This window comes from Paraplanobispora siamensis (assembly GCF_016863175.1).
Taxonomy (GTDB): Bacteria; Actinomycetota; Actinomycetes; order Streptosporangiales; family Streptosporangiaceae; genus Planobispora; species Planobispora siamensis.
Window position 1 is genome coordinate 1 of sequence record NZ_BOOJ01000080.1, and the last position, 54,814, is coordinate 54,814.

Consider the following 54,814-nt stretch of genomic DNA (forward strand, 5'->3'; position numbering starts at 1 on the left):
CCCGCCATGACGTTGACGTTGTCGGTGAGGTCCTTCCAGACCCCGGAGACCCCGCGCACCTGCGCCTGGCCGCCCAGCTGGCCCTCGGTGCCCACCTCGCGGGCCACGCGGGTGACCTCCTCGGCGAAGGCCGACAGCTGGTCCACCATCGTGTTCACGGTGTTCTTCAGCTCGAACATCTCGCCGACGGCGTCGACGGTGACCTTGCGGCTCAGGTCGCCCTTGGCGACCGCGGTGGTGACCGCCGCGATGTCGCGCACCTGGGCCGAGACGCGGCTCGACATGGTGTTGACGGCCTCGGTGAGGTCGCGCCAGCTGCCCGACATGCCCCGGACGTTCGCCCGCCCGCCCAGACGGCCCTCGGTGCCCACCTCGCGGGCCACCCGGGTCACCTCGGAGGTGAACAGGGAGAGCTGGTCGACCATGCCGTTGATCGCCTTGCCCAGGCGGCGCACCTCGCCCCGGGAGCCGCGGTCGAGGTCGATGCGGCGGGACAGGTCGCCCTTGGCCACGGCGTCGATCACGTCCGCCGCGCCGGTGACCGGTCCGACCAGGGCGTCGATCAGCGCGTTGACCGAGTCGACGCTCTCGGTCCAGGAGCCCACGCCCGGACCGGGGGTGAGGCGCTCGCCGAAGCGGCCCTCCCTGACGACCTCGCGGCGGACCCGGTGAAGCTCGTTGGCCAGGTGCTCGCGGCGGTCGGCGACCTCGTTGAGCAGCAGGCGGATCTCGCTCAGGATTCCAGGTGGCGCGTGCGGCACCCGGCGGCGGAAGTCTCCGTCCCGCCACGTGATGAGCGTCTGCAGGATCGGCTGTAGATCTGATTCCGTGTAACGCCGTTCCTCGACGTCGGGCATCGCGTCGGCCGTGGTCATTAGACCTCCTTGACTCCCGAGGGGGGCTACCGCGGGCAGCACCAGTCTGTCACGGTGCGCAACTTCGAGTCCCACCTTCGATTTACCCCATGTCAGCGGGAAGTGTGGTAGTCACGGAACAATGACCAGTGTTCCCCGCGCTGTCCTGGCCGCGACCTTCGCTCCGGGAGATACCGCAGTACCCGCCACGAAGAGGTTCACTCGCGAAGTGATGACCGCATGGGCCGCGTTGTCCGTACTGGACTCCGCGGAGCAACTGGCGGGTGAGCTGGCCGCCCATGCCGTGGAGAGCCCCTTCGAGGTGGTCTGGAACCACATGGGGGACGGCGTCCAGGTGGAGGTGAGGCAGAAGGGCGCGGCGGAGACCGGCTCCGTCGGCCCCGTCAGCCCGGGGGTCCCGGTGGAGGAGTGGGGGGTCAGTTTCGCGGGCCAGCACCGCACCCACTGGGCCCGCCTCGCCCTGCCGGGCTCCAGCGGTCACGTGGCCACCGAGTGGGCCGAGGAGGAGACGGGCAGGGGGCCGATCGGCTGGCTGCGGTTTCTGGCCGACGCCAGCGACCTGCTGGCCGGCACGCTCAACCCGGACATGGTGCCCGCGATCATCGCGCAGATCGCGGTGCCCCGGCTGGCCGCCTGGTGCGCCGTCTACACCTGGCCCGACAGCAGCGGACTGCACCGCCCGGCCTACCTGTGGCACACCGACGAGAGCCGCATCGACGACCTCCGCCAGGACCTCGCGGGCCTGCACATCCCGGAGACCGGCGGCTCGATGCAGCTGGGCGACTCGCACGTGCTGGTCGTCCCCCTGCTGGCGCGGGGCCGGGCGCTGGGCGCGATGTGCCTGGGCCGGTCCGACCGGTTCGCCGAGGACGTCATCCAGTACGCCGGGGACATCGGCCGCCGCGCCGCGCTCGCCCTGGACAACGCCCTGCTCTACGCCCAGCAGGCGGAGGCCAACCAGGCGCTGCAGCGCAGCCTGCTGCCGCCCAACGACCCCGGGGAGATCCCCGGGCTCGACTCCGCCGTGGTCTACGAGCCGGCGGGTGAGACCAACGAGGTCGGCGGGGACTTCTACGACCTGTTCGCGGCCGGGGACGGGAGCTGGCGGTTCGCGGTCGGCGACGTCTGCGGGACCGGTCCCGTCGCCGCCGCGGTCACCGGCCTGGCCCGCCACACGCTGCGCCTGCTGGCCAGGGAGGGGTACGGCGTCGCCGCGGTCCTGGGCCGGCTCAACCAGGCGATCCTCGAAGAGGGCGAACGGGCCCGCTTCCTCACCCTGCTCCACGGGGAGATCACGCCCGTGCCCACCGGGCTGGAGCTGCGCCTGGTCTCGGCCGGTCACCCGGAGGCCCTGCGGCTGAAGCCCAACGGGGTCGTGGAGCCGGTGGTGACCTCCCAGTCGCTGCTGGGCGTCTTCCCCGAGGCGACCTTCGAGGCGGACCTGGTCCACCTCGACCACGGCGACGTGCTCCTCGCGGTGACCGACGGGGTCACCGAGCGGCGTCAGGGCAGCAGGCTGCTCGACGACGACGGGGGGCTGGCCAAGCTGCTCGCCGAGTGCGTGGGCCTGTCGGCGGGCGCCGTCGCCGCGCGGATCCGCCGGGCCGTACAGGATTTCGCCCCCGAGCCGAGCGCCGACGACATGGCGATCGTGGTCCTGCGGGCCCGTTAGGCGGGCGCCACCGGCCCCGGGGACGGTCGTCTCGATCCCGGGCAGGGTCAGTCCTGAGGGAGATGGGCGCCGCCCGCGCCGTCCGGCTTGATGTGCCTGCGGACGAAGTCGAGCTGGGCGGCCATCTGGGCGATGCGCTCGGAGACGACCAGCGAGCCGTGGCCCGCGTCGTAGCGGTAGACCTCGTGGGTGTGCCCGCGCTCGGCGAGCCGGGACACGTAGCCCTCGATCTGGCGGATCGGGCAGCGGGGGTCGTTCTCCCCGGCCAGGATCAGCACGGGCGCCTCGACGTCGTCGACGTAGGTGATCGGCGAGCAGTTGGCGTAGCGCTCCGGCTGCTCGGCGGGCGAGCCGCCCAGCAGCGCGCGGTGGTAGGCCCGCAGCGACTCGGGCTCGTCCTCGTAGGTCGCCAGGTGGTCGGCGATCGGCACGGTGGCCAGGCCCGCGGACCACACCGTGGGCTGGGTGCCCAGGCCGAGCAGCGTGAGATAGCCGCCCCAGGAGCTGCCGGCCAGCACCAGCCGCTCGGGGTCGGCCAGGCCGCGTGCGATCATCGCCTCGCGGACGGCGGTCACGTCGGCCAGCTCGATGTGGCCGACCTCGCCGGCGAGGGCGTCGCGCCAGGCGGAGCCGTACCCGGTGGAGCCGCGGTAGTTGACCCGCACGACCGCGAAGCCGTGGTCGACCCACGCCGCCACCTGCGGCACGAAGGAGTCGTCGTCCTGCGAGGTGGGCCCGCCGTGCAGGAGGAAGACGGTCGGGTACGGCCCGCTGCCGCGTTCGGGCCGCGAGACCAGGGCGTGGATGCGCCCGCCGGGCCCGTCCACGTCCACGTCCTCGACCGGGACGGACGGCGGCGATGAGGGCCCGCCGTGGCCCAGTACCACCTGCCCGTTGGTCGACCGGATCACCGGCGGGTGGGACCCGCTGGACCAGGAGTACTCCACCGAGCCGTCGGGGCGGGGCGCGGCGGCCTCGATCACGCCGTGCTTGGTCTCGATGGCGGTGAGCACGCCCCCGGGCAGGTCGTAGCGGTGCAGGTGGGTACGGGCGCGGTTGGCCCGCACGACCAGCAGGGAACGGCCGTCGTCGTACCAGTCCGCGGTGATCTCACCGGGGTCGGGCAACCAGATCTCCCGCTGGTCGTCGCTCACCGGGTCCCAGACCAGCGGTTCGCGGCGGCCCCGGCGCTCGTGCAGCGCGAGCAGCCGCCGGTCGCCGGCGACGGGGGAGAAGCCCAGGCCGACGATGCCCTTGCCGGGGCCGTCGTGCAGCTCGCCGACGACCTGGCCGCCCTGCCGGATCACCCGCAGCGCGGGGTGCCGGGAGTCGCCGTGCTCGCTGTGGTTGATCGCGACCAGCGAGCCGTCCAGGGACATGGAGGTCACCGAGGCAGCCTCGGCGTGCTCGTAGATCACTTTCGCCGGGGAGCCCGGCCGTACCACGGAGACGGTGAAGCCCTTGCCGGGCCGGGCCATGCCGATCACCGCGTCGCCCGCCGCGGACAGCGCGATGCCGGCCGGGTGGCCGGGTTCGAGGTCGATCGGCTCGTCCGGGCCGCCGCCGAACGGCTGGCGCATCCAGCCGCCCCACTCGTCGCCGTCAGTGTCGGCGAACCACCAGATCCACTGCCCGGTGGGGTCGATCGTGCCGTGCGCGGTGCCCTTGGGACGCGAGGTCACCTGGCGGACGGAGCCGTCGGAGCGGTCCCAGGCGTAGATCTCCCAGGCTCCGGAGGCGTTGCTGCGGTACACCGTGCGAGCGGGAGCCTGCCTCGCCCACACCGGCAACGTCACCCGCGGCGCCCGGAACCTGGCCTGCCAGCGTTCCTCCGCCTTCATATGGCGCGTCCCTCCGTCAAGGCATCGGCTTCACGCGGACGAGCGCGGGCTCGCCGGATTGCCGTCCAGTATGTCGCTTCCACCCCTGGTCTGCTTTGAAATAGCTGAATTTCGGACTAAATGTCACTTCAGTAACATGTGTTATGAAGATGGCTGTCAAGTCACCTTCCTTGCCTACGCCCGTACGGTGAAGGTAGACATGCGGAAGGAGGCGATCACCTCGCTGCTCTCCGGCAACCTCCCGACTCTCTCCCGCATGACCTCCGGATCGGTGTGCCAGGCGCTCGGCCCCATGCCCACCACGGCCTCGACGGCGGCCCGCCCCAGCTCCATCCGGAACTCGTGGATCTCCTGCCCGGTCTCCGCGAAGTGGCCGCCGAGGCTCTCGGCCACGCGCCGCTCCTTCGACTCGTCCACCGACAGCAGGCCCAGCCGGTCCACCAGCGGTTCGAGATGCCGTGAGGTGGGCGTCACGACGACGAGCACGCCCCCGGGCCTCAGCACGCGCGCGAACTCCGCCCCGTTGCGCGGGGCGAAGACGTTGAGCAGGACGTCGGCGGAGCGGTCGCGGGCGGGCAGCGGCCGCCACACGTCGGCCACCACAGCCCCCAGCCGGGCGTGCGCCCGCGCGGCCCGCCTGACCGCGTGCTTGGAGATGTCCAGGGCGATCCCGGTGGCGTACGGCAGGCGGTCGAGCACCCGGGCCAGGTAGTAACCGGTCCCGGCCCCGGCGTCCACGATCACCGGTCTCCCGTCCTCCGCCCGCGGGGCCGTACGGCACGCTTCGGCGACCGCGTCCGCGAGCGGGCCGAAGTGCCCGGCCCCGAGGAAGTCGTCCCTGGCGGCCACCATGGCCGGGCTGTCGGCCGTCCCCGGGGCCTGCGAGCCGGTCAGGAGGCTGACGTACCCCTGCCGGGCGATGTCGAAGGCGTGTCCCCGCGGGCAGCGCAGCGCCCGCTCGCCGAGGGTGAGCCCGTCCCCGCAGACCGGGCAGATGAGGTGTTCGACGACGTCGGCCAGCATGACCCCATCATCCCGCCTCGCGGCGGCGTGACCTGACCGTCATCCCTCATCCCTACGATGCTCGCCGTCCGCTTCGACGTGCCCGTGGAAGGAAGGAGCCCGCCGTGTCCGGTGACCCACCGGAGACCCCCGCCGGGAAGGCGGGGCGCCTCCGGCCCGGCAGGGCGGCGTGGTTCCACTGGGCCGCGGCCTTCGCCACCGCACTGGCCCCGCTCGTCTACTGGGTGTCCGCCGGTCCGGACTCCTACAGTTACGGCTTCTTCGGCTACGGCCCGCCCGACCGGTGCACCGGCCACGAGTTCATGCTGGAGCACGGCTACGAGATCCGCAGTGTCGTCTACACGGTCTTCCTCTTCTGGCTCGGCGGCCTTCCGCTCATGCTCGTGGCCTTCGTGGCGTGGCTGGCCGGCAACCGGTGGGGCCGGCCGCGGATCGGCCGGATCGTCACCCGCGTCGCCGCCGTCGTGATCGTCCTGCTCACCTTCCTCACCCTCCTGCCGATGGGGCTGGACGCCCTGCTGGGCGCCGGCTGCCTGGACCTGTGGGGCGGCCCTTTCATCGTCTCGGTCAATCTCGTGCAGTCCCTGATCGCGTTCGCCTCCGTGGCGTTCATGCTGCTGGCCGTACGGCGGCCGCACCGCCGGCGGTCCCTCCTGACTCGGGTGACGTCGGTCGTGCTCGTGATCCTGCCGCTGGCCCTCACGCCCGTCTCGGACACGGTCACCGGCAGGATCTCCGGGAACGAGGCGTGCTCGACCGCCGGGGGGTTCCTGATAGACAGCCTGGAGGAACTGGAGGGCGGGGCCCGGTTCCTGTGCGCGGCGCGCGGCGGTCCGTGGGGGGACGGGACGATCCGCGAGTTCGACGGCATGCCGGACGGTCATGTGCTCGCCTACGGCCGGCACCTCTGCGCCGCCGTGGTGCGGGCCGGTGGGGACGTGGGCAGGCGGGAACCGTACGAGGAGCTGGGGCTGGAGCACAGCGCGGATCTGGCCGAGGGCCTCAGGGCGATCTGTCCCGGGGTGGTCGCCGCGGAGAAGGTCAAGGCAGAGCGGGCACGTCTGGCCGATGAACGGGAGCAGGCGGCGCTGAACGTCAAGTGCGCGGCCTACCCCCGGCACCGCCCGTTGATCAGGCCGCTGCGGCGGGCGGTGGGCGCCGTGGACACCGACTACAACGCGCTCGTCGCCCTTGAGGACGAGATCGAGATGGTCGAGGCCGGCCCGCTCTGGGTGGAGGGCCTGGCCGGGGCCGAGCCCGGGGTCCTGCAGGTGACGGTCGCCGACGAGTTCACTCCCGTGTGCGTGACGGCCGAGGTCTACGACCGCAGGCCTCCGCTGGAGCGGCGCGGCTGGGACGAGGTGGAGGAGATCTCCTACCGGAGCACCCGGGGGCGGTTGAGGTTTGTCGACTTCTACGGCGGGCCCCGGCTGGTCAACCTCACCGCCGCGGGCAGGGGCGCCTATCGGGTCCGCGTCCATGTACGGGGCGACGGGGAGGCCTGGAGGGACGGCGGGGAGGCCTGGAGGGGATCCATGGAGCAGTTCCTGATCATGGTTTATCCCGCCAAGCAGCGATAAGCGGGACGCAAGTGCTTTTCAAGTGACTACCGGTACAAATGATGTCCATGAGGAAGAGAACTGTCATCGGTGGCGGATTGCTGGCTCTCGTGCTCGCGGGGAGCCTGACCGGAACGGCCCAGGCCGCCGCGGGGGACCGCGTGCACCACTGGGGCCCGGTCCAGTCCAAGAGCGGCCACGGCGGCTACGCCAAGGCCGACGTGTGGCTGAGCGACTTCGACTCCGAGCGGTTCGTGGTCTCCGGCAAGCTGTACGACCGCGACTACCACTCCGGCCACTGCGCCTACGTCCGCGCCAAGTTCCACTACGCGAGCGGCGGCACCGGCTGGTCGCAGGTCCGCTACACCTGCTCCTCCAAGGGCGCGAACTTCAAGCTGTCCTCGGACGGCGAGGTGACCCGGGCCGACGTGCGGGTCTGCCTGGTCAGCTACCGGACCAACGCCATCTTCAGGTGCCACACCGACGCCATCAAGGCCTCGACCGTCGCCAACTGGCCGCAGTAGGCCCGTTCGCCGGAGCCGGATCCCGGCGGCCTCCCGCCGGGATGTGACCGGATCGTCGCCTCGCGTCCCTAGAGTTGCCCGCCGTGACCCGACGATCCCGGCTGCTCTGGTGCGCCGCCCTGCTGTGGGCGGTGGCTCCGGCCGTCCACTCATGGATCCAGGACCTGCTGACCCCGCCGGAGGACCCTCCGGAGGAGTACGGCGAGTCGGGCGTCATCTACGGGATGGTCCAGCTCTTTTCCGGCGGTCGTATCTTGAAGATCGCCGCGTTGCTGGAGGACATCCACGACACTCCGGCCTTCGCCCTCGGCGTCGCGCCGTACGTCCTGCTCGGCCTCGGGGCGTGCCTGCTCGCCGCCCGGCGGGGCAGGCCGGGCCCGGGCCGGGTGGTGACCCGGTTCCTCCCCGCCGTCCTGGTCCTGGTGTACTGCGCCCGCCCCCTGTTCTTCCTGGCGGAAGCAGCCCAGGGGACCGTGAACATGTGGGATCCGCAGAGGCATCTCTTCTCCGACTCCCTCGGGGACCTCTGCCAGCTGGTCGCAGTGCTCCTGATGGTGCTCGCGCTCCGGCCTGCCGGAGTGAGTAGGGAGACGGTCGTCCACCGGCTGGGCTGACGGCCCGGGTCAGGTGGTCTGGCGGATCTGCTGGAGGAAGGCGGCGTTGGAGGGGGTCTCGCCGAGGCGGTCGAGGAGGAGTTCCAGGGCCTGCTGCCTGTCCAGGCCGCCGAGGGTGCGGCGCAGGCGCCAGGTGAGCTGCCGTTCGTCGGGGTCGAGGAGGATCTCCTCGCGCCGGGTGCCGGAGGCGTCCAGGTCCACGGCCGGGTAGATCCGCTTGTCGGCCAGGTCGCGGCGCAGGCGCAGCTCCATGTTGCCGGTGCCCTTGAACTCCTCGAAGAGGTTGTCGTCCATCCGGGAGCCGGTCTCGACGAGGGCGGTGGCGAGGATGGTCAGCGAGCCGCCGTCGCGCAGGTTGCGGGCGGCGCCGAAGAAGCGGCGCGGCGGCAGGAGGGCGGCGGCGTCGATGCCTCCGGCGAGGGTACGGCCGCCGCCGGGAGCGAGGTTGTTGTAGGCGCGGCCGAGGCGGGTCAGCGAGTCCAGCAGCACGACGACGTCGCGGCCGGTCTCGGCCAGGCGCTTGGCGCGCTCGATGGCCAGCTCGGCGACCGCCGTGTGGTCGCGGTCGGGACGGTCGAAGGTGGAGGCGGCGACCTCTCCCCGGATGGACTCGCGCATCTCGGTGACCTCCTCGGGCCGCTCTCCGACGAGCACGACCATGAGGTGGACGTCCGGGTGGTTGCTGGAGATCGCCGCGGCCAGGTCCCGCAGGACGAGGGTCTTGCCCGCCTTGGGCGGGGCGACGATCAGGCCGCGCTGCCCCTTGCCGATCGGGGCGAACAGGTCGGCGACCCGGGTGGTGAGCGAGTCGGTCTCCAGCCGGAGCCGCTCGTCCGGGTGGATCGGGGTCATGTCCGCGAAGTGCGGGCGGGCGGCGGGGGCCGGGCGGGCGGCGCCGGTCTCGACGCCGTTGACGGCCAGTACCTCGACCAGCTTCTCGTACGGCCTGCGCGCGGTGGCGACGACGTGGTCGCCGGGGCGCAGGCCGTACTGCCTGACCTGGGCCGGTGGGACCTTCACATCGGCGCGGCCGGGGAGGTAGCCGCCGGTCCGCAGGTGGGCGACCTTGTCGCGGACGTCGAGGAGGCCGGACACGGTCTCGACGGGAGACGGGGAGGGGGATCGCGGAGGTGCGGGGGCCTGGGCGGGAACGGAGACGGAAGACGCGGGCGCGCCGCTCTCGGGGACGGGAGTGGCGGGCGGGGCGGCGCTCTTACGGCGGCGCGGAGGCTTCTTGACGATGGTTTCTACGGTCATGGGTGACCTTTCATGATGGAACGGACGTACGGAAACGCCCGGGGAACCCCACGCGGACGCGCGGGCGAAGAATTGAGAGCGCGCGGTGCGCGCCTGAGAGGAACCGCGTGCCACGAGGGGGCGCGGTATGAGAAAAAGGGCGGATCGGTCGCACGCGGCCTGGCCGACTGTGCGTCACGCCCGATATGACAGTAGCACCACAGATTCGTCTCCAGAAGGAGGAAAGGTGCTCCACCAGTCCATAACGGTGGCAGGTGTCGAGGTGTTCCCGCTGTGCGACGCGGTGGGGCCGATGGGGGAGGCCATCCGGCGCCCGCTGCCGGAGATGTTCCCCGGGGGCTGTCACGAGGACGGCGAGTGGACCCTGCACTTCCACTGCTACCTGCTGCGCGACGCGGCGGGCCGGACCGTGCTGGTGGACACCGGGATCGGGCCGGCGGACTCGCCGGCGGCGAGCTGGGCTCCCGTGCCGGGAGCGCTCACCTCCGAGCTCGCGCGGGTGGGGGTCGCGCCGCAGGACGTGGACGCGGTGGTCATCACCCACCTGCACAGCGACCATGCGAGCGGGGCGGTGGCAGGCGGCGTGCCGGTCTTCCCCAACGCCCGGCACCTGCTGCAGCGGACCGAGGTCGAGGCGGCCGCCGAGGAGGTCCTCGACCACGTCGTACGGCCGCTGGGCGAGCAGGTCCAGATCGTCGACGGGCGGGCGGACGCGCTGCCCGGCATCCGGGTGCTGCACGCCCCGGGCCACACCCCGGGGCACCAGGTCGTCCAGGTGGGCGAGCTGACCCTCACCGGCGACCTGGTCCTGCATCCCGTGCAGCTCACCGACCCGAAGGTGCCCTATCTCTACGACGGAGATCCGGATCTCGCCGCCAGGACCAGGGCCGAGCTGCTGGAGCAGATCAGGGCGGAGGGCGGCATGATCGGCACGGCCCACTTCGCGGAGCCGTTCACCAGGCTCACCTGACCGGTCGTCGCTCCGCTCCGGTCCGCCCGGCGGTCGTTCTCGTGCGCGTCCGGGCGGGGCATCCTCGTCTCCGCCCGGTCCCGTCATGGAATTTTCATCGTCCATTGACACTGGGAAAACGCTTTCCTAGGGTGAGCCTGCATGCCAACACGAATGCGTTCACTCATGTGAACAGGTGAGTACTCGCTGGGGGGAATCCAGAACGCGGGTCCCAGGACCCGCTGGACCAGCAAGGAGCTCGGCTGTGAAGAGCAGCAGATTCGACAGGAAGGCGGCCGTGGCGGCCACCGTCGCCGTCCTCGGCGCGCTGGCCGCCTCCGGGCTGACGGCCGGGGCGTCGGCCGCCGCGGCCCCGGCGCCCGGCGCCTACACGCTCGTCAACGCGGGCAGCGGCCTGTGCCTGGAGGTCCCCGGCGGCGGCGCCTCCGACGGCGTGCAGCTCGCGCAGTCCGCCTGCGGCGGAGCCTCCTCCCAGACCTGGAACCTCACCGCCGTGAGCGGCGGGTTCCAGCTCAAGGCCGCGCACAGCGGCAAGTGCGCGGGCGTCAGGGACGCCGGCACCTCCGCGGGCAAGGCCGTACAGCAGGAGACCTGCTCGGGCGCCACCTCCCAGACCTGGCAGCCGACCGCCTCCGGCTCGAACTACCGGGTCGTCAACGCCAACGGCGGCAAGTGCCTCAACATCAAGGACGACTCCACCGCCGCCGGCGCCCTGGTCCAGCAGAACTCCTGCGACTCGGCGGCGAGCAAGCAGTGGAGGTTCGTCCCCGCGGGCTCCGCGACGCCGACCGCGACCCCCGCTGTCACCCCCACCGTGACACCTACGGCCACGCCCACGGCGACCCCCACGGCGACCCCCACGGTGACTCCCACCTCGACGCCGACCGGCTCCCCGGGCAACGCGGCCGGTCTGGTCGGCTTCGCGACCCTGAGCGGGTACGGCCGCACCGGGACGAGCGGCGGCGCCGGCGGCGAGACGGTGACCGTCAGCACCTACGCGCAGCTGGCGGCGGCCGTCGCCGACGACACGCCCCGCATCGTCCGCGTCTCCGGCACGATCACCGGAACCGGCGCCAAGATGCTGGACGTCGGCTCGAACAAGACCGTCATCGGCGTCGGGACGAACGCGACGATCAGCGGGTTCGGGTTCGACGTCAACGGCTGGGGCCCGGAGGAGGTCGCCTGGGGCGGGGACCTGTGCAGCCCTGCCAGCAAGGACAGGTTCACGCACACGCAGAATGTGATCATCCGCAACCTGACGTTCCGGAACTCCGCTGACGACTCGGTGAACGTGCAGTGCTACTCGCACCACGTGTGGGTCGACCACAACACCTTCCACACCTCCGCCGACGGCTCGGTGGACGTCAAGCGCGGCTCCGACCTGGTGACGGTCTCCCACAACCGGTTCGTCGCCACGGACAAGTCGATGCTGCTGGGGCACAGTGACAGCAACGGCGCCCAGGACAGGGGCTACCTGCGCGTCACCTACCACCACAACTGGTTCGACGGGTCGAACACCCGCCACCCGCGGGTGCGCTTCGGCTACGCCCACGTGTTCGCCAACTACGTGGACGTCGAGGACTACTTCATCGGCCTGGGCGCGGGCGGCCAGGTCTACGCCGAGAGCAACCACGTCAAGGGCGCCAAGACCATCACCGAGGACTTCGGCGACACGAGGCTGACCTGGACGGGCAGCAACTTCTACGACCCGGCCACGATCACCCGGGCGCAGGACAGCGGCAAGGAGCGGAGCGACTGGCTGCGCGCCGACGGAAGCGTCCCGCCGCCGCCGTACGCCTACTCGGCCGGTTCCGCCTCCTCGGCCCCGCCGGCCGCGGGCGCCGGGGTGGCCGGCGCGGACCGGATCCTCTAGCCGCTCTCCCCATGACCGCCTCCTGCGCATCCTGACCGTACGCAGGGGCGGGCCGTACGGGCCTCTCTCCTTCACACCCTGACCGTGTGAAGGGGAGAGGCCCTGCTCCGCAGGCGCCGCCCGGACCGGTGTCGCGCAGGACCCGGACCGCTCCGAGCTGCCCGAACGGATAGTACGGCGGTCGCGTGAACGGAGAACCACCGGGCCTGTCCCCGCCCGGCGGCCGAGACGACGCCGATGAGAGCGATCGCCGGCATGGAGGCGGCCGGGTCGCCGTACCCCCATGAAACTTTCATGACCGGAGACATCGGCGGGATGCGCTCCGGTCATGACTCTGAGCAGGGGGAACACGGGTTGCGGCGGGGTTCTCGGGGAGGGATCGGCGACCGTGATCCCAGCTTCCTCCGTGGCCTATATATCGCAAACTGCTAGAAATCGCTCAGGTCTTGCGGTGCGTGGGCGGAAGCGGCCCGCCACCCCACCGACCCGTGAAGCGCAGAGCGCCCGAAAGGCCGTCCGCGGTCTCCCGCGACGGCCGACCTCGAACGCGAAAGGCCACTGTTGTGAAATTCCCCATGCGCCCACGCCGGGCCCGCGGTCTCCTGACGATCGGCGCCGCCGCCGGGCTCGTCGCCGGGGCGCTGGCGGCCATGCCGGCCGCAGGCGCCATGGCCGCCACCGGTTGCGCGGTCACCTACACCACCAACAGCTGGCAGGGCGGGTTCACCGCCAATATCAGCATCAAGAACCTCGGCGACCCCATCAAGGGCTGGACCCTCGGTTTCACCTTCCCGAACTCCGGCCAGAAGGTCGTGCAGGGCTGGTCGGCGACCTACAGCCAGACCGGTTCCGCCGTCACCGCCAAGAGCCTCGACTACAACGGGTCGCTGGGCACCGGCGCCTCGACGGGCATCGGGTTCAACGGCAGCTGGAGCGGGAGCAACCCGGTGCCGACGTCGTTCACCCTCAACGGCGTCACGTGCACCGGCTCGACCGGTCCCACCGCCACTCCCACGGCCACCCCGACGGTGAAGCCCACCGCCACCCCCACCGCCACCCCCACCGTCACCCCGACCGCGACGCCCACCGTCACCCCGACCGCGACGCCCACCGTCACCCCGACCGCGACGCCCACCGTCACCCCGACGTCGGGCGCCGGAACCCCGCTCGGGATCAACGGCAAGCTGCACGTGTGCGGCGTCAACCTGTGCAACCAGTACAACCGCCCGATCCAGCTGCGCGGCATGAGCACCCACGGCATCCAGTGGTTCTCCAGGTGCTACAACGACAGCTCGCTGAACGCCCTGGTGAACGACTGGAAGGCCGACCTGTTCCGGATCTCGATGTACGTGCAGGAGCAGGGGTACGAGACCAACCCGTCGGGCTTCACCGACATGGTCAACAGGTACGTCGACATGGCCGAGTCCCGCGGCCTGTACTCGATCATCGACTTCCACACCCTGACGCCGGGTGACCCCAACTACAACCTGGCCCGCGCCAAGACCTTCTTCGCCTCGGTCGCCGCGCGCAACGCCGCCAAGAAGGGCGTCATCTACGAGATCGCCAACGAGCCCAACGGGGTGAGCTGGGCGTCGATCAAGAGCTACGCCGAGCAGGTCATCCCGGTGATCCGGGCGGCGGACCCGGACGCGGTGATCATCGTCGGCACCCGCGGCTGGTCGTCGCTGGGCGTCTCGGACGGCTCCAACGAGTCCGAGATCGTCAACAACCCGGTCAAGGCCACGAACATCATGTACGCCTTCCACTTCTACGCCGCCTCGCACAAGGACAACTACCGGTCCACGCTGAGCCGGGCGGCGGCGAAGCTCCCGATGTTCGTCAGCGAGTTCGGCACGGTGAGCGCCAGCGGTGACGGCGCGGTGGACGTCGCCAGCACCAACGCCTGGCTCGATCTGCTGGACGGCCTGAAGATCGGCTACGCCAACTGGACCTACTCGGACGCGGGCGAGGGCAGCGCGGCCTTCAAGCCGGGCACCTGCTCGGGCGGGACCTACACCGGCACCGGCGTGCTCACCCAGTCGGGCGCCCTCATCCGGGACCGGATCCGCACCGCGGACGACTTCCCCACCAGCTGACGACGATCTCCCTGTGGGAGGCCCGTCCGGTTCCCGGGCGGGCCTTCCGCCGTTTCCGGCGGGTCAGGAGTTCTGGGCGGCGAGCAGCAGGCGGCGGGTGATCGTCCGGTAGCGGAGCACCTGGACCGCCCCGAGCAGCCAGAACGGATACTGTACGGCGAACGCCCAGCGGTAGGCGTCCGGGCCGCTCCCGCCGTGCAGGTCGAGGGCGATGCCGATCAGGGCGATCACCGACATGGACGCCACGAAGCCGCCGTCGTTGACGATCCCGGTCGCCGCGCCGATCCGGGTGGCCGGGTTGAAGGTCCTGGCGTAGTCGAAGCCGATCATCGAGCCGGGGCCGTTGGCGGCCAGGACCACCACGAGCAGGACGAGCAGCCAGAGCGGGGCCCGGCCCGGCCAGGCCAGCACGGCGGTCCACGCCCCCGCGGTGGTGCCGATCACGATGAGGACCATCCGGGAGCGGTGGAACGGGAAGCGCCCGGCCAGATAGCCGAGCAGCGGCCCGCAGGCCATGCCGCACAGCGTCAGAGTGGACAGCAGCACGCCCGCCGTCGACGGGTCCAGGCCCTGCCCCTGCACCAGGAACGGGTACCCCCACAGGAGCAGGAAGGCGGCGGCCGAGCACTGGGTGGCGGCGTGGGTCCACATGCCCAGCCGGGTGCCGGGCTCGGCCCAGGCGGCCTTCAGCCCCGGGGGCTCGTCCCCGGCCAGCTCCGGGCGGGAGTCGCGCAGGAAGGTCAGGAGCAGCAGTACGGCCACCGCCCCGAGGGCCGCGGCGCCCAGGAAGGTCGGCGTCCAGCCGTACGCGCGCAGGGAGTGGATCAGCGGGACCGCGGAGGCCAGCGCGCCGAGCTGCCCGATCAGGCCGGTGAGCTGGACCAGCAGGGGGTTGATGCGCGCGGGGAAGTGCAGGTTCACCAGCCGGATCACGCTGATGAACGTCATCGCGTCCCCGCACCCGATCAGCGCCCGGCCCGCGACGCCGGGCAGCAGCCCGGAGGAGAAGGCGAAGACGAGCTCACCGGCGGACATCACCGTGGCCCCGATGAGCAGCATGCGCTTGGAGCCGAGCCGGTCGACCAGGACGCCGACGGGCACCTGCATGCCGGCGTAGAACAGGAGCTGGATCATGGCCAGCAGCGACAGACCGGCCGCGCCCACGCCGAGCCGCGCGGCGGCCTCGATGCTCGCGACGCCGAGGGACTGGCGGTGGAAGACGGCGATGACGTAGGCCAGGACCCCCGCGGCCCAGAAGATCAGAGCTTTGGACCGTGGCGTCATGCACCAAATATTACTTTTGTGAATTTTGTGCTCGGGGACGGGGTGGCGGATTGTCGGTGCGGGTGGGTACCTTCGAAGAAGGCGCCGTCCCGCGCCCGACCTCCTTCACCGGTGCTCACGCCACCGGCTCGCGGAGGTAGAGGGGGCCCTGGAGTTCTCGGGACGCCGGTTGTGCATGCCCCAGATCCGGCGGGGCGGCGGGAGCGTGAGTCCCGGCGCGACGCCGTGTCCAGGAGCATGAGATGACCAGCAACAAGTCCTTCAAGAGCCGCGTGCGCACCCGCATGGCCAAGACCGGCGAGAGCTACACCGCCGCCCGCCGCAACCTCCTCCCCGACGCCGACGCCGTGGAGCAGCCGCCCGCCGTCGAGGGGCAGCCGTCCGTCGTCCCCGCCGGAGAGCAGACGCCGGCCCCCGGCGCGGACGCACCGGCTTCCGCGGTCCGCGACACGGTCGTCTCCGACGACGCGATGACCGCGCGGACCGGCCGGTCCCACGACGAGTGGTTCGCGCTGCTGGACGCCTGGGGCGGCACCGGCCGGACGCACGGGGAGATCGCCCGATGGCTCGTCGAGGAGCACGGCGTCGAGGGCTGGTGGGCGCAGAGCGTCACCGTCGCCTACGAGCGGGCACGCGGCCTGCGGGCCCCGGGCCAGTCCCGCACCGGTGACTTCTCGATCAGCGCCAGCAAAATCATCAACGTCCCGGCCGAGCGCGTCATCGAGGCCTTCACCGACGACGACCTGCGCGCCCAGTGGCTGCCCGACGCCCCCTTCGAGATCCGCACCTCACGCCCCGGCAAGTCCGTCACCGCCAACTGGCAGGGCCGCGCCGCCCTCACGGTCGGAGTCATCGCCAAGGACGAGAAGAAGACCCAGCTCGGCCTCCAGCACGGCAAACTCCCCGACGCCGCCACGGCCGCCGAACTGAAGACCTACTGGCGCGACCGCGTCACCGCCCTGAAGCATCTCCTCGAGGGCTGACCTCCCCGGGCTCCCGGACCGGCCCGTCCGGGAGCCCGCTCCGCAGGCGGGGATAGCGGATCAGGAGGCTGGCGTGGACGTCCTGGTCGCCGAGGGTGGCGTAGGTGTGGGGGACGTCCGACTGCCAGGTGATGTAGTCGCCGGGGCCGGCCAGGAGGGGGGCGTCGGCGGGGCCGGCGCGCAGGAGGCCGGCGAAGACGGTGAGGTGCTCGGTGACGCCCTGGTGGTGGGCGGGGGAGAGCTGCGACGACCCGGCGGGGAAGACGAGGCGGTAGAGCTCGTAGGCGGCGCCCTCCTCCTCGAAGGCCTGCAGCAGGACGCCCTGCACGGCCGTGCCGTGCACCACGGGGCCGGTGCCGACGACGGAGCCCAGGCCCACGCCGAGCTGGGCGGTCACCGCCCACAGGGTCTCCAGCGTCGGGTTGCGGGTGCCGTTCTCCAGGCCGGAGAGCGTGGCCTTGCCCACTCCCGCCCGCCGGGCCAGCTCCGACAGCGACAGACCGCGTTCCTCCCGCAGGCTGCGGATCCGCCGGCCCACGTGGGAGGTGCCGGCGTCCGCGGTCGGATAAGGGTTTTGTGCGCCGGAGGTCATGAAGCTATCCTGCAACACGGCGATCGTTCCGTTTACGGAACGACACGGGATGGTCGAGGCGCCGCAGAGGACCCGAGAGACCCGGAGCGCAGGAACCCCGGAAGCGCCGGGGCCCTGGAAGCAGAGACCCCCGGAAGGACGAAGGATGAACCGCCTGTTGCAGCCCGTGCTGGCCGGTGTGGTGACCGCGCTGGTCGGCTTCGCCAGCTCGTTCGCCGTCGTGCTGGCCGGGCTGCGGGCGGTGGGGGCGGACCGGGAGCAGGCCGCGTCGGGTCTGCTCGCGCTCTGCCTGGCCGTGGGCGGCACGGCGATCTGGCTGAGCCTGCGGCTGCGGATACCCGTGGCCATCGCCTGGTCCACGCCCGGCGCGGCGCTGCTCGTCTCCACCGGCGTCCCCGAGGGGGGATTCCCCGTCGCGGTCGGCGCGTTCGTCGTCTGCGGGCTGCTCATCGTGGTCGCCGGGCTGTTCCCGGTGCTCGGCCGCTGGATCGCGGCCATCCCCGGGCCGATCGCGGGCGCGATGCTCGCGGGGGTCCTGCTCGACCTGTGCGTGGCCCCGGTCAGAGCGCTGGTCGAGATTCCGCACATGGCCGTGCCCGTCGTGCTGACCTGGGCCGTGCTGAGCCGGGTGGCCCGCACGTGGGCGGTGCCGGGGGCCCTGCTCGTGGCGGTCGCGGCCATCGCGCTGACCGGGCCGGGGCTCGGCGCGGTGGACGTGCGCCCGGTGGCCGAGGCGACCGTGCCGTCCTGGAGCCTCCCGGCGATGATCAGCATCGCGCTCCCGCTGTTCCTGGTCACCATGGCCGCGCAGAACGTGCCGGGAATGGCGGTCCTCGCGGGGTACGGCTACCGCCCGCCGCTGCGCGGGGTCCTGACCGCCACCGGCCTGGCGAGCGCCGCCGCCGCGCCCCTGGGCGGGCACGCGGTGAACCTGGCCGCCATCACCGCGGCCCTGGCCGCCGGTCCCGACGCCGATCCCGATCCCGGCCGCCGGTGGATCGCCTCGGCCACCGCCGGGGTCTCGATGATCGTGCTGGGCGTCGGGGCGGGGCTGGCGACGGCTTTGGTCCTGCTGTCCCCGCCGGTGCTCATCGAGGCCGTCGCCGGGCTCGCGCTCATCGGGGCGCTGGCCTCGGCGATCACCGCGGCCGTCGCCGAGCCCGAGGGCCGGGAGGCCGCGGTGGTCACCTTCGTGGTCACCGCCTCGGGGCTGACCCTGCTGGGCGTGGGGGCCGCCTTCTGGGGGCTGGTGGCGGGAGGGCTGATGACGCTCCTGCACCGGCGCAGGACCCCGCGCGCCGTACCTGGACCGGTGCCGGACGAATCCCGGCCGGCGGAGTCGGACGCGGACCGGAGGTGAAAAAGCCCGGACTCGCGCCGTCCCCTTAGAAATCCCCATATTCTGGGACATGATCGAGTCGGGAGGCACACGTGTCCGAACCGCGTCCGCTGCGCCCGGACGAGCCCGCACTTCTGGGGGACTACCGCCTGCTCGGGCGGGTGGGGCAGGGCGGGCAGGGAGTCGTGTACCTCGGAGAGTCGTCTTCGGGGACACGGGTGGCGGTCAAGGTCCTGCACGGCCACGTCGCCGGTGATCCCAAGAACCGCAGGCGCTTCCTGCGCGAGGTGGAGGCGGCCCGCCAGGTGCCCCAGTTCTGCACCGCGCCCATTCTGGACGTCGGCGTGGCGGGCGATCAGCCGTACGTGGTGAGCGAGTTCATCGAGGGCGAGTCCCTGGAGCAGCGGGTCGCCTCGCGCGGGCCGCTCGACCCGCGCGACCTGGAACGGCTGGCGGTCGGCACGGCCACCGCCCTGGCGGCGATCCACCGCGCCGGGATCGTCCACCGCGACTTCAAGCCCGCCAACGTGCTGCTCGGCCCGGACGGGCCGCGGGTGGTCGACTTCGGCATCGCCCGCAGCGTGAACATGACCGCCACCTCCGCCAGCGTGGTCGGCACCCCGCCGTACATGTCACCGGAGCAGCTCTCCGGGGACGACGTGGGCCCGCCCTCGGACATGTTCAGCTGGGCCGGCACCATCCTGTTCGCCGGGACGGGGAGGGCGCCGTTCGGCCGTGACGTCGCCATCGCGGCCCTGGTGTACCGGATCCTCCACCAGGAGTGCGACCTCACCGGCCTGCCCGACGGCCTGCGGGAGATCGCCGGCCGGTGCCTGGCCAAGACGCCCGAGCGGCGCCCCACGGCCGAGGAGGTCCTGCTCGAGCTCATCACCGGCAGGGGCGCGGCGCGTCCCGGTACGGCGATGCCCGTGAACGACCTGCTCAGCACGGCCATGGGGATGGCGCAGCCGTCCGTCCCCGGCACGCCGTCGCGGGATGTCCCACCGGCCGGGCCGCCGGTCCGGGAACGGTCCAACGCCGGACCGTCCTCCGCCGACCCCTCCAGCGGGTCCTTCCCGATGCCGTCACCCGCCGCCGGCGTGCCCGGCGGCCCGTCCGGTACGGCCCCGCCCGCCTATCCGCCCGGCGGCCAGTTCCACCCGGCACCGCCGCACACCGATCCGTCCGGCGGCCGATTCCACGCGCCGCCGACCGATCCGTCCGGCGGGCAGTTCCACGCGCCGCAACCCTCCACGGGCCCGTGGGGCGGGCCGCCCCACACCCATCCGTCCGGCGGGCAGTTCGGGCCGCCTCCCGGCGGGGGCGGGATCTCCCGGCGGAGCCTGCTGATCGGCGGGGCCGCGCTGGCCACCGGGGCGGTGGCGGCGGCCGCGGTGCTGGTCCCCCGGTACCTGGACGACCGGAGCGGCACGGTCGGGAGCTCGCCCGACCGGAGCACGGGGACGGGGAGCACCGGGACCGGGAGCACCTCCTCGGCTACTTCGCAGACGTCGGGACCGTCGGCCTCCCCGACGTCGCCCACGGCCACCCCGACGGCCACCCCGAGCGCGTCCGCGCTGATCACCACCTCCGGGGGCCAGCCGCTGGTGCTCGGCAACGGCGAGCTGGTGCAGGGCCTGGCGATCTCCGCCGACGGCCGTACGGTGGCCGCCGGATGCTGGGACGGCAGGATCCGGTTGTGGGAGGTGCCCTCCGGCAAGTCGATCGGGGAGCTCAAGGACAGGAAGTTCTACGTCGAGGGCCTGGCGCTGAGCCCGGACGGCCGGACCCTGATCAGCGTCGGCGGGGTGAGCGACACCGAGACGCACGTGTGGGACCTCGGCTCCAAGCGCAGAGTGTCGAAGTCCGTGATCGGCTCAGTCTTCGTCAGGTTCAGTCCCGACGGCGGGCAGTTCGTCACCGGCAGCGGGTTCGAGTGGGTCCGGCTGTGGAAGACCTCCAACCGCAGGCAGGCGGGCGCCTCCATGCGTCACGAGGAGCTGGTCAAGAACGCGGCCTTCAGCCCCGACGGGAGGCTGCTGGCCACCGCGGGATGGGACCGTACGGTCCGGTTCTGGCGCACCTCCGGCGGCACGGCGGTCGGCGGTCCGCTGAAGGGGCACACCGAGGAGGTCAACGCCGTCGTGTTCCTCGACGACGGGAAGACCCTGGCGAGCGCGGGATACGACAGGGTCGTGCGGCTGTGGGACGTCTCCTCCCGCAAGGCGAAGAAGGAGACCTTCAAGGGGGCGAAGTCGACGATCAACGCCATGGCCGTCAGCCCCGACGGGACCCTCCTCGCCGCCGCGACCGACAAGGAGGGCGTCCGGCTGTGGGACGTCGCCACCCGGCGCGAGTTCCGCCAGCCCCTGGACCAGGGGCAGATCCAGAACGTGGCCTTCAGCGGCAACGGGCTCGTCCTGGCGGTGGCCTTGGGGAACGACGTGCTGCTGTACGACGTCGGCGGCCTGCGCACCGCCTGACCGCCACGGCACGAAGCGCACCGCCTGACCGCGCCCCCGTCGCCCGCGCGGTCAGGCGGTGCGGCGGCCGGGTCAGCCGACGGCGACCGGCGTCCGCCCGGCGGGTACGGCGTCCGGGTCGTCGGGGTCGTCCGGACCGCCCGGAGCGTCGTCCTCGCCGGACCCGTGCTCCAGCGTCGGCAGCCAGTCCAGCCAGCGCGGCAGGTACCAGTTGGCCTCGCCCAGCAGCCGCATGGTCGCCGGCAGCAGGACCGCCCTGACGACCGTGGCGTCGATCAGGATGGCCGCGGCCAGGCCGATGCCCATCTCCTTGAAGGAGAGCAGCGACATCGTGCCGAAGATCGCGAACACCCCGACCATGATGAACGCCGCGCTGCTCACCACCCCGGCGGTCGTCCTGATCCCGTGGGTCACCGCCTGCTCGGTGGGCATGCCCCGGTCGAAGGCCTCGCGGATCCGGCTCAGGATGAACACGTGGTAGTCCATCGAGAGCCCGAAGAGGATCACGAACAGGAACAGCGGCAGCCAGCTCACGATCGAGCCGGTCGACTCGAAGTTCAGCAGGCTCTCGCCCCAGCCGTACTGGAAGACCACGACCAGCACGCCGTACGCCGCGGCCACCGACAGCAGGTTCAGCACGATCGCCGTCACCGCCACCACCAGTGACCGGAACGACGCCAGCAGCAGCACGAAGGCCAGCAGCAGGACGAAGGTGAAGACCAGCGGCACGGACCTGCCGAGCTGGGCGTTGAAGTCCATCACCCCGGCCACGCTGCCGTAGACGTAGGTCTCGGCGACCAGCCCGACGGTCGGCGGGACCACCCGCTCGCGCAGGGTGCGCACGGCGTGCTCGGAGACCTCGTCGGAGGGGCCCGCGCCCTTCAGGCCGAGGCGGATGATCCCCACGGTCCTGTCCGGGTTCGCGCTGACGCCGAAGAAGGCGGGGTCGATCTCGCCGGTGCCGATCGCCATCTCCCGCAGGCGCTGGACCTCCTTGAGGACGTACGGCGCGGTCACGTCGTCGGCCTTCAGCACGATGGTGGCCGGGGCCTTGTTGCCGGGGAAGGCGTCCTTGATCCGGCGGGAGGTCTCCACGACCGGGTGGTCGCCCTGCACGTCGGAGGTGCCGGGCTCGCCGGTGCGCAGATCGAAGGCGGGGACCGCCAGGCCGGTCAGCAGGCCCCCGGCCAGCAGGACCGAGACGACCGGGCGGCGCAGCACCGCGGTGAGGACGGTGTTCCACACGCGCCCGCCGCCCTCGCGCCCGCCGAGGATCCGCCGCCAGGTGCGCCCGGTGAGCCTGCGGACGGTGCCGTGCACGACCCGGGCGTCGATCTTGTCGCCGATCAGGGACAGGATCGCGGGGAGCACGGTCATCGAACCGATCATCGCGACCAGCACCACCAGGATCGTGCCCTGGGCGAAGCCGATGAAGATGCCGTTGCCGGTCAGGAACATGCCCGCCATGGCGACGATCACGGTGACGCCGGAGATCAGCACCGCCCGCCCGGAGGTCGCCGCCGCGATCTCCAGGGCCCGCTCCCTGTCCCGGCCCTTGGCACGCTCCTCACGCTCGCGGCGGATGTAGAACAGGGAGTAGTCGACGCCGACGGCCAGGCCGATCAGCAGCATGAGGTTGGTGGTGGCCGAGTCGACGTGCAGGATCTGGCTGGTCAGCGCGAGCAGGCCGATCGAGCCGAGATAGGCGGTGAACGCCACCACCAGCGGGACCACGGCGGCCAGCAGCGCGCCGAAGGCGGCCAGCAGGATGCCGAACGTCAGGGGGATGGACAGCAGCTCCGCCCTGATCAGGTCGTCGTCGAGCACCTCGCCGAGCATGAGGCCGCTGCTCGCCCTGCCCGACTGGCCGATCCACAGCGAGGGATGCGCCCGCTGGACGCCGGCCACGGCGTCGATCACGGGCTGGACCCGCTCCTCGGCGGTTCTCCCCTCGCCCTTCATGTCGAAGGTCACCAGGGCCGAACGCCGGTCCCCGCTGATCGGGGAGGGCTCCTGCGCGTCGTACGGCGTGCGGACCTTCTCCACCAGGCCGGTGGCGAGCACCGCCTCCTTGACGTCCCGCGTCACCGCCCGGAAGTCGGCGGGGGCGGTGGAGCCCCTGGCCTGGACCAGCACCGTCTCCCCGGCGACGTCGGGGAACCCGGCCGCGTCCAGGACCATCGCGGCCTTGCGCGACTCCCCGTTGTTGTCCTCCCAGGGCTCCATCCCCTTGGTGCCGACCGCGTTGCCCGCCAGGGTCGCCGCCACGACGAACCCCACCCAGACCAGCAGCGCGGCCCAGCGATGGCGCGCGCTCCAGCCGCCCACTGCGGCGGCGATGTTCCTCCGGCGTGCCATTTCCCCGCTCCCTGCTCACTTTTACTCACGAAGGTAGAAGCCGGAAGCGCCCAGGGCATCGTCCCCGGTGACCGGTCGCGGCTCCCTCCGTGAGGTTAGGGAAGGTCATCCTTGAGGCGTAGGGCTTTTCCGGAGGACGACCCGGCCCCGGCGGTGGTGGACGACCAACGCCACGGCGGCGACCAGGCACAGCACCGCCACCGCGACCATCACGGAGGTGTACCCGGCGGTCTGCTCCAGCCCCGCCCCGCCCAGCGGGCCGAGCGCGGTCATCAGCGCGATCGGCAGGGTGGCCGCGCCCGCGATCGCGCCGTAGCCGGCGACGCCGAAGTGCTCGGCGAACAGCACCGGGCGGGCGATCGTGCCCACGCCGTACCCGATCCCGAACAGCAGGACGCAGGCGACCGCCCCGGACGCCGTGCCGCCCAGCGCAGGGAGCAGGGCCGCACCCGCGGCCTGCACGGTGAACATGACGGCCGCGACGGTCGCGGCCGGCCAGCGCCGTTGCAGGCCGGTGGTGGCCAGGCGGCCGGTCACGGAGAGCACGCCGACCAGGCCGGTCACCAGAGAGGCGAAGGGGCCGGGGTGGCCGAGCGAGGTCAGGTAGGAGACCAGGTGCATGGCGAGGGTGTAGACCGCGCCGCTCTGCGCCACGAACGCCCCGGTCAGCAGCCAGAACGCGGGGTCGCGCAGGGCCTCGCCGACCGCACCGGTCCTCGGCGGGTGCGCGTCGTCCGGGCCGCGCCTGACGACGAGCAGGTGCAGCGGTACGGTGACCACCCCGAGGACGACGGCCAGCACGACCAGGGCCTGGCGCCAGCCGTACCACTCGTTGAGCAGTCCGGCCAGCGGCGAGAAGATCGTCGTGGCGAACCCGGCCACCACCGTCACCGCGAGCAGCGCCGTGGCCCGGCTCCTGCCGTCGAACCAGCTCACCACGACGGCGAAGGCCGGTTCGTACAGGGTCAGCGCCATGGCCACCCCCATGCACGCGAACACCGCGTACAGGGCGGGCAGGCTCTCCACCCGGGACCACGCCAGGACGGTGAGGGTGCCGAGGACCGAACCGCCCGTCATGAGCCAGCGCCCGCCGTACCGGTCGAGCAGCCTGCCGACGAGCGGCGCGGCGGCGGCGTTGACCACGATGGCGAGGGTGAGGGCGGCGGTGACCTGCGCGGAGCCCGTGCCGAGGTCGCGGGCCACGGGGGTGAGGAAGATCGCGAAGGCGTAGAACATCACGCCGTAGCCGACCGTGGAGGTGACGGCCAGGGCGGCGACGAGGTCCCAGGGTTGTGATCCGGTACGGCGGAGCACGGCTATCGGCCGTTCGATCGGATCATGATTCTGGAGTTTATAGAAGGTGATTTTTCGGGTTATTTGGGGGCTGGCTGTACCACTCGTCGAGCAGCCCGGGAGCCGCGGGGAAAAGACACCGCCGGCACGGGATGCGGACCGTGCCGGCGGAGATCGGAAATCCTTGTTCGGTTGTCTGCGCTCATCTACATCCGCGTCTACCGGCTGTCCACCGTGCGCTGGTGGCGGCCGGCCACGAGCTGGTCGTTGGACTGACGGGGAACGTCGATCCGCGGGTGCGGGCCGGTCGGCTCGTCACGGTCGTCGACGCCGTCCCGGTCGCGGTCCACGGCCGGAGCCGGAGCCGGAGTCGTGGGAGTGGCCTCGAGCTTGCGCTCAAGCTCGCGCTTCTCCTCCTCCAGCTGGGCGACGCGGTCACGGGCCTCCATCCGGGTGGCCCGCAGCTGCTTGCGCCGCGCCGCGGAACGGCGCAGGCCGGCGAACAGGAGAGCGAGACCGAGCAGGAAGACCGCTCCGGTGGCGACACCGGCGAAGAAGAACTCCAGCTGCGTGAACTGGACCGTGCGGTCGAAGACCGTGAACGACGCGGTGGCGGTGGATGCGGCGGTCTCGTCCCAGGAGACCGCGATCGCGGCCGCGCCGGCGAGCACGATCAAGAGAAGTCCCAGCACTATCATCGTGACCTCACCTCGGGTGTTTGTGTCGTGGGGGTCCGCTGCCCCGGGGGCGCCGGATTATTCGTGAGCCCGTCCGTGTTCGACGGGATGTGACGGACATCGACGTGGTGGTGATCGGGGCCGGACAGGCCGGACTGTCCACGTCCCACTTCCTGACCAGGGACGGGATCGACCACGTGGTGCTCGACCGGTCCCCGCGCCCGGGCGGCGCCTGGCAGTTCCGCTGGCCGTCCCTGACCCTGGGCGCCGCGCACCGCGTGCACGACCTGCCCGGCCTTCCGCTGGGCGTCGCCGACACCGGCCGCCCGTCGTCGGAGGTCGTCTCCGAGTACTTCGCCGCCTACGAACGGGCCTTCGGCCTGCCGGTGCGCCGGCCGGTCGAGGTACGGGAGGTGCGCGAGGGCCGGGACGGCCGGTTGCTGGTGGCCTCCTCGGACGGCGAGTGGTCCGCGCGCGCCCTGGTCAACGCCACCGGCACCTGGGACCGGCCCTTCTGGCCGCGCTATCCGGGCCAGGAGACGTTCCGCGGGCGGCAGCTGCACACCGTCGGCTACACCCGCAAGGAAGACTTCGCCGGTGAACGGGTCGTGGTCGTCGGCGCCGGGGCCTCGGCGATCCAGCTCCTGCTGGAGATCTCCCAGGTGGCCCGGTCCACCGCGTGGGTCACCCGCAGGCCCCCGGTCTTCCGGGACGGGCCGTTCGACCAGGAGGCGGGCCGCGCGGCCGTCGCCCGGGTGGACGCCCGTGTGCGCGCCGGGCTCCCGCCGGGCAGCGTGGTCGGCGCGACGGGCTATCCGCTGACCCCCGAGGTCAGGGCGGCCATGGCGGCCGGGGTCCTGGACCGGCTGCCGATGTTCGACCGGATCGTCCCCGAGGGGGTCGTCTGGGGCGACGCCGGCCGGGACGCCGTCGGCCGGGGCGATGTCGGCCAGGATGGTGCCGGCCAGGATGGTGCCGGCCAGGATGGTGCAGGCCGTCTGGTCGAGGCCGACACGATCCTGTGGGCCACCGGGTTCCGGCCCGTCATCGGCCACCTGGCGCCCCTGCGCCTGCGCGAGCCCGGCGGCGGCATCCGGGTCGAGGACACCGTGGCCGTCCGGGACCCCCGGGTGCACCTGGTCGGATACGGGCCATCCGCCAGCACCGTCGGCGCCAACCGGGCCGGCCGTACCGCGGCCCGGCACATCCGCCGCCTGCTGGCCGAGCCCCTGGCCGCCTGACGGGCGGCTTACGCCGCTGACGCGCGGCGTCTAGGCTGGCCGGGTGGACCGTACGCGCCTGTACCGGGACGGCGTCCTGGTCAAGGAGAACTTCCCGATCGACGACGTCTCCGAGTGCGTCGGCGATCCGGGGGCCGTCGTCTGGTTCGACCTCTGCGAGCCCGCGGACGGGGACCTGGCCAAGATCAGCGAAGAGCTCGGCCTGCACGAGCTGGCCGTCGAGGACGCGCTCCACGACCGCCAGCGGCCGAAGGTGGACGCCTACGACGGCCACCTGTTCATCACGGTCTACGCCGCCGAGCTGGTGAATGGAGAGATCGAGTTCGTCGAGCTCTCGCTGTTCGTGACGGGGAACGCCCTCGTCACGGTGCGGTCGAGCGCGGACTTCGACATCGACGAGGTGCTCAGGCGCTGGGACGCCGACCCGGAGATGGCCAGGTACGGCGTGGCCTACCTGCTGCACGGACTGCTCGACCACGTCGTGGACGGCTACTTCGAGGTGCTGCAGCCGCTGGACGCCCAGCTCGAGGCGCTGGAGGACGAGCTCTTCGACGGGGGAGCGGTGGACCTGCGCAGCCGGCACCGCGAGACCTTCACCCTGCGCAAGAACCTGCTCCGGTTCCGCCGGCTGGCGCTGCCGGTGCGCGAGATCGTCGGCGGGCTGATCCGCCGCGGCGCCGAGATGATCGACCCCGCGCTGATGCCGTACTACCAGGACGTCTACGACCACACCCTGCGCGCCGCCGAGTGGACCGACTCGCTGCGGGAGCTGGTGGGCAACATCCGCGAGGCCCACCAGAACCAGCAGGGCTTCAAGCTCAACGAGATCATGAAGAAGGTCACCAGCTGGGCGGCCATCATCGCGGTCCCCACCCTGATCACCGGTTTCTACGGGCAGAACGTGCCCTATCCCGGCTCAGGCGAGCCGCTCGGATTCTGGTCCTCGACGATTCTGATCATCCTGGGCGGCCTTCTGCTCTACCGTGCCTTCAAGAAACGCGACTGGCTGTAGGCGCCCGGCCCGGGGCCCGGTGTCAACCAAGCCGATCGCGGGAATGAGTCAAATCTGGGCCGTTTTACCCTGTGGAGGCGTGGGTGAGCGTGCGGGGGGTTGCCTTCGCTCTGCTGGGAGCTCTGGTGATGTTCTCGCTGACGACCCGGGAGGACGTCGGGGCCAGGGTGGCGCCGCTGGACAACCCCGAGGGGGTCAGGCCGGGGCTGGCGCCGGTCACCGCCGGGGACAGGAGCGAGGCCAGGCGGCTGATCGGCAGGCTGAGGGTGGCCCGGATGGGGTCGAAGGCCGGTTACAGCCGAGCCCGGTTCGGCAAGAACTGGGCGGACACCGCCACCGGCGTGCCGTACGCCCGCAACGGCTGCCGCACCCGCGACGACCTGCTCGCCAGGGACGGGGAGAACATCGAGTACCGCGGCGGATCCGGGTGCGTCGTGGTCGCGATGGACCTGCGCGACCCCTACACCGGCAGGACCCTGCGGTGGAGCAAGCGGCGGGCGGACGAGGTCCAGGTCGACCACGTCGTCCCGCTGTCCTACGAGTGGCGGATGGGCGCCTCCCGGTGGACCCCGTCCAAACGGGCGCGGATCGCCAACGACCCGCTCAACCTCATGCCCGTCGAAGGCGCCGTCAACGAGGACAAGGGCGGGTCGGGACCGGCGAAGTGGCTCCCGCCGTGGCGGAAGGTCCGCTGCGCCTATGTCGTGCGCTTCGCCCAGGTCGCGCTGAAGTACGACCTGCCGGTGACCCGGGCCGACAAAGCCGTCATGCTGTCCCAGTGCCGTTAGACGAGTAGGTCCTGAAGCTGGAAGCGGGTACGGCAGTGCGGGTCAAGCGGGTGAGCCCACCCGTGGCGGCGGACGCAGCCCGACCTGCGTTGCCGCCCGCATCGCCCAGTGGATCCCGGCGTCGACCGCGGCGATCCGGCACAACCGCGCCACCGGCCAGTCTGTCACCCGGTCGTTGATCGCCTACGACCACTGACCGGACTTCGCACTTACTCGTCCAGAGGGCCTACAGGGTGTCTGACATTCGGGTCATCGGGGTGCGAGGCCGTCCAGGACGAGGGCGAACAAGTGGTCGCGCCGTTCCTCCAGGGACGGGGCCTGGTCGGTGATCCAGCTCAGGGCGTTGGCGAGGGCGAACAGGTCGGTGCGGTCGATGTCCGCGCGGACGCGGCCCGCCGCCTGGGCGCGTTCCAGCAGGCGGCCGACCGCGGCGCGCATGGTGTGACAGGACGCGGACAGCGGTGACGTCTCATCGTTGACGGTGGCCATCATCGAGGCCGCCAGGCCCCGGTAGGCGCGGGCGCCCTCGACGAACTCGCGCAGCCACGTCGTCAGCGCCTCGTACGGCGGAGCGTCGGAGGCGAGGGTCTCGGCACGGGCGGCGAGAGTGTCGAAACGGTCCCGCAGCAGAGACTCCAGGAGCGCTTCACGGGTCGGGAAGTGGCGGTAGAGGGTGCCCAGGCCGACTTCGGCGCGGCGGGCGATGTCGCGCAGCGAGGCGTCGGTGCCCTGCTCGGCCACCACGACCCGGGCCACGGCGAGCAGGCGTTCCCGGTTGCGGCGGGCGTCGGCGCGGGGCGCGCGGTCGGCTGTCGGGGCAGGGGTTTCGGGCATGCTTGCGGCCTTCGTCTTGACAAACGGAGCACTGCTCCGATTATGATCCGGAGCGCTGCTCCGCATTTTAGTCGAGTCGTCCACCATGCAGGGAGACGCCCATGTCCGCGACCATGCACGCCGTACGCCTGCACGCCTTCGGCGGCCCGGGGGTCCTGACATACGAGGAGATCGGCCGGCCCGAGCCGGGCCCCGGCGAGGTGCTGATCCGCGTCCACGCCGCCGCGTTCAACCCGCCGGACCGATACGCCCGCCTCGGCTACGCCAACATCCCCGAGAGCCTCCGCCCGCGCCTCGCCCTCCCCCACCTGCCGGGGTCCGACGTGTCCGGCGTCGTGGCCGCGCTCGGTCCCGGTGTCACGGAATGGCAGGTGGGCGACGAGGTGTTCGGGCTCGTCCGGTTCCCCTCGGACCCCGGGCGCGGCGGGCGGGGGTACGCCGAGTACACCACCTCCCCGGCCGGTCACCTCGCCCGCAAACCGGCGTCCGTGGACCACGTGCACGCGGCCGGGGTGCCTATGGCGGGGCTGACCGCGTACCAGTTCCTGTTCGACCTGATCAAGCCTCGGCCCGGCGACCGGGTGCTGGTCAACGGGGCCGCCGGCGGGGTGGGCCATTTCGCCGTACAGCTCGCCAAGGACGCCGATGCCCATGTGATCGGCGTGGCGTCCGGCCGGCACGCCGCCTTCCTCAAGGAACTGGCGGTGGACGAGTTCGTCGACTACACCGCCGTCGCGGCCGAGGACGTCGTGAGGGACGTCGACCACGTGATCGACTGCGTCGGCGGTCCCGGCGCGCACCGCTTCCTGGCCGTGCTCAAGGACGGTGGCACGATCACTCCTGTCTTCCTCGGTGACTACCGGCTGGAGGAGGCCGCCAGGCGGGGCATCCGGCACGTGCGAGGGCAGGTGCACTCGGACGGCCGGCAGATGGGCGAGCTGGCCCGGCTGCTCGGGGAGGGCCGGCTGCGGGTCGGCGTCGACAGCGTCTATCCCCTGCGGGACGCGGCCGGGGCCCACGAGCGGGCGGAGCGGGGGCACGTCCAGGGAAAGATCATATTGCGGGTGGCGTCCTAGGTGAGCAAGTCCTGAAGCGGAGAGCAGTACGGCGATGCGTACCGGGCGGACGAGCCCACCCGTGAGGCGTGTCCCCGCTGGGCCGGGTGCTGCCCGCCCACGCCGCGCCGCACGGCGGCCGAGCCTGGCCGTCACGCCAGAGCGCACATGACGAAGGGTGTCGAGGAGCGAGGTGCGACCGACACCCTCACCACCCTTTGCGACCGCACCGGATGTCAGGATCGACGACGGGCTCGAGCGCCCAGCACGACCGGGGCGCCCACCGCGACTGACCGACGCCGAACTGCTCCCTGGATCGCCCAGGCGCCGCTGGGCATCGCCTCCGAGGCCCGCTGGCTGCGCTTGTCCCGGCGCATCTGCCGGGCGCCTTTGCCGACCTGCCCGGCCAGTCCGGCTACACCAAGCGCCTGCGCGCCGCGCTGTCGCTTACGATCACTGACCGGACTTCGGACTTATTCGTCTAGAGCGGCTGGCGTTCGGCTCGCCGTAGCCGTCTTTGCCGCACTCGTAGCGGCGATGGTGACGCCCGTCAGAAACGTCGCAGGATCGCCTGCTTGGCCACGGTGAACTCCTCCTCGGTGAGCACGCCCTCCCGGTGCAGTTCACCGAGCTCGCGCAGGCGCCGCAGGAGCGCGTCGTGGTCGGCCGTCTCCGCGGCGGGAGGGGCGGACTCCGGAGCGGCCCCGGCGGTCCCCTCCGCGGTCCTCCCCGCGGCTCGCTCCGCGGCCCTCTCCGTGACCCTCTCGGGGGAGGGGACGGCCGGGGTCTCCGCGGGATCGGGGGCCGACGGGTGCGGCAGCCGGGCGAGGATGGCCGCCAGGAACAGGGCGGTGGTGCGGGTCTCCTTCTCCAGACCCCACAGCACCAGGCAGTGCGGGTCGTGCTTGGGGGCCAGCTTGGGAGCGAGATTGTGGGCCGAGCCCCTGACGTGGAAACGGACATGGCCGTTCTCCAGGCCGGCGGCGGGGATCCACTCCACGCCCGTCAGGTCCTTCAGCGTGAACTGCTGCGGCCCGGCCTCCTTCTTCGAGCCCTCCACCGCCCAGTTCCACTGGATGCGGATCGTCTCGCCGTCGAAGGTGGCCGTCCCGTCGCCGGCCGCCACCGTCCGCGGCACGTCCGGGCCCGGCATCAGATAGCGGTCGGCGGGGCCGGACGGCACCTGCTCGATGATCAGGGCGTTGCGGACCTCGTCCACGAGATACTCGGCCGCCCCGCCCCGGTCGGGGTCGACGGTCATCTGGTAGGGATCGGCCGCCTCGGAGATCCGGCCGCCCGCGGCCTGGGTGAAGGGATCGGCGCCCTCACGCAGGCGCAGCCGGAGCCGCCCGCCCTTCTTGCCGGGCTCGTAGGAGATCCCGGCCACCGCGGCCAGCGGGACGGTCACCTCTCCCATCAGCTGCCGTAGCTTGTTGACCCCTCTGTCGCGGCCGGGCACGATCCGTACGATCTCCCCGTCGAACGTCCACGCCCCGTCGCGCCCCATGACCTCAGCCATGATCCGATCCTATGCGGCTTCCGGTGTCCGGCTCCGCCCCGGACCCCGGGTCCGGCGCGGAGGGGCGGGTCCGGCGGCGACCGGGCGGGTCTTCTATCCTTCGGAGCGAACCCCGATCCCGCGGCGAAGGAACACCCGTGACCTCTTCGGCCTCTGCCATCTCCTCGGCCCTGAGCGGCGACGAGCTGGCCGTCCTGCGCGACCGTGCTCTCCGCGACTACGACGAGCTGGTACGGCGCGGCCTGTCCCTCGACCTCACCCGGGGCAAGCCGTCCCCGGCCCAGCTCGACCTGTCCGCCGAGCTGCTGACGCTGCCGGTGAAGGGCCACCACGCGGCCGACGGGACCGACACCCGCAACTACGGCGGGGTGCAGGGCCTCGCCGAGATCCGCGAGATCTTCAGCGGCCCGCTCCAGGTCCCGGCGGCGCAGCTGGTCGCCGGAGGGAACTCCAGCCTCACGTTCATGCACGACAGCGTCGTCCACGCGCTGCTCAGCCCGCTGCCGGGCGCCGCCCGCCGCTGGGCGGACGAGCCCCGGATCGCGTTCCTGTGCCCGGTCCCCGGCTACGACCGGCACTTCGCCCTGTGCGAGCGCTTCGGCATCGAGCTCATCTCGGTGCCGATGACCGCCGAGGGGCCCGACATGGACGTCGTGGAGCGCCTGGTCGCCGAGGACGCCCAGATCAAGGGCATCTGGTGCGTGCCCAAGTACAGCAACCCGGACGGCGTCTGCTACAGCGACGAGACCGTGCGCCGCCTGGCCGCCATGCCGACCGCCGCCCCGGACTTCCGGATCTTCTGGGACAACGCCTACGCCGTCCACCACCTGACCGACACCCCCGTCGAGATCGCCGACGTGCTGGCGCTGTGCGCCGAGAACGGCAACCCCGACCGGCCCTTCGTCTTCGGCTCCACCTCGAAGATCACCTTCGCCGGCGCCGGGGTGTCCTTCTTCGGCTCGTCCCCGGCCAACGTGGCCTGGTTCCTCGGTCACCTGGGCAAGAGCACCATCGGCCCCGACAAGATCAACCAGCTCCGCCACGTGGAGTTCCTCCGTGACGAGGCCGGGGTGCTGGAGCACATGCGCCGTCACCGCGAGCTGCTGCGGCCGAAGTTCGACGCGGTCGAGGCGATCCTGTCCAAGGAACTGGGCGGGACCGGGCTGGCCTCCTGGTCCACCCCGGCGGGCGGCTACTTCGTCAGCCTCGACGTGCTGGAGGGCTGCGCCCGCGAGGTGGGGCGCCGCGCCGCCGAGGCGGGCATCGCCCTGACCCCGGCCGGCGCCACCCACCCCTACGGCAAGGACCCCCGCGACAGCAACATCCGCATCGCGCCCAGCTACCCGAGCCTGGAGGAGCTGGAGCAGGCCATCACCGGCCTGACCGTCTGCGTGCGCCTCGTGGCGACGGAGAAGCTGCTGGCGGACGCCCGGTAACCGCCTCCGCGCGTACGGCCTCCGCTCCCGATGGAACCGGATGTCACACAACGCGGGGTCGTCTCGTCCTCATGGCGTGAACGATGAAGATCTCGATCGTCGCGTGGACGGCGAGGGGCTTCGCGTGGACGACGGGGGGCTTCGCGTGGACGACGGGAGGCCCCGTGTGAGCGACGAGGCGCTCGCCGCGGAGTTCACCGCCATCCGGCCCCGGCTGGTGGGGGTGGCCTACGGCCTGCTCGGCAGCGTGGACGAGGCCGACGACGTGGTGCAGGACGCCTGGCTGCGCCTGGTCCACGCCGACCGGGCGCAGATCCGCGACATCACCGGATGGCTGGTGGTCACGGTCTCCCGGCTCGCTCTGGACGTGCTGCGCTCGGCCCGCGTGCGCCGGGAGGAGTACGTGGGACCGTGGCTGCCCGAGCCGGTCGTGGAGGGCGGGGACCCGGCGGAACGCGTGACGCTGGACGAGTCGATGAGCATGGCCATGCTGGTCGTGCTGGAGTCGCTCAGCCCGGCCGAGCGCACCGCGTTCGTCCTGCACGACGTGTTCGGCCTCTCCTTCGCCGAGGTGGGCCGGGCCGTGGGGCGCACCCCCGCGGCCTGCCGTCAGCTCGCGGCCCGGGCCAGGAAGCACGTCTCGGCGCGCGCCCCCCGGTTCGACGTGGACACGGTCGAGCACCGCAAGGTGGTGGACGCCTTCGCCGAGGCGACGGGCGGGCGGAACATGGACGCCCTGCTGGCGCTGCTCGATCCGGACGTGGTGCTGGTCAGCGACGGCGGCGGAGTCGTGCGGGCGGCCCGGCGGCCGATCTTCGGCGCGGCGAAGGTCGCCCGTTTCGTCGTCGGTACGGCCGAGCGCTTCGGCGCCCGGCACCGGCTGCGTCCCTCGACGGTCAACGGCCGTCCGGGGCTGCTCCGGTTCCACGGGGACGAGCTCGTCGGCGTGATGAGCCTGACCGTCTCCGGCGGGCGGATCACCGAGATCGACATCGTGATGAATCCGAACAAGCTGAGGAGACTCAAGTGAAGCCACGGATGAACATCGCGGAGCTCGCCCCGGAGGCGTACAAGGCGATGCAGGGCCTGGAGCGGTTCCTGCGCACGAGCAGCCTGCCGCACAGCACGCTGGAGCTGGTGAAGCTGCGTGCCAGCCAGATCAACGGCTGCGGCTTCTGCGTGGACATGCACTCCCACGACATGAAGAAGGCCGGGGAGAGCGACGAGCGGATCTTCGCGGTCGCCGCCTGGCGGGAGGCGCCGTACTTCACCGGCGCCGAGCGGGCCGCGCTCGCCCTGGCCGAGGAGGCCACCCGGCTGGCCGACCGGGGCGGGGCCGTACCCGACGCGGTGTGGGAGGAGGCGGCGCGGCACCACGACGAGGAGACACTGGCCGCGCTGGTGGTGGCGATCGCCACGATCAACGCGTGGAACCGGATCGGCGTGACCACCCGCCTGGTCGCCGGCTCCCACCGCCACGCCTGAGCCCGGCGGCCCGACCCGCCCCGGGCCCGGACCGGCTGAGCCCGGCGGGCCTGAACCGCCCCGGGTCCGGATCACCGGACCCGGGGCGGGTCGAGCTCCGGAATCCGGGTCCCTCCCGGGGCCCTGTTCCGCTCCCCGGGACCCGGACCCGATCAGGACGGTGCCATCACGGCTCTCGGAGATGTTCCGCGATCCGGCCGCGGGACCCGACGGACTTGGCCCGGCTCTGCAGGCCGCGCTCGCCGGCGTCGAGATCCTCCTCCTCTGCGGGATCACGCGGGATCGAGCGCAGGATCTCGTCGATGTTGTCGTAGGTCCCCAGCGGCAGCGCGGACAGCGCCCGGATGGCCTCATCCTGCGCTCCGGCGCCGATCGCGTGCCGTACCACCGTCTGCTTGTCGGCCGGATAGTCCAGGCTCATCAGAGCACTGCGGACGAGATCGGGGTCGGTTTTCAGCGTCATGTCACTTCCCCTCCTCACCCCGGGTCGGCCGTTCGGCCTTGGGGCCGTTGGCACGGTCGCCACCGACCTTGCGCGGGCGCTTGGCCGGGTCCGAGTGCATGGTCTTGTCGACGCGCTCCTTGAGCTCCTTCTCGCTCATCCCCCGGTCGTGCTCCAGGTTCTTACGGAGCCGGGCGCGTTCGGTGTCATATGAGTGACTGCCAGGACGAGGCATGAAATATCACTCCTTTCCCCCATACCTCGGTCCGTTACCCGGCCTACCAGCCGTCACACCTCCACTACGGACCGTCTCAATCCAGGAGTGCGAGTACCCGGACGGCGGCCTCGGCGTGCGGCAGCACGTGCCGTACGGGCACCTCGCGTGGCGAGCACTCCGGAGATCCCGGCGGGTCAGTGTTCGAGTTCGCCGAGGACGAGGCGGTTGCAGAAGCAGCACTTGTAGAAGATCGTCCCGACCTCGCGCCACCTGCGGTTGAGGAGGAAGAGCCGCAGGACGGCGTGCGGGACGCCCGTGTCGGCCTCCTCCATGAGCGCCTCCCACTCCCGGCGGCCCGGCAGGAACACCCGGGAGCGGGCGATCCTGCGCAGCCTGTCCGGGTCGGCGTCCGCACCGAGCGCCTCCAGGGCGTCGGCGAGGTCTTCGATCGCGTCGTCGCACTCGTCGTGGAGGGACCTGATCGACGGCATGCGCGAGGAGAGACCGGAGAAGTAGAGCCTGGCGAGGTCGGCGGCCATCCGGAAGGGATTGTCGCCGTCGACGCGGTCGAGGTCGGGCAGGAGTTCGACGAGCCGTTCGGCCAGTTCGTCGAACCGGCCGCTCCAGTCGAGGATCGGGTCGTCCGAGTCCTCGTCGTCGGAGGAGCTCCACCGCCGGCGGTCCCGGGCCGCGCGCGGGGGGAGCGGGCGCAGGTCCCGCTCGGTGAGGGGCTCGGACCGGAGGTACATCACGAGCACGCCGACGACCACGGCCACGGTGACGACCGTGACGGCGGCGAGGAGCCACAGCGCGATCGTCACGACGGCCCCGGCGATCGCCCCGGCCGCCTCGCCGGCCGAGGGATAGTTGACCGCCACCCAGACGAAGACCCCGACGGCGCCGCAGAACAGCAGTGTCTTGACCAGCCGCCAGCCCGCCTGGCTGCCGAGGAAGGCGAGGAACACCGCCAGCAGCACGGCGAAGAGCGGATCCTTGAGCACGGCGAGCGCGCCGTCCCACACGTCGGTGCCTGCCAGGTCCATGGCTGCGCCTCCTCCGGCGTCCTGCGGCGACCTCGGTCAGGGCAGCAGGATGGGCGAGGGGGGTTGCAGCCCGATAGAAGAACGCTTATCCGGCGATCTCGGGGGTGATCTCGGGGCGGTGCCAGGGCAGCACGATCGGCTCCTGCGGCGGGTCGGAGAGCAGCCGCTCCAGCAGTGCCGCGAGATCGACGGGGATGGTGAACTCGCCGCCGGTCCGCAGCTCGGGCAGGGTCCACCAGCGGAAGGTGTCGAGCAGGGAGTGTTCGAGATCCTCCATGCCGGAGACGTCCACGACCGGTTCGGACAGGCGCAGCAGGAAGTAGGAGTCCTCGGCGCGGAACAGCCTGCCGTCGCGGTCGCGCCAGTAGCCGGAGCTGACCGCGACCACCGGGCCGAAGTCCTCGGGGGAGACGGTGTTGCCGGTCTCCTCGCGCAGTTCCCGGGCGGCCGCCTCGGTGAGGGTCTCCCCGGGGTCCACGCCGCCGCCCGGCGTGAACCAGGCGTATTCGGGGTTCTCTGTCGGGCCGAGACCGCGCCACAACAGGATCCGGTCGTCGTCGTCGAGAAGGAGGATGCGGGCGGTGGGACGGTGGATCGCTTCAGGCACGACGGCGAGCATAGACACGGCCGCCCGGAGGTGCCCATCGTTTTTCCCCGCCCGGCCGCGCGGACCGTACGGCGCCGCCGAGGTCGGCCGCGCGGGCCGTACGGCGCCGCCATGATCGGCCGCGCGGGCCGTACGGCGTCGCCGGGCTACGCGCCGCGCGGTTTCGCGCGGACGTGCACGCGTTCGCCCTGCGGCCCGAACAGGCTGAGGACCTCCACCGGCGCCTCCCCGGTGCTGCCGAACCAGTGCGGCAGCCGGGTGTCGAACTCCGCGGCCTCGCCCGACTTGAGCACGATGTCGTGCTCGGCGAGCACCAGGCGCAGCCTGCCGCTGAGCACGTACAGCCACTCGTACCCCTCGTGCGTGCGCGGCTCGGGGTCGGACCGGGTGACGTCGATGACCATCTTGAACGCCTGCAGCCCGCCCGGATGCTGGGTCAGCGGCACGATCGTCGAGTCGTCCCTCCTGAACGGCTTCAGCCGTACCCGCGGATCACCCACCGGCGGCGCGCCGACGAGCTCGTCGAGCGGCACCTGGTAGGCGCGCGCGAGCGGCAGCAGCAGCTCCAGGTTGGGCTTGCGCTCCCCGGATTCGAGGCGGGACAGGGTGCTGACCGAGATGCCGGTGGTCTCCGCGAGCCGGGTCAGGGTAATCCCGCGCCTGGCGCGCAGCTCGCGCAGCCGGGGACCCACGGAGGCCAGGACCGCGGTGTCGTCGTTTGCCATATCGGCAAATCTACTTTGCTGTCTTCGCCGGTGGGCGGCACCGTGGACACGCCCGCACCACGTCCGGTACGGCCCAGCCCCACGGAACGGAGTCCACGATGAAGTCACCTGTCGCGGAAAGAGGCGGACCGGCGGCCGGGCCCGCGCAACGGGCGCCCTCGGTCCGGTGGGCGCTCGCCGGCCTCTCGCTGTCCATGCTGCTGTCCTCGCTCGGCATCAGCGTCGCCAACGTCGCCCTGCCGACGCTGGCGCAGGCGTTCACCGCCTCCTTCCAGGCCGTCCAGTGGGTCGTCCTGGCCTATCTCCTGGCCATCACCACCATGGTCGTCAGCGTCGGGCGGCTCGGTGACATCGTCGGCCGCCGGCGGCTGCTGCTGGCCGGGATCCTGCTGTTCACGGCGGCCTCGGTGCTGTGCGGCGTCGCGCCGACGCTCTGGGCGCTGGTCGCCGCCAGGGCGGTGCAGGGACTCGGGGCGGCCGTCATGATGGCCCTCGCCATGGCGTTCGTCGGCGAGACGGTCCCGAAGGCCAGGACCGGCAGCGCCATGGGGCTGCTCGGGACGATGTCCGCGATCGGCACCGCCCTCGGCCCGTCGCTCGGCGGCCTCCTGATCTCCGGAATCGGCTGGCGGGCGATCTTCCTGGTCAACGTGCCGATGGGCGTCCTGGCCCTCGTTCTCGCACGCCGCCACCTGCGCGCCGACGACCGGGGGCCGCAGGCCGGCCGGGCCCGCTTCGACCGGGTGGGCACGTTGCTGCTCGCCCTGGCGCTCGGGGCCTACGCGCTGGCGATGACGACCGGGGACGGCGCCTTCGGCCCGCTCAACGCGGTCCTGCTGCTGGCCGCCGTCGCCGGAGCCGGTCTCTTCCTCCTCGTCGAGACGAGGACGGCGTCGCCGCTGATCCGGCCGGCGATGTTCCGCGATCGGGCGCTGAGCGCGAGCCTCGCCATGAACGCGCTCGTCTCGACGGTGATGATGGCCACGCTGGTGGTCGGGCCGTTCTATCTGTCCCGCGCGCTCGGTCTCGGCGCGGCCGCCGTCGGGCTCGTCATGTCGGCCGGCCCGCTCGTCTCCGCGCTGACCGGTGTGCCGGCCGGCCGCGTAGTGGACCGTCTCGGCACGCGCCGCATGACCGTCGCCGGGCTCACCGGCACGGCCGCCGGCTGCCTCGGTCTGTCCGCGGCGCCGTCCGCGTCCGGGATCTTCGGCTACCTCGTCCCCATCGCCGTCACCACCGCCGGCTACGCCCTGTTCCAGGCGGCCAACAACACCGCCGTCATGGCGGAGGTCCACCCCGACCGGCGGGGTGTCGTGTCGGGCATGCTCACCCTGTCGCGCAACCTCGGGCTCGTCACCGGCGCGTCCGTCATGGGCGCCGTGTTCGCGCTCGCGTCGGCGGCGGCCGACATCACGACGGCGCGGCCCGAGGCGGTGGCCACCGGCATGCGCACCACCTTCGCGGTCGCGGCCGTCGTGATCGTCGTCGCCCTCGTCGTCTCGACCCTCAGCCGGTCGTCGTCAGCGCGTCCTTCCCCCGGGGCAGGCCGAGCTCTCCGGTAGGCACGCGGTAGGTCTCCCGGGCGGTGGCGACGGCCACGGCGCTGATCGCGCACAGGATGCCGGTGAAGATCGCGACCCCGGTCCAGCCCCGCAGGCCCAGCCAGCCCTCCGGGGTGACGATCCCGGCGGCGGTGGCCACCGCGAAGCCGGCGATGGCGAAGCCGATCTGGGTGCCGATCGCCATGCCGGACAGCCGGACGCGGGTGCTGAACATCTCGCCGTACAGCGACGGCCAGATGCCGTTGGAGGCGCTGTAGACGACGCCGAGGGTGAGGATCCCGACCAGGAAGATCAGGGGGTAGCTCCTGGAGTTGATGGCCGCCAGATAGAAGAAGATCATGATCGGGCTGCCGATCGCGCCGATGAGGAAGACCGGCTTGCGGCCGATGCGGTCAGACAGAGTTGCCCACAGCGGCAGCGCCAGGAGGGCGACGGCGTTGGCGGCGGTGCTGACCCAGAGCATGGTGGCCCTGTCCAGGCCGACGGCGTCGCCGGTGGCGTAGTTGAGTGCCCAGACGGTGAAGATGGTGCTGACCGTGGCGATCAGGGCGGCGCACACCACCCGCAGCACGCTGCGCCAGTGGTCGCGGAAGAGCAGGGCCAGCGGGACCCGCGGCACGGTGCCCTGGGCGACCTCCTGCTCGAAGGCGGGGGTCTCGTCGAGCTTGCGCCGGATGACCCAGCCCGCCACCGCGACGGCGACGCTGAGCCAGAACGGCACCCGCCAGCCCCAGCTCAGCAGCTGCTCCTCGGGCAGGGCGGCGACGGGGATGAAGACGAGGGTGGCCAGGATCTGGCCGAACTGCGTGCCGTTGAGGGTGAAGCTGGTGTAGTAGCCGCGGCGGTTCTCCGGGGCGTGCTCCAGGGTCATGGAGTTGGCGCTGGCCTGCTCGCCGGCGGCAGACAGCCCCTGCATGACGCGCAGGATCACCAGCAGCACGGGGGCGAGGCCGCCGACCTGCTCGCGGGTGGGCAGGCAGCCGATGAGGAAGGTGGACACGCCCATCAGGATCAGCGTGAACACCATGATCTTCTTGCGGCCGAACCGGTCGCCGAAGTGGCCGAGGAAGAAGGCGCCGACCGGCCGGGCGGCGTAGGCGACCCCGAAGGTGGCCAGCGACTGGAGCGTCGCGGTGGCGGGGTCGGAGTCGTCGAAGAAGACCTTGGAGAAGATCAGGGCGGCGGCGCTGCCGTAGATGAAGAAGTCGTAGTACTCCAGCGCGCTGCCGATCCAGGCGGCGACGGCCGCCTTGCGAGGTGTGCCCCGATGAACGGCGTGTGGAGAGTCGGTCACGATGGCTCCTTAGTGTCTGTCGCCGCGCCGGTAACCGGCACCCCCCACCGCCGGACCATGTTACGAACTAGATAGTTAATTAATGTGGCTGCAATGGTGCGGTGGCCTGCCGGGCGTGTCAAGAGGGCTTCACGTATGGGGTTGCGTGCCCTATAACTAACTCACTGGTTCGTACATTAGAGGGTGATGCCCGGCTCGCCCGCTGGAGGAGAAGAACCGATGAAACCGATGAAGTCGTACCTGATCGGGCTGATCGGTTCCGGCATAACGACGTCGCTGAGCCCGGCCCTGCACGAGGACGAGGCCGTCCACCACGGGCTGCACTACGTCTACCGGCTGCTCGACACCGACGTGCTGGGCGAGGACGTGGGCGAACTGGTCCGTACGGCCCGCCGCATGGGCTACGACGGGCTGAACATCACCCACCCGTGCAAACAGGCCGTCATCCCCCACCTGGACGAACTGTCGGCCGACGCGGCCACGCTCGGCGCGGTCAACACAGTGGTCTTCGACGGTGACCGGGCCGTCGGCCACAACACCGACTGGACGGGCTTCGCGGAGTCCTTCGCGCGCGGCCTGCCGGACGCGCCCACCCGCCGGGTCGTCCAGCTCGGCGCGGGGGGCGCGGGCGCGGCCGTCGCCCACGCGCTGCTCACCCTGGGCGCCGACCGGCTCACCGTGGTCGACGCCGAACCGGAGCGCGCGGCCCGGCTCGCCGCCGAGCTGGCGGACCGGTTCGGGGCCGGGCGGGCGCGCTGCGCGGCCCGGGACGACCTGCCCCGGCTGCTCACCGATGCCGACGGACTGGCGCACGCCACCCCCGTCGGCATGGAGCACCACCCGGGCCTGCCGCTCCCGGCCGAGTCGCTCCGCCCCGACCTGTGGGTGGCCGACATCGTCTACCGGCCGCTGGAGACCGAGCTGCTCAGGCAGGCCCGTGCGCTCGGCTGCCGGACGCTGGACGGCGGCGGCATGGTCGTCTTCCAGGCCGCGCACGCCTTCCGGCTGTTCACCGGCCGGGCGCCCGACGCCGAGCGGATGCTCGCCCACCTGGTCGACCTGGTCGCCGCCTGAGGGAGGGAACGTGCGCAAGTCCATCGCCACCGTGTCGGTGAGCGGCACTCTGACCGAGAAGCTGGAGGCGGTCGCCGCCGCCGGGTTCGACGGTGTGGAGATCTTCGAGAACGACCTGCTGACCTGCCCCCTGCCGCCGGAGGAGATCCGGTCGCGCGCCGCGGACCTCGGCCTGACGATCGAGATGTACCAGCCGTTCCGCGACTTCGAGGCCATGCCGGAGCTGGATCTGCGCCGGGCGGAGCGCAAGTTCCAGCTCATGGAGCGGCTGGGCGCCGGCCTGCTGCTGGTCTGCTCCAACGTCTCCCCCCGCGCCGTCGACGACGACGATCTGGCCGCGGAGCAGCTGCGGCTGCTGGCCGAGCGGGCGGCTGGGCACGGCATCCGCATCGCCTACGAGGCGCTGGCCTGGGGCCGGTACGTGAACGAGTATCTGCACTCCTGGCGGATCGTGCGCATGGCCGACCACCCGAACCTCGGGGTCTGCCTGGACAGCTTCCACATCCTCTCGCGCGGCTCCGACCCCATCGGCATCGAGGCGATCCCGGGCGAGAAGATCTTCTTCCTGCAGCTGGCCGACGCGCCGCTGCTGGCCATGGACGTGCTGCAGTGGAGCCGCCACTACCGCTGCTTCCCCGGGCAGGGGAGCTTCGACGTGGCCGGGCTCCTCACCCACGTGCGGAACGCCGGATACACCGGGCCGCTGTCCCTGGAGGTCTTCAACGACCACTTCCGCCAGGCCGACGCGCACCGGACCGCCGTGGACGCGATGCGCTCGCTGGTCGCCCTGGAGGGCTCCGCCCACCCCGCCGAGCCGCCCACCGGCTTCGCCTTCGCCGAGCTGGCCGCCCCGCGGGACCCGGCCGGGCTGCGCGACCTGCTCACCGCCCTGGGGTTCGCCCGATCGGGCGCGCACGGCAGCAAACCCGTGGAGCTGTGGGAGCAGGGCCGGGCGCGGCTGCTGCTGAACCGCACGGGCGAGGAGGCCGCGCTGGCCGCGATCGGGCTGGAGAGCCCCGAGCCCGCCGACGCCGTCAAGCGCGCCGAGTCGCTGCTGGCGCCGGTGCTGCCGCGGGAGCGCGCGCCGCGGGAGGCGCCGCTGGACGCGATCGCCGCCCCGGACGCCACGCAGATCTTCCTGTGCCGCACGGCGCAGCCGTACGGCTGGCGCGAGGACTTCACGCAGGACGGGCCGGCGGCCGGGCCCGCCGCGGGCGGGATCACCCACCTCGACCACGTCGCGCTCGCCCAGCCCTGGCACTACTTCGACGAGGCCGAGCTGTTCTACCGCAGCGTGCTGGGCCTCACCCCGCAGGAGAGCCTCGAGTTCCCGGACCCGTACGGCCTGCTGCGCAGCAAGGCGATGACCGGCCCGGCGGGCGGGCCGCGCATGGTGCTCAACGTCGCCCAGGTGGGCGCCGGGCAGGCCCCGTCCCAGCACGTCGCCCTGGCCTGCGACGACATCCTGGCGATCGCCCGCAGGCTCCGGGCCGAGCGCCCGGACCTGCTGCTGCCCATCCCCGGCAACTACTACGACGACCTGGAGGCCCGGCACGAGGTCGACCCCGCGCTGCGCGAGCTGGGCGTGCTGTACGACAGGGACGAGGACGGCGAGTTCCTGCACCTCTACACGATCACCGTGGGCCGGGTCTTCTTCGAGGTCGTCCAGCGGGTGGGCGGCTACCACGGGTACGGCGCCGTCAACGCGCCCGTCCGTCTCGCCGTACAGCACGCACACGCTCACTAAGATGGACGAATGACCTCTCAGCCCGCCGCCGCGGAACGGCAACGTGACGCCGACCGCACCAAGGCGGAGATCCTGGAGGTCGCCCGGCGGGAGTTCGCGCGTCGCGGATACGCCGGGGCGCGCGTGGACGAGATCGCCGATCTCATGCGCACCACCAAGCGCATGATCTACTACTACTTCGGCAGCAAGGAACAGCTCTACATCGCGGTCCTGGAGCAGGCCTACACCGAGGTCCGCGAGGCCGAGCGGCTGGTCGACGTGGAGCACCTGGCCCCCGTCGAGGCCATCCGCACGCTGGCCGAGCTCACCTTCGACCACCACGACGCGCACCGCGAGTTCATCAAGCTCGTCGCGATCGAGAACATCCACCAGGCCGAGCACATCCGCAAGTCCGAGGTGCTGGCCAACCTCGGCACCCCGGTGCTCGACCTCATCGGCCGCATCCTTCGGGCCGGCACGGCGAGCGGCGACTTCGTCACCGAGGCCGACGCCATCGACGTGCACATGATGATCAGCTCGTTCTGCTTCTTCCGCGTGGCCAACCAGCACACCTTCGGCGCCCTCTTCGGCCGCGACATGGCCGCCCAGGAGCACCGCGACAGACTGCGCCGGATGGTCGGCGAGATGGTGGTGGCCTACCTCCGCGGAGCCGGTTCGCCGGATCATCCGCCGGATCAAGGGTCACGATAGACGCGCCGCCCTCGGCGTCCCATCCTCCGAACGGAGGATGCCGGCCGTCGTCCGTCCGCCGCCGACATGCGCCCTGCCGCGCGATTCGGAGACCGGGGCCCTCCTCGCACACTCGGTGGGAACTCACCGAACCGAGGAGGGAACATGGTCGCCACCCTGGGACTGCGCCCGGTCGGAGAGGGCGAGCGCCAGCTCGCCCCCGACCTCGCCAGAGGAGTCATGCTGGCGCTGATCGCCGTGGCCAACTCCGCGATCTACCTGTACGGCCGGCCGTACGGCATCCGGCAGCACATCATCGAGCACGACCTGCCGGACCGGACGGCGGCGGCCCTGAGCATGGCGTTCGTGGACGGGCGGGCCTACCCGATGTTCGCCGCGCTGTTCGGCTACGGCATGGTGCAGATCTGGAACCGGCGGCGGGACGACGTCGAGGGACGGCGGGTCCTGAAGCGGCGGAGCCTGTGGCTGCTCGCGTTCGGGGCGGTCCACGCCGTGCTGCTGTTCTCCGGGGACGTGCTCGGGGTCTACGGCCTGCTCGGGCTCGCGACAGTCCGGCTGCTGCGGGTGCGCGACCGGACCCTGCTGGTCCTCGCCGGAGTCTGGCTCGTCCCCGTCGCCCTGCTGTCCGCCCTGGCCTACAACACGCCCCAGGCCACGTACCAGCGGACCATCTTCTGGTCGTACGCGGTGGAGGACCCGCTGACGGCGCTGGCGCTGCGGCCGATCGAGTGGGTGATGACCCCGGTCGGGATGGCGGGCGTGTTCACCGCCGGGCTCGTGGGCGTCTGGGCGGGGCGGCGGGAGCTGCTGGCCGTACCGGACGCGCTGGTACGGCGGGCCGCGGTGTGGGGACCGGTCACCGGGGTGCTCGGCGGGCTGCCCCTGGCCCTGACCGCGACCGGGTTCCTCGAGGCGGGCGAGCCCGCCGCGCTGATGGCGCTCAACGCCGTCCACATGGTCTCGGGCATCGCCGCCGGCCTGGGGTACGCGGCGCTGATCGCCCTGCTCGCGCAGCGGATCGGGACGCGGCGCGGCCCGCTGGTGACCGCGCTGTCGGCCTGCGGCCAGCGCTCGATGACGAGTTATCTTCTCCAGTCCGTGGCCTTCGTGGCGCTTCTGCCCCCTTATACGATCGGGCTCGGCGGGTGGCTGGGATCGGCCGCCACGGTCGCGCTGGCCCTGGGCACGTGGGCCGCGACGGTGGTCGTGGCCGAGTCCATGCGCAGGGCAGGAGTGCGCGGGCCCGCCGAGACGCTGCTGCGGCGTCTGGCCTATCCGCGCGGCTGAGAGCGAGGACGGCATGCTGCGGGTCCGCGACTGGGACAGGGCGTGGCGCACCCTGTTGCCGGTCCTCCTGGGAGTGGCGGCCCTGATCGCGGTGGCCGACTCGTCGGTGCCGTGGCGCGAGCGGGCCGTCACGGTCGCGCTGGCCGCCGCCGTGGGGGTGTGGCACTGGTGGATGGTGCTGGCGCACCCCCGCTGGCCGGAGCGGGCGCTGGTGCCGATGGCGGTCTACTTCACCGTGCTCACCGTGCTGACGTGGGTGCTGTTCTCGCGTCATCCGGCGTACGGGCTCCTGGTGCTCGCCTGCTTCCCCACGGCCTTCGCGACGCTTCCCGGCCGGTACGCCTACCTGGGGGTGGCCGCCACGGCGATCGTCATCGTGGGCGGCCCGCTCGCCCTTCTGCAGGCCGGTGATCCCTGGCCGATCGCGTCGGCGCTCACCGGAGCGGTGCTGGCGGCGTTCATCGGCTGGAGCATCAGGGCGATGGAGGCCGAGGTCAGACGCCGGCACGCCGCCAACCGGGCACTGGAGAGCGCCAATCAGGCGTTGGAGAGCGCGAACTCCCGCCTGGCCCAGCTCGGAGAGGAGAACGCCGAGCTGCAGGGCAGGCTGCTGGCCGCGGCGCGCCAGACCGGCGTCGCCGGAGAACGCGGCCGGCTGGCGAGGGAGATCCACGACACCGTCGCCCAGGGTCTGGCCGGCATCGTCACCCAGCTCGAAGCCGCCGAGGAGGTCGCGAACGACGCCGAGACGGTACGGCGCCGCCTGGCCGTCGCGCGGAAACTGGCCAGGGAGAGCCTGGCCGAGGTCCGCCGCTCCCTGGACGACCTGCGCCCCGGGCCGCTGGCGGAGACGAAGCTGCCCGAGGCGCTGTCGGAGCTGGTGTCCGGCTGGAGCGCCGCGAACGAGCTGCCCGCCACGCTCACCGTCACCGGCACCGCCCGGCTGCTGCACCCCGAGGTCGAGGTGGCCCTGTACCGGGCCGTGCAGGAGGCGCTGGCCAACGTGGCCCGGCACGCCGGGGCCGGCAAGGTCGGCGTCACCCTGTCGTACATGGAGGATGTGGTGGCGGCCGACATCCGGGACGATGGGGTGGGATTCACCCCGTCCCAAACGGGCGGGGGAGGCTTCGGGCTCACCGCCATGCGCCAGCGGGTCGTCAGGCTCGCCGGGAACGTCGAGGTGGAGTCCGCGCCCGGTCAGGGCACCGCGATCAGTGTGACGGTCCCCGCGATCCCCGCGGCGGCCGGACGGAGGTGACGTGAACGTACGGCTGGTGATCGTGGACGACCACCCCGTCGTACGCGACGGCCTGCGCGGCATGTTCGTCGAGCAGGCCGACCTGGAGGTCGTGGGCGAGGCGGAGGACGGGGAGCGCGGGCTCGCCGTGGCCGCACGGGAGCGCCCCGACGTCGTGCTGACCGACCTGCACATGCCCGGCCTCGGGGGAGCGGACTTCATCCGGCTGCTGGCCGAGCGGGTGCCGTCGGCCCGCGTGCTGGTCCTGACCACCTACGACGGCGACGACGACGTGCTGCCCGCGCTGACCGCGGGCGCGGTCGGCTATCTGCTCAAGGACTCCCCGCGCGACGAGGTCTTCCGCGCGGTGCGCGCGGCGGCGGTGGGAGAGACGGTGCTGTCCCCGTCGGTGGCCGCCCGCGTGCTCAACCGGGTCCGCACGCCCGCCCCCGCCGAACTGAGCGAGCGAGAACGGGCCGTGCTCGGCCTGGTCGCGCGGGGCTGCACCAACAAGGAGGCGGCCGCGGAGCTGTTCATCAGCGAGACGACGGTCAAGACCCACCTGGCGCACATCTACACGAAACTGGGCGTCTCCGACCGGGCCTCAGCCGTGGCGACCGCCTACAGCCGCGGCCTGCTGCCCTGACACACCGGGGAGACCGCCGGCCGGGCTGTTTTCCGAGTTCCGGTGATCGTCACGACGGAGAAGTTAGGCTTTCCTTGATCAAAGAGGCTGTCTCCTGAGAGACGGACCGGAGGCATCCATCCGTGGACGACACACCTGTTGTGGGTCTGTACGACTCTCTACTCACCCGGCGGCTCTCCCAGCGCGTGGACTCCTGGCGCAGGTCAGGCCATCTCGTGGAGATCTCCGAGGCCGACAGGGAAGAAGCGGCCCATCTGCTCGGCCGGTTCATCGGGGAGACAGCCGCCCGGGCGCTCGCAACGCTCAGGACCCCCGAGGAGCAGGTGGAGCTGGCCAACCGACTCCTGCACCGGCTGGCCGACCCCGAGATCGTCGAAGGCGGCCCGAGCAGACTGCTCTCGGTCGTCAGGGACACGCCCGGTGCGGTCTCCCCCGACCGGCCGCTGACCTCGCTGTCCGAGGCGGCGCTGCTCACCAACGCCCGCGAGGATCCGAACCTGGCGCACGAGCTGGCGACCGAGCTGGCCAGCGCCGACCGGGTCGACCTGCTGTGCGCGTTCGTCAAATGGTCCGGGCTGCGCATCCTGGAGCAACCGCTGGCTGAACTGCGCCGCCGGGGTGTCCGGCTGCGGGTCATCACCACCACCTACATGGGCGCGACCGAACGGCGTGCGCTGGACCGGCTGGTACGCGACTTCGGGGCCGAGGTCCGGATCAGCTACGAGCAGCACTCGACCCGCCTGCACGCCAAGGCTTGGCTGCTGCGCCGCCGTACCGGCTTCGACACCGCCTACGTCGGCAGCTCCAACCTCTCGCGCGCAGCCCTGCTGGACGGCCTGGAGTGGAACGTCCGCCTGTCGTCGGTGACCACCCCGCGGCTGCTGGACAAGTTCGAGGGTACTTTCGACTCCTACTGGAACCGGCCGGAGTTCGAACCGTACGACCCGGAAACCGACGGAGGCCGCCTCGACGAGGCGCTGTTCCGCTCGAAGGCCGGTGAGCGGCTCTTCGACATCCCCGCGCTGGTTCCCCACCCCTTCCCGCACCAGCGGGAGATGCTGGAGGACCTCGGCGTCGAGCGGACCGTGCACGACCGGCACCGCAACCTGCTGGTGGCGGCCACCGGGACCGGCAAGACGGTGGTGGCCGCCTTCGACTACCGCAACCTGCAGCAACACCTCGGGCGTCAGCCGTCCCTGCTGTTCGTCGCACATCGCCAGGAGATCCTCCGGCAGGCGCTCCGGACCTACCGGCAGGTGCTGGCCGTACCCGACTTCGGTGAGCTCCACGTCGGAGACGAGCGGTCCCGGCACTGGCGGCACGTGTTCGCCTCGGTCCAGTCACTCACCTCCCGGGGCATCGATACCTTCGATCCCGGTCACTTCGACGTCGTGGTCATCGACGAGTTCCACCACGCCGCCGCACGCACCTACAGAAAGATCATCGATCACCTCAGGCCGAAGGAACTGCTCGGGCTCACCGCCACCCCCGAACGGGCCGACGGTACCTGGGTGCAGGACGAGTTCTTCGGCGGGCGCATCGCCTCCGAGCTGCGGTTGTGGGACGCACTGGACGCCGACCTGCTCTGCCCGTTCCACTACTTCGGGATCAACGACGAGACCGATCTCAGCGGAGTGAAGTGGTCTCGGGGCTCCTACGACAGCCGTGAACTCGATGACGTACTCACCGGCGACACCGCTCGCGCTCGACTGGTGTTCAATGCCTTGCGGGACAAGGTCGGAGACATGGCCGCAGTCCGCGGCCTGGGATTCTGCGTCTCGGTACGGCACGCGCACTTCATGGTGGACTTCTTCACCTCGGCCGGTCTGAAGTCGCTGGCCGTGGACGGGACGACCGATGACGCTTCCCGCAGGGCCGCATTGAAGGCGCTACGGGACGGAGAGGTCACGTTCCTGTTCGCGGTGGATCTGTTCAACGAAGGGCTGGACGTCCCCGACGTCAACACGCTGCTCCTGCTCCGGCCCACCGAGAGCGCGACCGTATTCCTCCAGCAGCTCGGCCGCGGGCTGCGCCGTACTCCTGACAAGGATGTGCTGACGGTACTGGACTTCGTCGGCCAGCACCGCAAGGAGTACCGGTTCGGAAACCGGTTCCAGGTGCTGACCGGGTTCGCCCGCGGGCGCCTGAAGGGGCAGGTGGAGAACAACTTCCCGCTGCTGCCGTCGGGCTGCCAGATCGTCCTGGACCGGGTCACCAAGGACCGCCTGCTCGCCGAGCTCAAGATCCATCTCAGCGCCACGGTCCCCATGCTCACCCAGGAGATCCGTTCCTGCGCGGAGACCTCCCTCATCGCCTATCTCGAGGCCAGCGGGCGTGACATCGGCGACCTCTACCGCAACCGGCGCTACTGGACCGACCTGCTGCGCCGCGCCGGACTCCTCGGCACGGAGGCGTCTCCGGTGGAGGAGGCGTTCGGCCGCCGGGTGCGTTCCCTCCTCCACGTGGACGACCATCGCAGGGCCGAGGCCTACGCCAGGCTGCTTCGTCCCGACGGTCCGAGCTACAGCGAGTGCTCCCCGGCCGACCAGGCATTCGCCCGGATGTTGTTCTTCTCGTTCTGGCGCGACGGCGGCGGCTTCGGTTCCTATGACGAGGCCCTCGTACGGCTGCGCGCGGAGACCGCGCTGTGCGAGGAGATCCGGGAAGTGCTCACCTACGGGATCGAGCGCCCGCGTTACGTGACCAAGTCCCTGCCCGAACCACTGGGCCGCGTGCCGCTCGCGGTCAACGCCCGTTACTCGGCCGACGAGATCCTCGCGGCCCTCGGCTGGGCGGGGTTGGACGGCTCCATGCCGTCGACCATGCGTGAAGGCGTCGCGTGGAGCCCGGTCACGCGATGCGATGCGCTCCTCGTCACCCTCCACAAGAACGAGAAGGAGTTCTCCCCGCAGACCATGTACCGGGACTTCGCGCTCACTCCGACTCTGTTCCACTGGGAATCCCAGCACCGCACGGGCGCACGGTCCACGACAGGCCTGCGTTACCAGAACCACGAACGTGAGGGCAGCCACATCCTGCTGTTCACCCGGGAACGCAAGGAGAACGAGAACCGCCATCCCGAACCGTTCGTCTTCCACGGGACGGCGCGCTATGTGGAGCATCAGGGCGAACGCCCCATGGCCATCACCTGGCGGCTGGACGAGGAGATGCCCGCCGACCTGTTCCGCCGCGCCGCCATCGCGGGGTGACAGGGATCTCCCATCCTGGCGGGATGCCCGACTGTGGTCGGCCGGCGGGGTGCCTGCCTTGGCAGATCAGGGCAGGCGACCGAATAGGACGGGTTGGTACTCGTGGTTTCGCAGATAGGTGTGGGCGGTTCGACGTGGAGGCGTTCGGGATGGATTTCAGGCGCCTCTGGCGGGTGAGCGGAACACCTGTTGGGAATGCCAGGAGATGTGGTCGTCGTCGAGGGGCCGCATGCCGGGTTGGGGTGCGCGGACCGGTCGTCCGGCGAGGTTGAGCACCATCTCCTGTGATGCCCGGTTGCGGCCGACGTACCTGGCGGAGACGGTGATGGTGCGACGGGCGTCCAGGCCGAGGACGCCTTTGTCGAAGAGCTTGTGGTGGATGCTGCACAGGCACAGGCCGTTGGCCAGGTCGTCGGGGCCGTCGAAGGCCCACCAGCGGACGTGGGCGGCGTCGAGTCCGACCGTGACACTGTCGAGCCGGCCGTCGTACCCGCAGAAGGCGCAGCAGGACTCGTAAGCCACCAGGACCCGGTCGCGGAAGGCCGGGTCGCGGCGCGTGGGCTTCTGGGTGATGGGTGCCCCGACCTCGATGCTCTCCAGGTCGAGGCCGACCAGGGCGCATATATCGGGGTGGAGTGAGGGCTCGAAGTTGGCGTCGAGCAGGGAGCGGGCCAGGCGGGAGACGAGGTGGGAGTCGCCGACCAGGGCGCGGAGCAGGTCGGGGTGGAGGCGGCCGGCGGCCTGGGTGGCGCGGAGACGGCGGAGTTCTGCACCTGGGCTGCCTGGCCCGTGGACGGTGTCCACGAGCCAGACGCCGTCGCTGGTCAGGTGGTGGAACGGGTAGCCGGGGCTGGTGTCGCGGGACGGGCCGTACTCCTTGAGCAGGCGTTTGAGGTCGGCTTCGACGGCGCTGAAGACGAGCGGGGTGCCGCCTTCGCGCTGGAACCGGCCCAGGGCGTAGAGCAGGAGGAGCGGCTTGTGCGGTGCTCGCTGACCGTTACGGGTCCAGCGTCTGATGCCGGCGATCCGCTCCACCCAGTCCACGTTTGCCGAGTGTAGGCGGATCCCGGCCGGGGCGTCCTGCAACACAGTCGTCCCAGTGGTCTACGGCGATCCGGGGCCGCGGGCGTTCATCGCTGCTTGGACACGCCGGCGGGATTCATTGATGACGCATTTTGCGGACGGGGTCGCCGGGTGGTGTCCGCAATGTGGCGGTCTCGGCATCGTGGACGTTCGGACGCGGGAATACGCTGTGCGTCGTATCACCCAGGGAGTTTTCGTGCCGGCGGCGAAGAGGCGCCGGCGGGGAGAACCAGGGGGGTCCGATGTCGATCGTTCCCGCTTTCGCGCCGATGTCGCGGGTGCCGCGGAGGAACGGATCCCGGCGGAGGACCGGATCCCGGTGCCGGAGGACGACCGGCATGGCCGCGGCCACGTGCGTGGCGCTCTCCGCCGCACCGCCCGCCCCGGGTGGGCCGGTCCCGCCGGAGCCGGCGCCCGGCCGGCCCGGCGACGTGCGGGCCGCCGCCTGCGCCCTGACGCCGACCGGCGGCACCGTCGTCCGGAACGTCGGCGGCACGGGCCGGCCGTACCGGGTCCGGGTCCCCGCCGGGCTGAGCGGGCAGGCGCCGCTGCTGCTCAGCCTGCACGGCGGCGGCCAGGAGCCGACGGCGCACGAGAACGCCAGCGGCTGGAACGGCTTCGCCGCCGAGAGGAAGTTCATCGTCGCCTACCCGCGGGGCGGTTCGCCGCTGAACGCCCCCTCCTGGCTGCTCAGCCCGGCCTCCGGGGACATCGCCTATCTCCGCGACGTCGTCGGCGACATCGCGCGGCAGTGGTGCGTCGACCCCCGCAGGGTGCACGCGGCGGGTTTCTCCAACGGCGGGCAGATGGCCGGCCGGCTGGCCTGCGACGAGTCGGACCTGATCGCCTCCGCGGCGACGCACGCCGGTCCGCTGCTGACCCTGCGGTGTGCGATGCGGCGCCCGATCGGTTTCGGGATATCCGTCTACGAGGGCGACATCCTGCGGCAGCTCATGCAGGGCCATCGCGACGCGTGGATCACCAACGACCGGTGCGCCCGCCCTCCCCATCAGGAGTCCGGGGCGGGGGTCATCGTGGGAGAGCGCTACGACTGCGCCGGCGGCACCGGGATCTACTGGCGGCTGTACGGCGGCGGCGCGCACCGGTGGCCGACCGGCCAGCAGGGCGCCGACCTCCGCGAGCGGATGTGGGCGCTGTTCCAGGCCCATCCCCTGCCCTGAGGGTGCGGGTGCGCCGTACGGGCGAAGCCGGCCGGCACGCCCGTACGGCGAACGCCCGCGGGCAAAGCGAAAGGCCGCTTCCGATCATCGGAAGCGGCCTTCTACCTGGTCTTGCTGGGTCGGGGTGGCGGGATTTGAACCCACGGCCTCTTCGTCCCGAACCGCTGCTTGATCTTCAACGGAATGTATATCAGTAATCACGATTCGCGTTAATCTGCAGGTAGAAGCCCTAGTCTCGGTGTTGCGTGGTTCTGCTGAATCCCAGCTAAGAATGCATGATCCACTAACGCTTCACTAACGGATGATCAAGGAGGCTCTCCTTGGGCTACTCGTTCAAGCGAATCGACTCAAAGGGTGGGGTGCGCTACACGGCCTGCTACAAAGACATCCGCGGTTCCGTCGTCTCGGCCGGGACCTTCTCCTCCAAACGCGCCGCCGACAAGGCCTGGCAGAAGGCCGAGCGGGAGATCGAAGAGGGCCGGGTCGGTCACCCGGAGCGCGGCAAGAAGACCTTTAAGGACTACGTCGAACAGATGTGGTTCCCCCACCACCAGGTCGAGCCGACGACCAGGCAGAGCTACGCCTACACGCTGAAGAAGCACATCCTTCCCCACTTCGGGGAGATGAAGATCAACGAGATCCACCCTGAGCATGTGCGGGCGTGGGTGGCCACGCTCAAGGAGAAAGGCGTCAAGCCGCCCACCATCAAGTACGCCAAGGTCCTGCTCAGCGTCATCTTCAGCATCGCAGTCATCGACCAGGTGACCTTCATCCATCCGGCCCGCGGTGTGAAGGTGCCCACGGTCGCGCGCAAGCCGCGCACCGTCATCACTCCCGAGCAGTTCGACCTGGCCTACCAGGCGCTCCCGGACAACGACTCGAAGCTCCTCGTAGAGACGGCCATCGAGACCGGGCTCCGATGGGGCGAACTCTCCGAGCTTCGCGTGAAGGACCTGAACATCCGAACCCGGATCCTCACCGTCAGCCGCGCCGTCGTGGAGGTGAACGCGAAGTTCCACCCCACCGGCGGACGCTTCATCGTCAAGGACTACCCCAAGGACAAGGAGTTCCGCCGCTTCAAGCTGAGTGAGCAGATCGTCGAGAAGCTTGAGGAGCACATCAGGAACCAGATGCTGGAGCAGAACTCGCTGCTCTTCATCTAGAAGGACTACAAGGAGCCCCGGGCCCGAACCGAGGCGCCGCCAGACCCCGACACGCTTGGCCGTACCGCCCCCAACGACAAGGGCTCCACCTACAAGCACGGCACGTTGAGCGCGTACAACTCCGGCAAGTGCCGTTGCCAGTACTGCCGCGCCGCCTTCGCCGTTTACCGCGCGAAGCGGCGCGGCGTCGACGGCAAGGACAACCCCCGGCAGCCGCGGCAGCGCGACACCGATGGCCACATCCCGAACGACTGGTTCCGGCGGCATGTCTGGTACCCGGCGTTGGAGGCGGCGAAGTTGGGCATCCATGTCCGCATCCATGACCTGCGCCACGCCCACGCGTCGTGGCTGCTTGCCGGTGGCGCCGACCTTCAGGTGGTCAAGGAACGCCTCGGCCACGCCTCCATCGCCACGACGGAGAAGTACCTGCACACGCTCGACGACGCCGACGAGACGGCGTTGGACGCCTTCACGAAGACCCGCTACCGGTCGAGGTAGCCGGTCGGCCCGGGTGCTGGAACACCTGGGCCGACCTCGGTCCACAACCCTGGATAGGAGGGTCGAGTCCCATGGGTGAGCCTACGCCTGGGGCACTTCGTTCGGACATCATCATCCGGCGGACCACCACGGCAACCGTCGTGGTGCTCGCCGCAATCGCCGCCGTCGTGAGCTACGGGCACATGCACGAGCTGGCCGTACGGCACGGCGAATCGTCAGCGGCTGCCGCCATCGTGCCGATCAGTGTTGATGGGATGATCGTGGCCGCATCTCTGGCGCTGCTCGTGGACTCCCGTGCCGGTCGGCGGGGCGGCATTCTGCCGTGGACCTTCCTCCTCGTCGGCATCGGGGCGAGCTTGGCGGCGAACATCGCGGCAGCAGATCCGACGCTTGCCGGCCGCATCATTGCCGCCTGGCCGAGCCTGT

47 protein-coding genes and 2 pseudogenes are annotated in these 54,814 nt (G+C 71.5%); 31 read left to right on the forward strand and 18 right to left on the reverse strand.

The genetic code is table 11. The annotated features are described in order from the left end of the window. On the reverse strand, positions 1-875 hold an 875-nt coding region (locus Psi01_RS39210), incomplete at its 3' end, for a HAMP domain-containing protein (RefSeq protein ID WP_204069261.1). A gap of 211 nt (positions 876-1,086) precedes the next feature. On the opposite strand from Psi01_RS39210, the gene Psi01_RS39215 reads away from it, so the two are divergent. Then, positions 1,087-2,547, forward strand: coding sequence for a PP2C family protein-serine/threonine phosphatase (locus tag Psi01_RS39215; protein WP_239128386.1), 1,461 nt, complete (start codon positions 1,087-1,089; stop codon positions 2,545-2,547). Positions 2,548-2,594: 47 nt separating this feature from the next. Here the strand turns inward: Psi01_RS39215 and Psi01_RS39220 are convergent, their stop codons facing one another. Both Psi01_RS39220 and Psi01_RS39225 read right to left on the reverse strand, forming a co-directional pair. Next, entirely contained in the window at positions 2,595-4,388 is a 1,794-nt protein-coding gene (locus Psi01_RS39220; RefSeq protein ID WP_204069263.1) for a S9 family peptidase, read from the reverse strand. A 174-nt stretch (positions 4,389-4,562) separates the two neighbouring features. Then, positions 4,563-5,411: a putative RNA methyltransferase gene (locus tag Psi01_RS39225; protein ID WP_204069264.1), complete on the reverse strand. Its 849-nt coding sequence runs from the start codon at positions 5,409-5,411 to the stop codon at positions 4,563-4,565. A gap of 104 nt (positions 5,412-5,515) precedes the next feature. Between Psi01_RS39225 and Psi01_RS39230 the strand changes: the two genes are divergently transcribed. The 3 genes from Psi01_RS39230 (at position 5,516) to Psi01_RS39240 (ending at position 8,108) form a co-directional block, all read left to right on the forward strand. Beyond that, positions 5,516-6,991, forward strand: a complete 1,476-nt coding sequence (locus Psi01_RS39230) for a hypothetical protein (protein WP_204069265.1) — start codon at positions 5,516-5,518, stop codon at positions 6,989-6,991. A 47-nt stretch (positions 6,992-7,038) separates the two neighbouring features. Then, a complete protein-coding gene (locus Psi01_RS39235; protein ID WP_204069266.1) occupies positions 7,039-7,494 on the forward strand; it encodes a hypothetical protein in 456 nt (151 codons plus the stop codon). Between the two features lie 83 nt (positions 7,495-7,577). Next, positions 7,578-8,108, forward strand: coding sequence for a hypothetical protein (locus Psi01_RS39240; RefSeq protein ID WP_204069267.1), 531 nt, complete (start codon positions 7,578-7,580; stop codon positions 8,106-8,108). Between the two features lie 9 nt (positions 8,109-8,117). Here the strand turns inward: Psi01_RS39240 and rho are convergent, their stop codons facing one another. Beyond that, complete coding sequence (rho, locus tag Psi01_RS39245; RefSeq protein WP_204069268.1) at positions 8,118-9,365, reverse strand: transcription termination factor Rho; 1,248 nt, start codon at positions 9,363-9,365, stop codon at positions 8,118-8,120. A gap of 226 nt (positions 9,366-9,591) precedes the next feature. Here rho and Psi01_RS39250 point away from each other — a divergent pair, with 226 nt between their 5' ends. The 3 genes from Psi01_RS39250 (at position 9,592) to Psi01_RS39260 (ending at position 14,304) form a co-directional block, all read left to right on the forward strand. After that, complete coding sequence (locus Psi01_RS39250; protein WP_204069269.1) at positions 9,592-10,335, forward strand: MBL fold metallo-hydrolase; 744 nt, start codon at positions 9,592-9,594, stop codon at positions 10,333-10,335. A 244-nt stretch (positions 10,336-10,579) separates the two neighbouring features. Next, on the forward strand, positions 10,580-12,208 hold the full coding sequence (locus Psi01_RS39255; RefSeq protein WP_204069270.1) for a pectate lyase family protein: 1,629 nt from the start codon (positions 10,580-10,582) through the stop codon (positions 12,206-12,208). A 575-nt stretch (positions 12,209-12,783) separates the two neighbouring features. After that, positions 12,784-14,304: a cellulase family glycosylhydrolase gene (locus Psi01_RS39260; protein ID WP_239128378.1), complete on the forward strand. Its 1,521-nt coding sequence runs from the start codon at positions 12,784-12,786 to the stop codon at positions 14,302-14,304. 63 nt (positions 14,305-14,367) lie between these two features. Here the strand turns inward: Psi01_RS39260 and Psi01_RS39265 are convergent, their stop codons facing one another. After that, complete coding sequence (locus Psi01_RS39265; protein ID WP_239128379.1) at positions 14,368-15,588, reverse strand: MFS transporter; 1,221 nt, start codon at positions 15,586-15,588, stop codon at positions 14,368-14,370. A 242-nt stretch (positions 15,589-15,830) separates the two neighbouring features. Here Psi01_RS39265 and Psi01_RS39270 point away from each other — a divergent pair, with 242 nt between their 5' ends. After that, positions 15,831-16,571 carry a DUF4287 domain-containing protein gene (locus Psi01_RS39270; RefSeq protein WP_204069271.1) on the forward strand — a complete coding sequence of 247 codons (741 nt, stop codon included), beginning with the start codon at positions 15,831-15,833 and terminating at the stop codon, positions 16,569-16,571. Here Psi01_RS39270 and Psi01_RS39275 read toward each other — a convergent pair. Further along, positions 16,540-17,163 (reverse strand): helix-turn-helix domain-containing protein, encoded by a 624-nt coding sequence (locus tag Psi01_RS39275; RefSeq protein WP_239128380.1) that lies wholly within the window; start codon positions 17,161-17,163, stop codon positions 16,540-16,542. The two genes, Psi01_RS39270 and Psi01_RS39275, sit on opposite strands and share 32 nt — an antisense overlap. Before the next feature lie 145 nt (positions 17,164-17,308). Between Psi01_RS39275 and Psi01_RS39280 the strand changes: the two genes are divergently transcribed. After that, the gene (locus Psi01_RS39280; RefSeq protein WP_204069273.1) at positions 17,309-18,523 is read left to right on the forward strand and encodes a benzoate/H(+) symporter BenE family transporter; all 1,215 of its coding nucleotides are present in this window, start codon (positions 17,309-17,311) and stop codon (positions 18,521-18,523) included. A 71-nt stretch (positions 18,524-18,594) separates the two neighbouring features. After that, complete coding sequence (locus Psi01_RS39285) at positions 18,595-20,985, forward strand: WD40 repeat domain-containing serine/threonine protein kinase (RefSeq protein WP_204069274.1); 2,391 nt, start codon at positions 18,595-18,597, stop codon at positions 20,983-20,985. 72 nt (positions 20,986-21,057) lie between these two features. Here Psi01_RS39285 and Psi01_RS39290 read toward each other — a convergent pair whose 3' ends face one another. The 3 genes from Psi01_RS39290 to Psi01_RS39300 form a co-directional block, all read right to left on the reverse strand. Next, entirely contained in the window at positions 21,058-23,343 is a 2,286-nt protein-coding gene (locus Psi01_RS39290) for an MMPL family transporter (RefSeq protein ID WP_204069275.1), read from the reverse strand. 105 nt (positions 23,344-23,448) lie between these two features. Next, complete coding sequence (locus Psi01_RS39295; RefSeq protein WP_239128381.1) at positions 23,449-24,657, reverse strand: MFS transporter; 1,209 nt, start codon at positions 24,655-24,657, stop codon at positions 23,449-23,451. Between the two features lie 197 nt (positions 24,658-24,854). After that, complete coding sequence (locus Psi01_RS39300; protein WP_204069276.1) at positions 24,855-25,328, reverse strand: hypothetical protein; 474 nt, start codon at positions 25,326-25,328, stop codon at positions 24,855-24,857. A 95-nt stretch (positions 25,329-25,423) separates the two neighbouring features. On the opposite strand from Psi01_RS39300, the gene Psi01_RS39305 reads away from it, so the two are divergent. The 4 genes and pseudogenes from Psi01_RS39305 to Psi01_RS44735 all read left to right on the forward strand — a co-directional run. Further along, positions 25,424-26,554 carry an NAD(P)-binding domain-containing protein gene (locus Psi01_RS39305; RefSeq protein ID WP_307819316.1) on the forward strand — a complete coding sequence of 377 codons (1,131 nt, stop codon included), beginning with the start codon at positions 25,424-25,426 and terminating at the stop codon, positions 26,552-26,554. Positions 26,555-26,597: 43 nt separating this feature from the next. Then, positions 26,598-27,566, forward strand: a complete 969-nt coding sequence (locus tag Psi01_RS39310) for a magnesium transporter CorA family protein (RefSeq protein WP_204069277.1) — start codon at positions 26,598-26,600, stop codon at positions 27,564-27,566. An 83-nt stretch (positions 27,567-27,649) separates the two neighbouring features. Beyond that, the gene (locus tag Psi01_RS39315) at positions 27,650-28,354 is read left to right on the forward strand and encodes an HNH endonuclease family protein (protein WP_204069278.1); all 705 of its coding nucleotides are present in this window, start codon (positions 27,650-27,652) and stop codon (positions 28,352-28,354) included. A 67-nt stretch (positions 28,355-28,421) separates the two neighbouring features. Next, positions 28,422-28,550, forward strand: a pseudogene (locus Psi01_RS44735) (IS982 family transposase); the annotation flags it as partial. A gap of 53 nt (positions 28,551-28,603) precedes the next feature. Here Psi01_RS44735 and Psi01_RS39320 read toward each other — a convergent pair. Continuing rightward, positions 28,604-29,188 (reverse strand): TetR/AcrR family transcriptional regulator, encoded by a 585-nt coding sequence (locus Psi01_RS39320; RefSeq protein ID WP_204069279.1) that lies wholly within the window; start codon positions 29,186-29,188, stop codon positions 28,604-28,606. Positions 29,189-29,289: 101 nt separating this feature from the next. Here Psi01_RS39320 and Psi01_RS39325 point away from each other — a divergent pair, with 101 nt between their 5' ends. Together Psi01_RS39325 and Psi01_RS44740 are read left to right on the forward strand one after the other, a co-directional pair. Beyond that, positions 29,290-30,264 carry an NADP-dependent oxidoreductase gene (locus Psi01_RS39325; protein ID WP_204069280.1) on the forward strand — a complete coding sequence of 325 codons (975 nt, stop codon included), beginning with the start codon at positions 29,290-29,292 and terminating at the stop codon, positions 30,262-30,264. A 172-nt stretch (positions 30,265-30,436) separates the two neighbouring features. Further along, positions 30,437-30,692 (forward strand): annotated as a pseudogene (locus Psi01_RS44740) (hypothetical protein); the annotation flags it as partial. A 101-nt stretch (positions 30,693-30,793) separates the two neighbouring features. Here the strand turns inward: Psi01_RS44740 and Psi01_RS39330 are convergent. Continuing rightward, positions 30,794-31,762 carry a DUF4429 domain-containing protein gene (locus tag Psi01_RS39330; protein ID WP_204069281.1) on the reverse strand — a complete coding sequence of 323 codons (969 nt, stop codon included), beginning with the start codon at positions 31,760-31,762 and terminating at the stop codon, positions 30,794-30,796. 158 nt (positions 31,763-31,920) lie between these two features. On the opposite strand from Psi01_RS39330, the gene Psi01_RS39335 reads away from it, so the two are divergent. The 3 genes from Psi01_RS39335 (at position 31,921) to Psi01_RS39345 (ending at position 34,683) form a co-directional block, all read left to right on the forward strand. Beyond that, entirely contained in the window at positions 31,921-33,198 is a 1,278-nt protein-coding gene (locus Psi01_RS39335; RefSeq protein WP_204069305.1) for an aspartate aminotransferase type Ic, read from the forward strand. A gap of 166 nt (positions 33,199-33,364) precedes the next feature. Beyond that, positions 33,365-34,228, forward strand: coding sequence for an RNA polymerase sigma factor SigJ (gene sigJ, locus Psi01_RS39340; protein WP_239128382.1), 864 nt, complete (start codon positions 33,365-33,367; stop codon positions 34,226-34,228). Continuing rightward, positions 34,225-34,683 carry a carboxymuconolactone decarboxylase family protein gene (locus Psi01_RS39345; protein WP_239128383.1) on the forward strand — a complete coding sequence of 153 codons (459 nt, stop codon included), beginning with the start codon at positions 34,225-34,227 and terminating at the stop codon, positions 34,681-34,683. Before sigJ ends, Psi01_RS39345 begins: the two co-directional genes overlap by 4 nt. 166 nt (positions 34,684-34,849) lie before the next feature. Here Psi01_RS39345 and Psi01_RS39350 read toward each other — a convergent pair whose 3' ends face one another. From Psi01_RS39350 to Psi01_RS39370, 5 genes are all read right to left on the reverse strand, one after another. Next, the gene (locus Psi01_RS39350; RefSeq protein WP_204069283.1) at positions 34,850-35,146 is read right to left on the reverse strand and encodes a DUF2795 domain-containing protein; all 297 of its coding nucleotides are present in this window, start codon (positions 35,144-35,146) and stop codon (positions 34,850-34,852) included. Between the two features lies 1 nt (position 35,147). Beyond that, on the reverse strand, positions 35,148-35,360 hold the full coding sequence (locus Psi01_RS39355) for a hypothetical protein (protein WP_204069284.1): 213 nt from the start codon (positions 35,358-35,360) through the stop codon (positions 35,148-35,150). A gap of 176 nt (positions 35,361-35,536) precedes the next feature. After that, positions 35,537-36,385, reverse strand: coding sequence for a RidA family protein (locus Psi01_RS39360; protein WP_204069285.1), 849 nt, complete (start codon positions 36,383-36,385; stop codon positions 35,537-35,539). An 85-nt stretch (positions 36,386-36,470) separates the two neighbouring features. After that, positions 36,471-36,992 (reverse strand): NUDIX hydrolase, encoded by a 522-nt coding sequence (locus tag Psi01_RS39365; protein ID WP_204069286.1) that lies wholly within the window; start codon positions 36,990-36,992, stop codon positions 36,471-36,473. A gap of 146 nt (positions 36,993-37,138) precedes the next feature. Next, the gene (locus Psi01_RS39370) at positions 37,139-37,717 is read right to left on the reverse strand and encodes a helix-turn-helix domain-containing protein (protein WP_204069287.1); all 579 of its coding nucleotides are present in this window, start codon (positions 37,715-37,717) and stop codon (positions 37,139-37,141) included. 98 nt (positions 37,718-37,815) lie between these two features. Here Psi01_RS39370 and Psi01_RS39375 point away from each other — a divergent pair, with 98 nt between their 5' ends. Further along, the gene (locus Psi01_RS39375) at positions 37,816-39,279 is read left to right on the forward strand and encodes an MFS transporter (RefSeq protein ID WP_204069288.1); all 1,464 of its coding nucleotides are present in this window, start codon (positions 37,816-37,818) and stop codon (positions 39,277-39,279) included. Here the strand turns inward: Psi01_RS39375 and Psi01_RS39380 are convergent. After that, positions 39,224-40,573: an MFS transporter gene (locus Psi01_RS39380; RefSeq protein WP_239128384.1), complete on the reverse strand. Its 1,350-nt coding sequence runs from the start codon at positions 40,571-40,573 to the stop codon at positions 39,224-39,226. The two genes, Psi01_RS39375 and Psi01_RS39380, sit on opposite strands and share 56 nt — an antisense overlap. A gap of 219 nt (positions 40,574-40,792) precedes the next feature. Here Psi01_RS39380 and Psi01_RS39385 point away from each other — a divergent pair, with 219 nt between their 5' ends. The 7 genes from Psi01_RS39385 to Psi01_RS39415 all read left to right on the forward strand — a co-directional run bounded on the left by Psi01_RS39385 (position 40,793) and on the right by Psi01_RS39415 (position 50,463). Beyond that, positions 40,793-41,647 (forward strand): shikimate dehydrogenase, encoded by an 855-nt coding sequence (locus Psi01_RS39385; RefSeq protein ID WP_239128385.1) that lies wholly within the window; start codon positions 40,793-40,795, stop codon positions 41,645-41,647. A gap of 10 nt (positions 41,648-41,657) precedes the next feature. After that, complete coding sequence (locus tag Psi01_RS39390; protein WP_204069290.1) at positions 41,658-43,394, forward strand: bifunctional sugar phosphate isomerase/epimerase/4-hydroxyphenylpyruvate dioxygenase family protein; 1,737 nt, start codon at positions 41,658-41,660, stop codon at positions 43,392-43,394. A 9-nt stretch (positions 43,395-43,403) separates the two neighbouring features. Continuing rightward, complete coding sequence (locus Psi01_RS39395; protein ID WP_204069291.1) at positions 43,404-44,084, forward strand: TetR/AcrR family transcriptional regulator; 681 nt, start codon at positions 43,404-43,406, stop codon at positions 44,082-44,084. Positions 44,085-44,228: 144 nt separating this feature from the next. Next, positions 44,229-45,371 (forward strand): DUF418 domain-containing protein, encoded by a 1,143-nt coding sequence (locus Psi01_RS39400; RefSeq protein WP_204069292.1) that lies wholly within the window; start codon positions 44,229-44,231, stop codon positions 45,369-45,371. Positions 45,372-45,384: 13 nt separating this feature from the next. Then, positions 45,385-46,629 (forward strand): sensor histidine kinase, encoded by a 1,245-nt coding sequence (locus Psi01_RS39405; protein ID WP_204069293.1) that lies wholly within the window; start codon positions 45,385-45,387, stop codon positions 46,627-46,629. 1 nt (position 46,630) lies between these two features. Next, positions 46,631-47,254: a response regulator gene (locus tag Psi01_RS39410; RefSeq protein ID WP_204069294.1), complete on the forward strand. Its 624-nt coding sequence runs from the start codon at positions 46,631-46,633 to the stop codon at positions 47,252-47,254. 122 nt (positions 47,255-47,376) lie between these two features. Continuing rightward, entirely contained in the window at positions 47,377-50,463 is a 3,087-nt protein-coding gene (locus Psi01_RS39415) for a DUF3427 domain-containing protein (RefSeq protein WP_204069295.1), read from the forward strand. 156 nt (positions 50,464-50,619) lie between these two features. Here Psi01_RS39415 and Psi01_RS39420 read toward each other — a convergent pair whose 3' ends face one another. Continuing rightward, positions 50,620-51,507: a phosphorothioated DNA-binding restriction endonuclease gene (locus tag Psi01_RS39420; protein ID WP_204069296.1), complete on the reverse strand. Its 888-nt coding sequence runs from the start codon at positions 51,505-51,507 to the stop codon at positions 50,620-50,622. Between the two features lie 377 nt (positions 51,508-51,884). Between Psi01_RS39420 and Psi01_RS39425 the strand changes: the two genes are divergently transcribed. The 4 genes from Psi01_RS39425 to Psi01_RS39440 all read left to right on the forward strand — a co-directional run. After that, positions 51,885-52,727 (forward strand): CE1 family esterase, encoded by an 843-nt coding sequence (locus Psi01_RS39425; protein ID WP_204069297.1) that lies wholly within the window; start codon positions 51,885-51,887, stop codon positions 52,725-52,727. Positions 52,728-53,047: 320 nt separating this feature from the next. After that, positions 53,048-53,890, forward strand: coding sequence for a tyrosine-type recombinase/integrase (locus Psi01_RS44660; protein ID WP_204069298.1), 843 nt, complete (start codon positions 53,048-53,050; stop codon positions 53,888-53,890). A 105-nt stretch (positions 53,891-53,995) separates the two neighbouring features. Next, on the forward strand, positions 53,996-54,388 hold the full coding sequence (locus tag Psi01_RS44665) for a tyrosine-type recombinase/integrase (RefSeq protein ID WP_204069299.1): 393 nt from the start codon (positions 53,996-53,998) through the stop codon (positions 54,386-54,388). 71 nt (positions 54,389-54,459) lie between these two features. Next, the coding region (locus tag Psi01_RS39440) for a DUF2637 domain-containing protein (protein WP_204069300.1) at positions 54,460-54,814 on the forward strand (355 nt) is incomplete at its 3' end.

Coding starts and splice junctions, on each gene's coding strand:
- Psi01_RS39405 (WP_204069293.1), top strand. CDS start 45,385: ATGCTGCGGGTCCGCGACTGGGACAGGGCGTGGCGCACCCTGTTGCCG.
- Psi01_RS39215 (WP_239128386.1), top strand. CDS start 1,087: ATGACCGCATGGGCCGCGTTGTCCGTACTGGACTCCGCGGAGCAACTG.
- Psi01_RS39375 (WP_204069288.1), top strand. CDS start 37,816: ATGAAGTCACCTGTCGCGGAAAGAGGCGGACCGGCGGCCGGGCCCGCG.
- Psi01_RS39290 (WP_204069275.1), bottom strand. CDS start 23,343: ATGGCACGCCGGAGGAACATCGCCGCCGCAGTGGGCGGCTGGAGCGCG.
- Psi01_RS39425 (WP_204069297.1), top strand. CDS start 51,885: ATGGCCGCGGCCACGTGCGTGGCGCTCTCCGCCGCACCGCCCGCCCCG.
- Psi01_RS39270 (WP_204069271.1), top strand. CDS start 15,831: ATGACCAGCAACAAGTCCTTCAAGAGCCGCGTGCGCACCCGCATGGCC.
- Psi01_RS39320 (WP_204069279.1), bottom strand. CDS start 29,188: ATGCCCGAAACCCCTGCCCCGACAGCCGACCGCGCGCCCCGCGCCGAC.
- Psi01_RS39280 (WP_204069273.1), top strand. CDS start 17,309: ATGAACCGCCTGTTGCAGCCCGTGCTGGCCGGTGTGGTGACCGCGCTG.
- Psi01_RS39330 (WP_204069281.1), bottom strand. CDS start 31,762: ATGGCTGAGGTCATGGGGCGCGACGGGGCGTGGACGTTCGACGGGGAG.
- Psi01_RS39355 (WP_204069284.1), bottom strand. CDS start 35,360: ATGCCTCGTCCTGGCAGTCACTCATATGACACCGAACGCGCCCGGCTC.
- rho (WP_204069268.1), bottom strand. CDS start 9,365: ATGACCGTAGAAACCATCGTCAAGAAGCCTCCGCGCCGCCGTAAGAGC.
- Psi01_RS39260 (WP_239128378.1), top strand. CDS start 12,784: ATGCGCCCACGCCGGGCCCGCGGTCTCCTGACGATCGGCGCCGCCGCC.
- Psi01_RS39325 (WP_204069280.1), top strand. CDS start 29,290: ATGTCCGCGACCATGCACGCCGTACGCCTGCACGCCTTCGGCGGCCCG.
- Psi01_RS39360 (WP_204069285.1), bottom strand. CDS start 36,385: ATGGACCTGGCAGGCACCGACGTGTGGGACGGCGCGCTCGCCGTGCTC.
- Psi01_RS39385 (WP_239128385.1), top strand. CDS start 40,793: ATGAAACCGATGAAGTCGTACCTGATCGGGCTGATCGGTTCCGGCATA.
- Psi01_RS39265 (WP_239128379.1), bottom strand. CDS start 15,588: ATGACGCCACGGTCCAAAGCTCTGATCTTCTGGGCCGCGGGGGTCCTG.
- Psi01_RS39350 (WP_204069283.1), bottom strand. CDS start 35,146: ATGACGCTGAAAACCGACCCCGATCTCGTCCGCAGTGCTCTGATGAGC.
- Psi01_RS39235 (WP_204069266.1), top strand. CDS start 7,039: ATGAGGAAGAGAACTGTCATCGGTGGCGGATTGCTGGCTCTCGTGCTC.
- Psi01_RS39225 (WP_204069264.1), bottom strand. CDS start 5,411: ATGCTGGCCGACGTCGTCGAACACCTCATCTGCCCGGTCTGCGGGGAC.
- Psi01_RS39220 (WP_204069263.1), bottom strand. CDS start 4,388: ATGAAGGCGGAGGAACGCTGGCAGGCCAGGTTCCGGGCGCCGCGGGTG.
- Psi01_RS39275 (WP_239128380.1), bottom strand. CDS start 17,163: ATGACCTCCGGCGCACAAAACCCTTATCCGACCGCGGACGCCGGCACC.
- Psi01_RS39400 (WP_204069292.1), top strand. CDS start 44,229: ATGGTCGCCACCCTGGGACTGCGCCCGGTCGGAGAGGGCGAGCGCCAG.
- Psi01_RS39395 (WP_204069291.1), top strand. CDS start 43,404: ATGACCTCTCAGCCCGCCGCCGCGGAACGGCAACGTGACGCCGACCGC.
- Psi01_RS39370 (WP_204069287.1), bottom strand. CDS start 37,717: ATGGCAAACGACGACACCGCGGTCCTGGCCTCCGTGGGTCCCCGGCTG.